Source organism: Agrobacterium salinitolerans, from assembly GCF_002008225.1.
In the GTDB taxonomy this organism is placed as follows: Bacteria; Pseudomonadota; Alphaproteobacteria; order Rhizobiales; family Rhizobiaceae; genus Agrobacterium; species Agrobacterium salinitolerans.
Window position 1 is genome coordinate 1 of the sequence record NZ_MRDH01000012.1, and the last position, 41,778, is coordinate 41,778.

The window sequence follows — 41,778 nt, forward strand, 5'->3', positions numbered from 1 at the left end:
AAAGACCACAACAAAACGTCATCATCCCGAAAAAGAAAAAACCCGCCGAAAATATCGACGGGTTTGTCAGCGGTCTGAGCCCGGCAGCGATGCCGGGCTTTTATCATTGAACATCATGGCGATCAGTTCATCGGTGCGGGCGCTGCATTCGGATCCGGAAGCGGTGCCGGGTTTGCCGACAGCGAGCGCAGATAAGCGATGAGATCGGCTCTTTCGGTTTCCTTCTTCACGCCTGCAAAGCCCATGGCCGTGCCGGGAACGTGTTTCTTCGGAGCTTCGAGGAAGTAGTTGAGATGATCGTAATCCCAGTGAACGGAACCGCCTTTGGAGAAATCCTTCATCCCTGCGGAATAGCTGAAACCTTCGTGGCTGGCGATCGGCCGGTTAACGATATCGAAGAGATTGGGGCCGACCTTGTTTGCACCACCACTCTCTCCGGTATGACAGCTCGTACATTTCTTGAAGACCGTCTCGCCCTTGGCGGCATCGGCGCTCGCAAGCAATTGCGCGATCGGCGTCGCGGCTGCCGCGGCTTCTCCGCCGGCTGCTTCGCCGCCACCCTCTGCCGCAGCAATGGCGTAACCTTCCTTCTCGGGCGCCGGCGCATGAAAAATGCCCTCAGAGGCAATCGACACCGACATCAGAACGAAAACCGTGCCCAGCAACGCCCCAACGCCCATATTAACATAAGAATTCATCTATATGCGCTCCCTCGCATCCGCTCCATATAACCGGGCATCTTGAAATTACTCGAAAGCTATGGCTTTTGCACAGCCTGCGCAACTTGAATAATGGTCCCCACACCGTGACGTTTTGACACTTTTCGGGCGGGATTTGAAGGGTGTCGGATGAAGAATCGGGATTTCGAGAAAGCTGTCGTCCTCATACCGGCGCGGATGGCATCCACGCGCCTGCCGGGCAAGCCGCTCGCCGACATTGGCGGCAAGCCAATGATCGTGCAGGTGGCCCTTCGGGCGCGCGAGGCCGGCGCCGAACGAATCGTCGTTGCGGTCGATGACGAGCAGGTATTTTCCGCCGTTCAGAATGCCGGTTTTGACGTGATGATGACACGCGACGACCACCAGTCCGGCTCGGACCGCATTTTCGAGGCACTGCAAAAGGCCGACCCCTATGGCAAGGCGGAATATGTCATCAATGTCCAGGGCGATCTTCCGACCATCGAGGCGGAGACGATCCGCGCGTCGCTGCGTCCGCTGGAAAATGCCGCCGTCGATATTGCGACACTGACGGTCGAAATCGCCGACGAGGAAGAAAAAACCAATCCGAACGTCGTGAAAGTCGTTGGCAGCCCGCTTTCCGACACACGGCTGCGGGCGCTTTATTTTACCCGCACCACCGCCCCTTACGGCGATGGCCCGCTTTATCATCATATCGGGCTTTACACCTATCGCCGTGCAGCACTTGAGACATTCGTCAGCCTGCCGCCTTCGCCGCTGGAAAAGCGCGAAAGGCTGGAACAGCTGCGCGCGCTGGAAGCGGGCATGCGCATCGATGCGGAAATCGTCAGTTCCGTGCCGCTCGGTGTCGACACGCCGCACGATCTGGAAAAAGCCCGCAAAATCCTCGCAAGCAGAACTCTCTAACGGAAAGTCCCATGACCTTGAGCACAAATCGCATTGCCTTCCAGGGCGAATTCGGTGCGAATTCCGATATGGCCTGCCGTGACATGTTCCCGGATATGGAACCCTTGCCTTGCCCGACATTCGAGGACGCCTTCAACGCCATTGAAAACGGCGAAGCCGATCTCGGCATGATCCCGATTGAAAACACGCTGGCCGGCCGCGTTGCGGATATTCATCACCTGCTGCCGGAATCGCGCCTGCACATCATCGGCGAATATTTCATGCCGATCCGCTTTCAGCTGATGGTGATGCCGGGGGTGAAAAAGGAAGAGATCCGCACCGTCCACAGCCACATTCACGCGCTGGGCCAATGCCGGAAAATCATCCGCTCGAACGGCTGGAAGCCCGTCATCGCCGGCGATACGGCGGGCTCCGCGAGACTGGTATCTGAAAAGGGCGACCGCAGCATGGCGGCACTTGCGCCGCGCCTTGCCGCCAGCCTCTACGACCTCGATATTCTCGCTGAAAACGTCGAGGATTCGGAAAACAACGTCACGCGTTTCGTTGTGCTTTCCCGTGATGAAAACTGGGCCAAGCGTCAATCGAGCGACGAAATCGTCGTCACCACCTTCGTTTTCAATGTTCGCAATATTCCGGCCGCGCTCTACAAGGCCATGGGCGGTTTCGCGACGAACGGCATCAACATGACGAAGCTCGAAAGCTACCAGCTCGGCGGTAAATTCGTGGCGACGCAGTTTTATGCCGATATTGAAGGCCACCCCGACGACGAACCGGTGCGGCATGCGCTGGACGAGCTGCGCTTTTTCTCGGAAAAAGTCCGCATTCTCGGTGTCTACAAGGGCCATGCGATGCGCGGCAAGCTCCACCAGGGTTGAGCCTGCCGAACGCGATTATTTCGTCCATTCCACCCAGTCGCGCATCAGCCGGTGCGCGATGGCGCCGCCGGGAGGCGCGGAAAAGCCCTCACCCGTTGCAGTCTCCAGCATCTTTGCGACGTCAGCCCGTGTGAACCAGCGGCAATCCTCCAGTTCGATCTCATCGCGGGCAATATCGAAAGACAGCGCCTCTGCATAACAGCCGATCATCAGCGTATGCGGCATCGGCCAGGGCTGCGACGCGTGATAACGCACGCGACCGACTTCAACACCGGATTCCTCATGTGTTTCGCGGCGGACGGCCTGCTCGATGGTTTCGCCCGGCTCCACAAAACCGGCAAGGCACGAATACATGCCCGGTGCAAAATGCGCACCGCGGCCAAGCAGGCAGAGATCACGCTCGATATCGATCGTCATCATGATGACGACAGGATCGGTGCGGGGGAAAATCGTGTGGTTGCAGGCGGCGCAGATACGCTTGTAGCCACCGATGCGCAGCTCCATGGCACCGCCGCACTTACCGCAAAATCGATTGTCGGCGTTCCAGTGGGTGAGGCTGACGGCCTGGGCAACCTCGCTCAGCAATTCCTCATCGAGAAGATGATCGCGATAAAGGGTACGGGCGTCGGCGAGTTTATAGTGGCTCGCGAGCTCATCCTCGGCCACGGCGACCGGCACCGCAATTCTCGGCTCCCCGGTTTCGCGATATCCGAGCAGCACGGCATTGTCGAAATCCGGCTGCAACTCGGCGAGTTCATAGGCGGAAAACAGGGGATCGATGACCTGCTCGTCATGTTTCAGAACAAGCCGATTGCCCGAGAAGGCAAAAATATGGGTGCCGTCGACTTTCAGCGCATCGGCCACGCACTCCTCCGTCCGCTTTTCAGCGAAACGGTCGAGGGCGTTTTTGGAAAAGGCCGTCAGCAGGCTTGCTTCGGGATGCGGGGCAGTGGATTCAAAAATTTTCATTGACATCATCAGAGCGCGCCGGAGATTTTTTTCATCAAAGTTTCCTTTTCGCCCGCGGCATAGGGCACAGGCGTTCCGTGACCCCAGATGGGACCCGGCCAGCAGGTGTCGCCTTCGTTGCGGGCGATAATATGGACATGCAGCTGCCGGACGATATTGCCCAACGCCCCGACATTGATCTTGGTGGCTCCGGTAACTTCTTTCAAGGCGGAGGCGACGAGATTGGTCTCGAATGTCAGCACGGCCTGATCAAGCGGGGTGAGATCGAACAATTCGCTGACGCCGTCCCGCTGCGGCACCAGCACCAGCCAGGGCCAGCGTTTGTCGTTTTGCAAACGCAGCTCACATAGTCCCAAACGCGTCACAAGCACGCTGTCGCGCGCCAGTCTCTCGTCCAGCCGGAATGTCTCCAAGGCGTCCTCCATGTTTGTTTTCATTGTGATAGCAGTTTTTTGAAGGCTTGGCTTGCATTTGCTTTCGATATTGCCGATATGTGGCCCGGGAGGTTGGTGGTGGACGAGCCACTCGCCAACCGGGTCAGGTCCGGAAGGAAGCAGCCCTAACGAGCCCGGCACGGGTCGCCGTGCCAGCCTCCCACCTTTTTTAAAAGACGTGCTCAGCTTTCGCCGGGCCAGTTCAGCGCCCCAAGATAACTGGCAAAACAAACTGGCGAGGCGATGAGCGACACCGTACCCCCCACATCAAGCGAATCCCAGGTCGGGACCGGCTACCGGGTACTGGCGCGCAAATATCGCCCCAAAGATTTTTCCGATCTGATGGTCGGCCAGGAACCGATGGTCCGCACGCTGACCAATGCGTTCGAGACCGGGCGCATCGCGCAGGCCTATATGCTGACCGGCGTTCGCGGCGTGGGCAAGACGACCACGGCCCGCATTCTCGCCCGCGCGCTGAATTACAAGACCGACACCATCGACAAGCCGACCATCGACCTTCGCATTCCCGGCGAACATTGTCAGGCGATCATGGAAGGCCGGCATGTCGACGTGATCGAGATGGACGCCGCCTCCCATACCGGCATCGACGATATTCGCGAGATCATCGAACAGGTTCGCTATCGCCCGGTTTCGGCGCGCTACAAGGTCTATATCATCGACGAAGTGCACATGCTGTCGACGCAGGCTTTCAACGGTCTTCTGAAGACCTTGGAAGAGCCGCCGGAACATGTGAAATTCATCTTTGCGACCACCGAAATCCGCAAGGTGCCGATCACCGTTCTATCGCGCTGCCAGCGCTTCGATCTGCGTCGCATCAGCGCCGCCGATCTCGTCGGACTGTTCACCGCCATCGCGGGCAAGGAGGGTTTCGAAGCCGATCCGCAGGCGCTGTCGATGATCGCCCGCGCCGCCGAAGGTTCCGCGCGTGACGGCCTTTCCCTGCTCGATCAGGCGATTGCCCACGGCGGCGGCCGTGTGGAGGCCGAAGCGGTGCGCGGCATGCTCGGCCTTGCCGACCGGGCGCGCATTGTCGATCTCTTCCAGCATGTCGTCAAAGGCGATGTTGCGGCAGCCCTTTCGGAATTCAACGGACAATATGAGGCGGGCGCGAACCCCGTCGTCGTATTGAACGATCTTGCCGATTTCACCCATCTCGTTACCCGCATGAAATATGTGCCTGACGCGGCGGAAGACCCGTCGCTTTCCGAGATCGAGCGCGTGCGTGGCGCGGAGCTTGCCGAAACCATCGCGGTGACGGCGCTGTCGCGCATCTGGCAGATGCTGCTGAAGGGCATTCCTGAAACGGAAAACGCCTCACGCCCGGCGGGTGCCGCTGAAATGGTGCTGATTCGGCTTTCGCATGCCGCCAACCTGCCGGCACCGGAAGATGCGGCGCGGCGCCTGCTTGAGCTTTCCAGCGGTGACGGCGGTTACGCCAATGGCGCACCTTCCGGCGGTGGCAATGGCGGCGGCGCGCGTGCCTATTCGTCGGCGCAGACCGTGGCAGCGGCAAGACCTGCAGACTTTGCCGCCCCGAGGCAGGCGGGCCCGCAGCCCTCCACCATGCTACGCGCTGTTCCAGATAGCCGGCCGCAGGAGATGCAGGTCGCGACCCCAAAAACCGAAGAGCGGCCGGAGCCGAAGGTTCCCGTCAATTCGGTGCAGGATATTGCCGATCTCTGCCAGAAAAACCGCGATCCCGTTATGCGGGCGAAGGTACGCAACTTCGTGCGGCTGGTGCGGCTGGAGCCCGGCCGGCTCGATATGCGCCTCGGCGAAGGTGCGCCCGGCTCCCTGCCCGGCGAACTGGGCGTCAAGCTGAAGGAATGGACCGGCATCCACTGGATCGTCAGCCTCAGCAAGGAGCAAGGTGAGCCGACCTTGGTCGAGGCGGAGGGCAATGCCCGCGATGCGCGCCTGGTCGATGCGCGTCAGGATCCTGACGTTGCCGCCATTCTGGCGCAGTTTCCCGGCGCAAAAATCACCGACGTACGCATCCGCGTCGCCGCACAGGATGAGGCCGAAGAGATCGCCCCGCCATCGGTTGCCGAATCGAGCGAAGGAGACATCCTTCCCGGCGACGACATCGAGTTTTAAACAAGAAGAACAGGAGATTGGCACATGCGCGACATCATGGGTATGATGGGCAAGGTCAAGGAAATGCAGTCCAAGATGGAGAAGGTGCAGCAGGAAATTGCCGCCCTCGAAATCGAAGGCCGGGCCGGTGGCGGTCTGGTGACCGTCATTTTGAACGGCAAGGGCGAAATGCGCGGCCTGAAAATCGATCCTTCGCTCTTCAAGGAAGAAGAGGTCGAAATCCTTGAGGATCTGATCGTTGCCGCCCATAAGGACGCCAAGGAAAAGGGCGAAGCGCAGGCCCAGGAAAAGATGGCTGACCTGACCGCAGGTCTGCCGCTACCGCCTGGCATGAAGCTGCCTTTTTAAGATATTCCAACTGAAGAGGATGGCGTTGAGCCTTCGCCATCCTCGCGACGCGACCTTAAGATTCCAGCATCGCACGAAACCGGCTTGCGAGCGGTGTTTCAAGATAGGCCGCGCGTTCGGCTTCGTTGAGTTGCATGGGACGGAAGCGCTGCAGGATAGTCGGTATCGGCAGTTTCGTTCCCGAATAGGGTTCGAACATCACCTCCTCACCGGCCGCAAGCATTCCACCTTTCAGCACCCGGCAATAAAAACCCGGCTGGCCCGCCTCTCGGAAACGCGGGGCAAAATCGGGATCGCCGATGCGGGCCGACAGCGTGGCGCAGGGGATGCGGGCAGCGGTCACCTCCAGCACGATGTCGTTGGCCGTAAACCTGTCGCCCACATGCAATCTCGCGCTGTCGACACCATCAAGCACGAGGTTCTCGCCGAAAAATCCGGGTTCAACCGTAAAACCCAGGGTGCTCGACCAAAACTCGAGATCGACGGAGCCCATGACGTAAATCGCCTGATCCGGCCCGCCATGGTGTTTGCGATTGCACACGGCGTCGCTGACAATGCCTTCCGCGTCGACCATGACCGGGCCATTCACGGCATGTTTAAAGATGCCCGTCTTCGTCGTCTTTCCCGGCAGGCTTTTTGCCTCGCCCCGACACACCGCCCTGATTTTCATCGACTGCCCTTCAAGCTTCATGATTCCCGTTCCCCGATTTATGCAGTAGAAAGCGCTCATGGCAAAACGAGTCACCGGTCCCGAAATTGAAAAACTGATCCAGCTTCTGGCAAAAGTGCCGGGGCTTGGGCCCCGCTCGGCACGGCGGGCGGCGTTGCATCTCATCAAAAAGAAGGAACAGCTCCTCGGGCCGCTCGGCCATGCCATGGGCGAAGCCTATGACAAGGTGAAGATCTGCTCCTGCTGCGGCAATGTCGATACCATCGATCCCTGCACCGTCTGCGCCGACGACCGGCGCGACCAGTCCGTCATCATCGTGGTGGAAGACGTGTCTGACCTCTGGGCGCTGGAGCGGGCGGGCGCGATGAACACCGCCTACCACGTTCTGGGCGGCACGCTGTCGCCGCTCGACGGTGTTGGGCCCGAGGACCTGAATATCAAGGGCCTGATCGACCGTGTGAGCGCCGGCGGCATTCGCGAGCTCATCATCGCCGTTAATGCGACGGTGGAGGGGCAGGCAACCGCTCACTACATCACCGACCGCCTCTCCGACCTCGGCATCAAGATCACGAGGCTCGCACATGGCGTGCCTGTGGGCGGCGAGCTTGACTATCTCGACGAGGGCACATTGACCGCGGCGCTTCGGGCGCGAACGACGATCTGAGGCCTACCTCCCTCCCGTCATTCAAAGAGGAGACCGAATGCGAAACCATTTTGCCCCGAAGGTACTGGCTGCACTTCTTTCCGTTTTTTCAGCAACGACGGCCTTGGCGCAGTCGGCGCCGACAGGAGCAGCGGCAGCCCGATATGACGCCGAATTTAATGCCTGGCTGAAAAAGGAAATCTGGCCGGAAGCCCGCAAGGCCGGCATTTCGCAAAAGACGCTGGAGGCCACGCTTAGCGGTCTTTCCATCAGCTGGAGCCTGCCCGATCTTGTCATTCCCGGCCAGAAACCGCCAAAGGAACAGAGCCAAAGCCAGGCGGAGTTCTCCTCGCCGGGCGCCTATTTCTCCGAAAAGCGGCTGCAGGGACTTGCCGGTACTGGCCGTTCGCTTGCGGCAACGCATGCGGCGACGCTGCGCAGGATAGAGGCGAAATATGGTGTGCCTGGCGAGATCGTCGTTGCGATCTGGGGCCGCGAATCCGGTTTTGGCCGGGCGAAACTGCCGCACTCGGTGGTCGATGTGCTGGCCACGAAAGCCTATATGTCGACCCGCAAGGAGATGTTCCGCGCCGAGCTGATCGACGCGCTGAAGATCGTCGAAAGCGGCGATATCGCGGCATCACGCATGATGGGTTCCTGGGCCGGCGCGCTTGGCCAGCCGCAGTTCATGCCATCAAGCTATCTGAAATATGCCGTGGATTTCGATGGTGATGGCCACCGCGATATCTGGAATTCCGTGCCGGATGCACTGGCATCCATAGCGAACTATCTTTCCCAGCGTGGCTGGCAGCGCAATCGCGACTGGGGTTTCGAAGTCTCCATCCCCGCCAATGTCTCCTGCGCACAGGAAGGCCCTGACCTTGCCCGGCCGGTGGCCGACTGGGCGAAGATGGGCATTACCCGTATTTCCAGAAAAGCCTTTCCTGCCAATGACCTGACCGCCGATGGCATGATGCTGGTGCCGGCCGGGCGGCATGGGCCGGAATTTGTGGTGACGCCGAATTTCTACGTCATCAAGGAATATAATAATTCCGATCTCTACGCGCTCTTCATCGGCAATCTCGCCGACCGCATCGCCCATGGGGCAGGACCGTTCAAGGGGGAATGGGGCAATGTCGGGTCGATGCTGCGCTCCGACGTGTTGGCCATGCAGAAGGCGCTGGTCGCCAAGGGTTACGATGTCGGCAAGGCGGACGGGCTGGCGGGTTTCAAGACGCGCCGCTCACTCGGCGACTGGCAGTCGAAAAACGGCCTCACACCGACATGTTTTCCCGATGCGACGCTGAAGGCGAAGCTGAAATAATCCGCCGCCGGCCCATCGTCTCTCAATGCTGGTCGGTATGCGGCTTGTGGAAGATATCGTCGGTCGGCGGAATGGTCTGCCGTTCGATCATCCGGTGCACCCGCGGCCGCGTCTTGCCGCGGTGAAGCTCCAGCAGCCGGTCCCAGGCTTCCGCATCCGCCTGGGTGCGGCGGTGGTTGTGACGGACATATTCCACCCATGTCGGCACATGGTAACTTTCCGTCCAGACGTCGGGGTTTTCCAGATCCCGCATCAGGTTCCAGTTCCGTGCGCCATCGCGCAGACGGATGCGGCGGCGTTCCGCCATCAGCGGCAGGAATTCGCCGAGATCTTCATCATGGATTTCATAATCGATGAGAATGGCGATCGGGCCGCTGCGCGGCTTGATATCCAGCCTCAGCGGCGGCTCCACGAAACGATTGAGCGGATCGAGATTGAGCGAGGCGAAAGCCGGCATGGCGAGCTTGAGGCCGACGACAACGCCGAGCAGCATCAAAACGCACGAACAGAGAAGCGAATAGGAAATGCCATAATCTTCCGCCAGCTCACCCCACAGCCAGCTGCCTACCGCAATGCCGCCGAAGGTCAGCGTCTGATAAAGCGACAGTGCCCGGCCCACCACCCAGCGTGGGGTGGAGAGCTGGACGATGGTGTTGAAGAGCGACAGGGCCAGCACCCAGCACGCACCGGCAATGGTCAGTACAATCGACGTGATGATGGCGCTCGTGCTGACCGCCGTTACGCCAGCGCTGAAAGCGAAGCCTAAAAAGGCGACGCGCACGATCCATTCGCTCGACAGGACTTCGCGCAATCTGGCGCTGATAAGGGCTCCACCAATCGCGCCGACGCCGAAAGCGCCAAGCATGACACCGTAGGTCAGCGGGCCGCCCTCGACCAGATCACGGGCGACAATGGGCATCAGGGCAAGGATGGCGCTGGCGGAAAGACCGAAGAGAAAACCGCGCACCAGCACCTTGCCGATATTGGGCGACATCGCCACATACCGCATGCCGGCGGAGATGGCGGCCAGAAGCTGCTCACGCGGCAGGGTTGAGGCATATTTGGGCGGTTGCCAGCGAAATAGTGCGTAGATCAGGGTGAAATAGCTCAGCGCATTCACGAAAAAAGCGGCGGCGGCACCGGCGGCGGCGACGATGATACCACCTATGGCCGGGCCGACACTGCGGGTGATGTTAAAGCCGACGCTGTTCAGCGTCACGGCGGCGGGCAGATCCTCACGCGGCACCATTTCGCCGACCGACGCCTGCCAAGAGGGATTGTTGAGCGCCGTGCCGCAACCGATCATGAAGGTGAAGAACAGCAACAGCCAGGGCGTGAGCCAGCCAGACCAGGCAAAGACGGTGAGCAGCACGGAGGCCGTCAGCATCAGCAGCTGCGCCGAAATCATAATGCGGCGACGGTCGAAACTGTCGGCCAGCGCGCCTGAAATCAGCGAGAACAGCATGATCGGCAAAGAGGTGGAGGCCTGCACCAGCGCGATCATGTTTTCCGAACTCGAAAGCGAGGTCATCATCCATGCGGCACCCACCGCCTGGATCAGTCCGCCGAAATTCGAGGCGAGGCTGGCGATCCAGATTCGTCTGTAAGTCAAATGCCTTAAAGGCGCGAGTGGCGATTTACGGTCAGGCACGCTCTGTCCACTTGATGCAACTGCGATTTGTCAAACGGCAACTATAGACAGCGCCGGCGATCATGCCAGCCTTTCCGGCATGGTAAGGGTGAAAATGTGGCGGGACCGTTACTGAAACGCAGACGCCTGCGAAAACCTTGCAATCCTGCCCCAATAGGTCTATATGACCTTTGAAATTCTTGATCGCTTGATGAAGAGTGGGGCCGCAAGGCTCCGCTCTTTTTCGTTAGGCGAACCGGAAACCACGGGCTGACTGCCCGATGAACATCAAAGACCGGAAGGCCAGATGGCAGATACCGCACAAGAACCGCGACTGATAACCGAAACAGGCATCGACCAGCGCATTGCCGAGATCATCGAGCCTGTTCTGACGGGCATGGGCTATCTTCTGGTGCGCGTGCGGCTCTCCAACCAGAACGGCATGACGCTGCAGGTGATGGCCGAGCGCGAAGACGGAACCATGACCGTTCAGGACTGCGAAGCCATTTCGATGGCGATTTCACCGGTTCTTGATGTGGAAGATCCGGTCGATAAAGCGTATCATCTCGAAGTTTCCTCGCCCGGTATCGACCGGCCGATGGTTCGCAAATCGGATTTCACCCGCTGGCAGGGCCATCTGGTGAAGGTCGAAACCTCCATTCTGGTCGAGAACCGCAAGCGGTTTCGCGGCAAGATCGTTGAGGTTGATGCTGACGGTTTCAAGCTGGAACGCGACCAGATCGCTTATGGCGAAGAGCCGACAGTCATTGTTCCGTTCACCGCGCTTTCGGATGCGAAGCTCATTCTGACGGACGACCTTATTCGTGATGCGCTGCGGGCAGACAAGGCGGCAAAGGCCGCCGCCGCAAACCAGAACGACGAAAACGAAGCAGACGAAGACTAATTCCAACGTAAAGCCCGGGAAACGGGCGATCCCCGCAATTATGCGACTTACGGAGATAAAAAAATGGCAGTGAGTGCTAACCGGCTTGAGCTTCTGCAGATCGCCGATGCTGTGGCGCGCGAAAAGGTCATCGACCGCGAAATCGTGCTTGCCGCAATGGCCGACGCTATCCAGAAAGCCGCCCGCTCGCGCTATGGTTCGGAAACCAACATCCGCGCCGACATCAACTCCAAGACCGGCGAAATCCGCCTGCAGCGTCTTCTGGAAGTTGTCGAAGCGGCTGAGGACTATTCGACCCAGATCCCGCTGGAGCTTGCCCGCGACCGCAACCCCGACGCCAAGCTCGGCGACTTCATCGCCGATCCGCTGCCGCCGATGGACTTCGGCCGTATCGCCGCCCAGTCCGCCAAGCAGGTGATCGTGCAGAAGGTACGTGAAGCCGAGCGCGACCGTCAGTATGACGAGTTCAAGGACCGTATCGGCGAAATCGTCAACGGCACCGTCAAGCGCGTCGAATACGGCAATGTCATCGTAGATCTCGGCCGTGGCGAAGGCATCATCCGTCGCGACGAGATGATCCCGCGCGAAAACATGCGCTACGGCGACCGCGTGCGCGCTTACGTCTACGACGTTCGCCGCGAACAGCGCGGCCCGCAGATTTTCCTGTCGCGTACGCATCCGCAATTCATGGTGAAGCTCTTCACCATGGAAGTCCCGGAAATTTACGACGGCATCATCCAGATCAAGTCGGTTGCCCGTGATCCGGGTTCGCGCGCCAAGATCGCCGTCATCTCGAACGATAGCTCGATCGATCCGGTCGGCGCCTGCGTCGGTATGCGCGGTTCGCGCGTCCAGGCCGTTGTCGGCGAACTTCAGGGTGAGAAGATCGACATCATTCCGTGGAGCCAGGAGCCGGCGTCCTTCATCGTCAACGCCCTGCAGCCGGCGGAAGTCGCCAAGGTCGTTCTGGATGAAGAATCCGAGCGTATCGAAGTGGTTGTTCCCGACGAGCAGCTGTCGCTCGCCATCGGCCGCCGCGGTCAGAACGTGCGTCTGGCATCGCAGTTGACCGGCTGGGATATCGACATCATGACCGAGCAGGAAGAATCCGAGCGTCGCCAGAAGGAATTCAACGAGCGCACGGCCCTCTTCATGGAAGCCCTCGACGTCGACGAAATGGTCGGCCAGGTTCTGGCTTCGGAAGGCTTCGCGCAGGTCGAAGAACTCGCTTATGTCGATCTCGACGAAATTACCTCGATCGATGGCTTCGATGAAGACACCGCCGATGAGATCCAGACCCGCGCCCGCGAATATCTGGAGCGCCTGGAAGCCGAAATGGATGCCAAGCGCAAGGAACTCGGCGTTTCCGACGAGCTGCGCCAGATCGATGGCCTGACTTCGCAGATGATGGTTGCGCTCGGTGAAGACGGCATCAAGACCATCGAGGACTTTGCCGGCTGTGCAGCGGACGATCTGGTTGGCTGGAGCGAGCGCAAGGACGGCGAGACGAAGAAGTTCGAAGGCATCTTCTCCAAGCTCGATGTTTCGCGCGTCGAAGCCGAGAACATGGTGGTGCAGGCTCGCCTTCTGGCAGGCTGGATCACCGCCGAAGAGCTCGCTTCCGAACAGGAAGCCGATGCGGAAGCTGCCGAGGAGGCGGATACCGCCGAACAGGAATGACATCGCAGGCGCATGAGCCGGACGATCTGCCCGAAACGGATGACGACGGGCGGATCAAGGGCGACGTCAATGGACGTATGTGCATTGTGACAAGGCAGAGCGGATCGCCGGATGAGCTGATCCGCTTCGTCGCAGGACCGGACGGCAACGTCGTGCCGGACCTGAAACGCCAATTGCCGGGGCGCGGTTGCTGGGTGACACCCGAGCGCGCCCTGATCGAGAAGGCCATCGCGAAGAAGCTCTTCGCGCGGGCTCTCAAACGCGACGTCAAGGCCGGGGCCGAGCTTCTTACTCTTCTCGACCGGCTGATGGCGCAGCATGTGGCTGGTATGATGAATATGGCGCGCAAGGCGGGCCAGTTCATCAGCGGCGCGACGAAGGTCGATGCTGCCGTCCGGTCCGGGAACGCGATTGCCGTGTTTCACGCGACCGATGCTGCGGCCGATGGCGTCAGAAAACTGGACCAGGCCCGCAAGGCCTGGGCGCTCGGCAGCGATGCCGGCAATGAAATTCCGTCCTTCCGGCTCTTTAGCGAAGCCGAAATGGACGAGTTGATGGGCCAGAATGCTTTTATCCATGCCTGCGCGCTTGCAGGGCAGGCGGGTGAGGGTGTAGTGAAGCGCGCAACGATGCTTGAGCAGTACCGCCTTGGCGGCCAATCTCAGGCGGAACGCGACGCTGCCCGGACAGAACAATGACGCGGTTAACCGACATCAACGGTCGCCGCGTTCCGATGCAGCAATTGAACGACGAGGCCTGATGGACGTCATCCGGTTCTCGTCCGAAGGAACGGGAACGGAATGACCGACAACAACGACGACAAGACACTTAACGCACAGCCTAAGAAGACTCTCACCCTCAAGCCGGGCGGGATGAATCAGGGCACCGTGCGGCAGGATATGGGTCGAGGTCGCACGAACGCGGTTGTCGTGGAAACACGCAAGCGCCGCCCCCTGCGTCCGGAAGACGAGAAGCAGGTTCATTCGACCGCAGCGCCCGCTCCGAAGCCGGCCGCCCCTGCCCCCGCGGCAGCACCGCGTCCGCAGGCTCCGCAGCCGCGCATCCACCAGCCCAGCGGCCAGCAGCAACGTCCAGGTTCCTCCCAGTCGCAGCAGCGTCCCGGCTCGTCCGCACCGCAGCAGCGCCAGCCTGAGCGTCCGCGCGGGAACGTCCTGCACGATCTGTCCGCAGGCGAGATGGAAGCCCGCCGCCGCGCGCTGATGGAAGCGCAGGCTCGTGACGTGATCGAAGCCAAGCAGCGGGCCGAAGACGAAGCCCGCCGCAAGGTCGAGGAAGAACGCCGCATTGCCGCCGAAAAGGAAGAAGCTGCGCGCCGTGCCGCCGAGGAAGCCGAAGCCGCCAAGGTGGCGGCAAGCCAGCCGGCCGTGGAAGCGAAATCCGAACAGGCCGCTGAAAAGCCGGCAGTCGCCACTCAGCCGGCGCCGCGCTCGGATGCTCGCCCTCAGTCCGCCGCTGCCGCACCTGGTCGCGCAACCACGGAAACCGTCGCTCCGCGTGGGCGTCGCACCGATGGCGACGATGAGGACGATCGCGGTGCACGCCGTGGTAACCTGCCGGTCCGTGGCAAGGTTGCAGCACCTGCACCTGCGAAGCCCGCCGCCCGCCTGAAGACCGAAGAAGAACGCCGTCGCGGCAAGCTTACGGTCACCTCGTCCAATCTGGATGAAGACGGCACACCGCGCGGCCGCTCCATGGCATCCATGCGCCGCCGTCAGGAGAAATTCCGCCGCAGCCAGATGCAGGAAACCCGTGAAAAGGTTATGCGCGAAGTGATCCTGCCGGAAACCATTACCATTCAGGAACTGTCACAGCGCATGTCCGAACGCGCCGTCGACGTCATCAAGTTCCTGATGAAGGAAGGCCAGATGATGAAGCCGGGCGACGTAATCGACGCCGATCTGGCCGAACTGATCGCGGTCGAATTCGGCCATACCGTCAAGCGCGTTTCCGAATCCGACGTCGAAGAAGGCATCTTCAACCAGACGGACGATGAAGGCGAAATGGTTTCCCGCCCGCCCGTCGTCACCATCATGGGTCACGTCGACCACGGCAAGACCTCGCTGCTCGACGCCATCCGTCAGGCGAATGTGGTTGCCGGTGAAGCCGGTGGCATCACCCAGCATATCGGTGCTTATCAGGTCGAGAAGAACGGCCAGAAGATCACCTTCATCGACACCCCCGGCCACGCCGCCTTCACGGCCATGCGTGCCCGTGGTGCACAGGCGACGGATATTGCCGTTCTGGTGGTCGCCGCAGACGACAGCGTCATGCCGCAGACGATCGAATCCATCAACCATGCCAAGGCGGCGGGTGTTCCGATCGTCGTTGCGATCAACAAGATCGACAAGCACGAGGCAAACCCTGAGAAGGTTCGTCAGCAGCTCCTGCAGCACGAAGTCTTCGTGGAATCGATGGGCGGTGAAGTGCTTGACGTGGAAGTGTCGGCCAAGAAACTGCTTGGTCTCGACAAACTGCTCGAAGCGATCCTGCTGCAGGCTGAAATTCTCGACCTCAAGGCAGATCCGAACCGTACCGCGGAAGGCACCGTCATCGAAGCGGAACTCGACCGCGGCCGCGGCGCCGTCGCTACAGTTCTCGTGCAGAAGGGCACGCTGAAGCCCGGTCAGATCATCGTGGCCGGTGACCAGTGGGGCCGCGTTCGCGCCCTCGTCAACGACAAGGGCGAACACGTCAAGGAAGCCGGTCCGGCTATGCCTGTCGAGATTCTCGGTCTTTCCGGCACGCCATCTGCCGGTGACCGTTTCGCGGTTGTCGAAAACGAAAGCCGTGCTCGCGAGATTTCCGAGTACCGCCAGCGTCTGGCACGCGACAAGGCTGTCGCCCGTCAGACGGGCCAGCGCGGTTCGCTGGAACAGATGATGAGCCAGTTGCAGACTTCGGGAATGAAGGAATTCCCGCTGGTCATCAAGGCCGACGTGCAGGGCTCGGTCGAAGCCATTATCGCTTCGCTCGACAAGCTCGGCACCGACGAGGTCCGCGCTCGTATCGTTCACTCGGGCGCTGGTGCCATCACGGAATCGGATATCTCGCTTGCCGAGGCCTCCAACGCCGCGATCATCGGCTTCAACGTTCGCGCCAACGCACAGGCCCGTACGGCCTCCGAACGCGCCGGTATCGAAATCCGCTACTACAACATCATCTACGATCTGGTGGATGACGTGAAGGCGGCGATGTCGGGCCTGCTTTCGCCGGAACGTCGCGAGACCTTCCTCGGCAATGCCGAAATCCTCGAGGTGTTCAACATCACGAAGGTCGGCAAGGTCGCGGGTTGCCGCGTCGTCGAAGGCAAGGTGGAGCGTGGTGCAGGTGTTCGTCTGGTTCGCGACAACGTCGTCATCCACGAAGGCAAGCTCAAGACCCTCAAGCGCTTCAAGGACGAAGTGGCAGAAGTGCCGGTCGGTCAGGAATGCGGTATGGCCTTCGAAAACTACGAAGACATCCGCGCCGGCGACACCATCGAGTGCTTCCGCGTCGAACACATCACGAGAACGCTCTAAAGCATTTCCAGGAAAAGTGGATCCCCGGTTTTCCGTCCGGAAATGCGATAGAAAAAAGAGCGTTCTCGCCGCAAAACAGGACTTTACTGTCGGGCGCCGGCTTAACCGGCGCTCGCTCCGTTTGAGGCATAACCCATGGCAAAAGCTACATCATCGGCCCCTTCCCAACGCATGCTGCGCGTTGGCGAACAGGTGCGCGCCGCCCTGACACAAATTCTCCAGCGCGGCGAAGTCCGCGACGATCTGATCGAAAGCACCGTCATTTCCATTTCGGAAGTGCGAATGTCTCCCGATCTCAAGATCGCTACCGCCTACGTGACGCCGCTTGGCGTTGCCGATCACACCGACATCATCACGGCACTCAACCGCCACGCCAAGTTCATGCGTGGTCGCCTCGGACCGCAGCTTCGGCAGATGAAATACATGCCGGAACTGCGTTTCCGCGACGATACGAGTTTCGACAATTACCAGAAGATCGACGCGCTCCTGCGCTCACCCGAAGTGCAGCGCGATCTTGGGCCTTCAAACGAAAAAGACGACGAACAGAACTGAAGCATGTCCAAACCACGCAAACAGCAGAACCGCAAACCCAAGGGCCGTCCGATTTCGGGCTGGCTGATCCTCGACAAACCGCTCGATTTCGGCTCCACCGAGGCCGTTTCCAAGATCAAGTGGCTGTTCAACGCCCAGAAGGCCGGCCATGCCGGCACGCTCGATCCGCTCGCGTCCGGCATGCTGCCGATCGCGCTCGGTGACGCCACCAAGACGGTGCCTTACGTCATGGACGGCCGGAAGATCTACGAATTCACCGTGACCTGGGGCGAGCAACGCGCGACCGACGATCTGGAAGGCGAGGTGGTCGATTCCTCTGATCGGCGCCCGGACGAACAGGCAATCCGCGATATTCTACCCCATTATACCGGCGTGATCATGCAGACTCCGCCGCAATTTTCCGCCATCAAGATCGCCGGCGAGCGTGCCTATGATCTGGCGCGAGACGGCGAGACCGTGGAAATTCCCGCACGCGAGGTGGAAATCCATCGCCTGACGCTGCTGGCCTGCCCCGATGCCGATACAGCGCATTTTGAAGTGGAGTGCGGCAAGGGCACCTATGTGCGGGCGCTGGCGCGCGACATGGGCCGCGATCTCGGCTGTTTCGGCCATATCTCGGAACTGCGCCGCACCATGGTCGCACCCTTCGGCGAAGAGATGATGGTGCCGCTCGAAACGCTGACGGCACTGGAAGCCATGGAAGACCGCGACGAGCGGTTGGAAGCGCTGGATGCCTATCTGATCGATACGGCGGAGGCGCTTTCCGCCCTTCCCCGCCTCATCATCAACGACGACCAGGCGCACCGGCTGAAGATGGGCAACCCCATCTTGCTGCGCGGGCGCGACGCGCCCGCCAACCATCCGGAAGCCTATGCCACTGCGCATGGCAAGCTCGTCGCCATCGGCGAGATCGGCGAAGGCGAGTTCCGGCCGAAGCGGGTTTTCGGCTGAGCCGGGCGGCGCAGGCGGGAATCAATCGCCTCTTTCCATTGCACCCGGAATAGTTTATAGGCAGCGCCAGCTTAGGCTTTGCCTGCGCTACTGAATGGCCAGAGCTGGACGACATCCCGGCTCTTTGGCGTCCCATTTTTCCTTAAAATAGAAAGGATCGTCCGATGTCGATTACTGCAGAGCGCAAAGCCGCCCTCATCAAGGAATATGCCACGAAGGAAGGCGACACCGGTTCTCCGGAAGTTCAGGTCGCTATCCTGACCGAGCGGATCAACAACCTGACCGGTCACTTCAAGGACCACAAGAAGGACAACCACTCCCGTCGTGGCCTTCTGACGCTGGTTTCGAGCCGTCGTTCGCTTCTCGACTATCTGAAGAAGAAGGACGAAGCCCGTTACTCCAAGCTGATCGGTGCTCTCGGCATTCGCCGCTAATAACTTCTCCGGCGGGTTTCGCAACGATGCCCGCCGGTTTTTATATCCGGTCTTTTAAGGCCGCATGAATTTCCGGGCGCTTACCGCTGATGTGGCCCCCGGACGATAAGGGTGACCCGGATGGGCCGGTGCCGCCTTTTTCAACCGCAGACCTGTCATGGGGCAGGATTGCCGGATGCTTGCTTGTCGAAAGCCTCCCGCTGTCTTGCCCGTGATTGCGTCACCGCGCTGCCACCGCCGGCACGATACCGGTGCGGCAGCCACAACCAAGGACAAGATATGTTCAATCAACACTCCGTGGAAATCGAATGGGCAGGCCGCCCGCTGAAGCTCGAGACCGGCAAGGTTGCCCGTCAGGCTGACGGCGCCGTCATCGCAACCTACGGCGAGACGATGGTTCTCGCGACTGTGGTTTCCGCAAAGTCTCCGAAGCCAGGCCAGGACTTCTTCCCGCTCACCGTCAACTACCAGGAAAAGACCTACGCAGCCGGCAAGATCCCCGGCGGCTACTTCAAGCGCGAAGGCCGCCCGAGCGAAAACGAGACTCTCGTTTCGCGCCTGATCGACCGCCCGATCCGCCCGCTCTTCCCTGAAGGCTACAAGAACGACACGCAGGTCGTCGTCACCGTTATCCAGCACGATCTGGAAAACAATCCGGACGTCCTATCGATGGTTGCGGCTTCCGCAGCGCTGACGCTCTCTGGCGTTCCCTTCATGGGCCCGGTTGGCGGCGCGCGCGTTGGCTACATCAACGGTGAATATGTCCTTAACCCGCATCTGGACGAAATGGACGAGTCTGTTCTCGATCTCGTCGTTGCCGGTACGCAGGACGCCGTTTTGATGGTTGAGTCCGAGGCCAAGGAACTCAACGAAGAAATCATGCTCGGCGCCGTCATGTTCGGTCATCGCGGCTTCCAGCCGGTTATCGACGCGATCATCAAGCTCGCCGAAGTTGCCGCCAAGGAACCGCGCGAATTCGAACCGGAAGATTTTTCCGCTCTCGAAAACGAAATGCTCGGTCTTGCTGAAACCGAACTGCGCGCCGCCTACAAGATCACCGAAAAGGCCGCCCGTTACGCCGCCGTCGACGCCGTCAAGGCCAAGGTGAAGGCACACTTCCTGCCGGAAGAAGGCGAAGCCAAGTACACGCCGGAAGAAATCGGCGCTGTCTTCAAGCACCTTCAGGCCAAGATCGTTCGCTGGAACGTTCTGGACACCAAGAGCCGCATCGACGGCCGCGACCTGTCGACCGTTCGTCCGATCGTTTCGGAAGTTGGCCTGCTGCCGCGTACCCACGGTTCGGCGCTGTTCACCCGCGGCGAGACCCAGGCGATCGTTGTTGCGACCCTCGGCACCGGCGAAGACGAGCAGTATGTCGACAGCCTCACCGGCATGTACAAGGAACGCTTCCTGCTGCACTATAACTTCCCGCCCTACTCGGTCGGCGAAACAGGCCGCATGGGTTCCCCGGGCCGTCGCGAAATCGGTCACGGTAAGCTCGCATGGCGCGCTATCCGCCCGATGCTGCCGACTGCAGAGCAGTTCCCATACACGCTACGCGTTGTTTCCGAAATCACCGAGTCCAACGGCTCCTCGTCGATGGCAACCGTTTGCGGCACCTCGCTTGCACTGATGGACGCGGGCGTTCCGCTGGCAAAGCCGGTTGCCGGTATCGCCATGGGCCTGATCCTCGAAGGCGAGCGCTTTGCGGTTCTCTCCGACATCCTCGGTGACGAAGACCACCTCGGCGACATGGACTTCAAGGTCGCAGGTACGGCCGACGGCATCACCTCGCTGCAGATGGACATCAAGATCGCCGGTATCACCGAAGAGATCATGAAGATCGCTCTCGAGCAGGCACAGGGTGGCCGCAAGCACATTCTCGGCGAAATGGCCAACGCCATCACCGAGAGCCGCGGCCAGCTCGGCGAATTTGCACCGCGCATCGAAGTCATGAACATTCCGGTCGACAAGATCCGTGAAGTCATCGGCTCCGGCGGCAAGGTCATTCGCGAAATCGTCGAAAAGACCGGCGCGAAGATCAACATCGAAGACGACGGCACCGTCAAGATCGCCTCTTCTTCCGGCAAGGAAATCGAAGCGGCCCGCAAGTGGATCCACTCGATCGTTGCGGAACCGGAAGTCGGCGCCATCTATGAAGGCACTGTTGTCAAGACCGCTGACTTCGGCGCTTTCGTCAACTTCTTCGGCGCGCGTGACGGCCTCGTCCACATCTCGCAGCTCGCTTCCGAGCGTGTTGCCAAGACCTCCGACGTCGTCAAGGAAGGCGACAAGGTCTGGGTCAAGCTGATGGGCTTCGACGAGCGCGGCAAGGTTCGCCTGTCCATGAAGGTTGTCGACCAGGCGACCGGCAAGGAAGTCGTTGCAGACAAGAAGAAGGAAGACGGCGAAGCCGCTGCCGAATAAGGCAGCCCCGCCAGACCCTATCGAGGCGCGGGTTTTGCCCGCGCCTTTTTTCTATTTGACCTTGAGGATGCTCCCATGAGCCGTGACGCCGTGAAAACCCTTTTCCACCCCTTTGCCTCGGACATGCTTTCCATGCCGAAGGAGGGCGAACGCGTTCTGTTTCTGGGAGCGGAAGCCGGTCCGCGGCTGGATGGATTCGACGCGGAGATCGTCGCGGTTCAACATCTACGTCCGCTTTATCGTGCTCTGCAGGCTCAAGGCGCAGAAGTGACTCCTGATATTTCGGGCGAAGATTACGATGTGGCTCTGCTGCTTTGCGGCAAACATCGCGGCGAGAATGAAAACCGCGTCGCCGAAGCGCTTTCGCGCGTAAAGGCCGGCGGCCTCATCGTCGCAGCCGGATCGAAAGAAGACGGTATCGTGACGCTGCGCAAGACGCTGGCGAAACTTGGCATCGAAGCGGAATCGACACCAAAATACCATGGCGTCGCGCTCTGGTTCAAACGACCGGACGATGTTGCGGCCGTCGTATCGAAGCTCGCCCAGAGGCCGGTAACGGTTGAAGGCCGCTTCACCGCCCTCCCCGGCATGTTTTCCCATGACCGCGTCGATGACGGCTCGGAACTGCTCGCATCGCGCCTGCCGACCGATTTTGACGGCAACGCCGCCGATTTCGGCGCGGGCTGGGGTTACCTCTCCGTCATGCTGGCCGAGAAATCGCCGCGCACGGCCCGTATCGATCTGTTCGAAGCAGACTGGAACGCGCTGGAATTTGCAAAGACCAATCTTCTCGAAAACAATCCGCGGCTGACGGCGCGCTTCTTCTGGCAGGATCTGGCAAACGAGCCGCCGAAGGAAAAATACGACCTCATCATCATGAACCCGCCTTTCCATGCGGCGGGACAGGCAGCAGAACCTGCCCTCGGTCAGGCCTTCATCAAGGCTGCCGCCGGCGCGCTGCGCAGCGGCGGCAAGCTGCTGATGGTCGCCAATCGCGGCATGCCCTATGAGCCGGTGCTCGCGGCTGAATTCCGCACCAGCACTGAAGTGTGCCGCAACGCCCGCTTCAAGATTCTGAGCGCCCAGAAATAATCAAGGCCGCGGAATAATCAGCTCAACAGCCATGCCCATAGCGACACGGAAAGAACGCCGGTCGCTGTGGAAATGCTGATGGTGGAGGCGGCAACGCTGTGGCCGATGCCGAAGCGGTTGGCGATAAGCCAGGCATTCACTCCCGTCGGCACCGACGAGGTGAGCACGAGCGCCGCCGTCCATTCCCGGCTGAGACCGAGCGCATGACCCATTGCCCACACACAGGCGGGCAGCAGCAGGAGCTTGAACACCGTCATGGTGACGGCAATACCCATATTGCCGCGAATGGTGTATTTGGTCAGCGCCATGCCAAGCGAAATAAGCGCCGCCGGCCCCGCCATAGACGCGATCTGATCGACCACGGTTTTCAGAATGGGCGTTAATGCGACGCCGGAGACATTGGTCGAAAGCCCGATGACAAGGCCGATCACCAGCGGATTGGTGATGAGATTGCGGCCCACCTGCCTGAACACCGCAGCCATGCTGCGCCTTTCGCCGCCGACCGCCTTGTGTGTGGCGTTTTCCATGAGGATCGTGCCGGCGATCATCATCACCGGCAGGTGAATGGCGAGCAGGATGGAGAGAGCCACCAGCCCCTCATCGCCGACGGAGCGTCCGACCAACGGCAGGCCGATGAAGATATTGTTCGCAAATGCTGATGAAATGCCGGCAATGACGGCAATGCGCATATCCTGCCTGAAGACATAACGGGTGACGATATGCCCGACCGTCCAGGTGACGGTCACGCCGGCGAAATAGGTGATCCAGAGCCGGAACGGCGATGCGCCGTGAAAATTCGCTTCCGCAAGCGTGCGGAAGATCAATGTCGGCACCGCGATCTTGAACACGAAGTCACTGAGAATATCGCCGGCATCGGCCCTGAACAGACCCGCCTTGACGGTGAGCCACCCGATAAGGATGAGAATGAAAATCGGGGCGACATTCGCGGCAACGGCAGACATGGAGGGAAAGCTTTCGCGGCTTTTGCGGGAGATAATCCGCTTTAGAGCGTTTTCCACGGGAATGGAATCGCGAAAACGCTCCCACTCTTTGTTTTCTCCACATGGCGCCCAAGAAAGACAAAACTCTTGAGCCGCTTTGGGTAGAAAGCTCATCTTGGCCCGTAAAATCCGCAAGGCCTAACGTTACTAAAAAAGAAAAAGCGGGGTCTCCCCCGCCTTTTATGTCCGTTATGTGCCGCCAGTACATCCGTGGCGGAGATAACGGTTGAGCCAGAAGACCATCATGTCTTCCATTCCGGAATGCATTCACACACCTTTTGCTCTGACAAATGAAATAACCTACCTACATTACAAGCAGATGACGCGTTTTCGCTCCTCGCGCGGAACCGCATATTTTCTGTTTGGGCTTTTCTTGCCGCCAGAAATGTTTAAGACCTTTCGAAAAATACGCACACCCCGTGCGAAACGGATAGGGCCTATGACGAAATTCGACGTACTGACTGTCGGCAATGCCATCGTCGACATCATTTCCCGCTGCGACGATCGCTTTCTCAACGACAATGCCATTACCAAAGGCGCAATGAACCTCATCGATGCGGAACGGGCGGAGCTGCTTTATTCGCTGATGGGGCCGGCTCTCGAAGCCTCCGGCGGCAGTGCTGGCAACACGGCGGCGGGTGTGGCGAATTTCGGCGGCAGAGCCGCCTATTTCGGCAAGGTGGCCGAAGACCAACTCGGGGAAATTTTCCAGCACGATATCCGCGCGCAGGGTGTTTATTTCGAAACCAAGCCGGAAGGCACGTTCCCGCCGACCGCCCGCTCAATGATCTTCGTGACCGAAGACGGCGAGCGTTCGATGAACACCTATCTCGGCGCCTGTGTCGATCTCGGCCCGGAAGACGTGGAAGAAGATGTGGTGGCTGAGACAAAGGTAACCTATTTCGAAGGTTACCTGTGGGACCCGCCGCGCGCCAAGGACGCCATTCGCGAATGCGCCCGCATTGCGCATGAGAATGGCCGTGAAGTCTCCATGACGCTTTCCGACAGCTTTTGTGTCGGCCGCTATCGCGACGAATTCCTCGACCTGATGCGTTCCGGTACTGTGGACATTGTTTTCGCCAACAAGCAGGAAGCGCTTTCGCTTTACGAAACCGACGACTTCGAGCTTGCACTGACCAGAATCGCCGCCGACTGCAAGATCGCCGCGGTGACGATGAGCGAGGAAGGCGCCGTCATCCTGCGCGGAACGGAACGTGTGAAGGTTGAAGCCTATCCGGTGCATGACGTTGTCGACACGACGGGCGCCGGCGATCTTTTCGCCGCCGGTTTCCTCTTCGGTTATACGCAGAACCGGTCGCTCGAAGATTGCGGCAAGCTCGGCTGCCTTGCGGCTGCCGCCGTCATTCAGCAGATCGGCCCGCGCCCCATGTCATCGCTCAAGGCGCTCGGTGAGAAGCACGGCCTTATTTAAAGGCCTCGCCCGGGTAAGCGCCCCAGATTTCGCCCTGCGAAACCCAGCCCGAGGCCTGACCGGCCTCGGCGCGGCACCAGTCGCCATTGCATTCGCCGATCCTGAAGACGACGCCCGGCTCAAGCCGCGCCACAACGGCAGCGCCCGACTGCGCCTCGCGGCGCATGTTCACGTAAACTTCCTTGCCCTTGCCACGCATCCACGGGGCCGCAACGGCCGTTCGCTCACCGGAGAGCAGGGCCTGATTGACCCAGCCTTCCGTACCATCGGCATCGCGGATGCGCCGCCAGTTTTCATATTCCTGGATGATTTCGACCGGCATTCCCGATTTCAAATACATCCAGGACACGGCATAATCCGTACTCGGGCCGATGCGCATATTGACGCGCTTTGATTTCAGGCTGACAAAACGCGGCAGCGGCAGGCCGCTTGCGCCTTTGGCGGCGCCCTGCGCCATGACTTCGGTTGCCGCACCGAAGAGGCCCAAAGACAATGCGATGCAAACGATAGAAACCACACTGCGCATGCCCATTTCCGTTTCCCGCCTTCTGCAAACCGGATGATATTTAAGGAGGCTCGTTTCCACATGCCTCAAGCTTCAGCGAGTTTTGTTTGTCTTCGCCGGTGGGTCTGGTAGAAACGCCCTGATTGAAAGAAATTATCGCTCTTTCTGGTTAATGACTTCTGAACAAGGCAGCGGCAAACGATGACCCACAAGAAGAGACCGACAGTCTATATAACCCGCAAATTGCCTGACGTCGTCGAAACCAGAATGCGCGAACTCTTCGATGCCGAACTGAATATAGACGATACGCCGCGCAGCGAGACGGAGCTTGTCGCCGCCATGCAAAGGGTAGACGTGCTCGTGCCCACCGTTACCGACCGCATCACCGCAGCGATGATTGAGCAGGCAGGACCGCAACTGAAACTCATCGCCAGCTTCTCCAACGGTATCGACCATGTGGATGTGGATGCCGCGGCCCGAAAGGGCATTACCGTCACCAACACGCCCAATGTGCTGACTGAGGACAGCGCCGACATCACCATGGCTCTCGTGCTCGCCGTGCCGCGCCGCATGATCGAAGGCACGCGGGTGCTTGCCAATGGCGCGGACGAGTGGCTCGGCTGGTCGCCGACATGGATGCTGGGACGGCGCATTTCCGGCAAGCGCATCGGCATTGTCGGGATGGGCCGCATCGGAACGGCGGTGGCACGGCGCGCCAAGGCCTTTGGCCTCTCCATTCATTATCACAATCGCAAACGCGTCAATCCGGCAACGGAAGCAGAGCTTGAAGCGACCTATTGGGACAGTCTCGACCAGATGCTGGCGCGGGTGGATATCGTCTCCGTCAATTGCCCCTCGACGCCCGCGACCTATCACCTGATCTCGGCCCGGCGGTTGGCCCTGATGCAGCCCACCAGCTACATCGTCAATACCGCGCGCGGCGATATTATCGACGAGGCGGCGATGATCCAGTGCCTGCGCGAAGACAAGATCGCAGGCGCCGGTCTCGATGTCTATGAGAACGAGCCTGCCGTAAACCCCAAGCTCATCAAGCTGGCCAAGGAAGGCAAGGTCGTGCTGCTTCCGCATATGGGCTCTGCAACAATCGAGGGCCGTATCGAGATGGGTGACAAGGTCATCATCAACATCCGCACGCTATTCGACGGCCACCGTCCGCCGAACCGGGTGCTGCCGGGGCGGAACTGAGCCGGTTCAGCCGAGGAATTTGGTCATTTCGATCGAGGTCGTGCGATTATAGCCGGCATGGGCGTTTTCGGCGGTCTTGACGAAACCCCAGGCGGCGAATTTGGTATGATTGGCGATAAGCTCGATGCGAGTTTCCAGCCGCAGCGCCGGTAACGCCAATTCGCGGGCGAGCGCTTCGGCCTGCTCCAGCAGCATCCCGCCTATACCCTTTCCCTGCGCTTTCGGGGAAACACCGAGTTTGCCGACATAAAGACAGGCCGGCGGCTCCGGTCGGCAAAATAGGCAACCGACAATCTCATCGCCATCAAGCGCCACGAAAGCGATCTCCGCCCTCGCCTTCTCGGCAAGATTTTCCAGCGTCAGGCGATGAGCCGAAGACGGCGGGTCGATGACGCCATCCATATAAGCGAAGGAGGACAAGATAAGCGCCAGCAATTCCTGCCAGCGATCGAACTCCTCCCCGATCCTGACAATCTCCGTCATGGTTTTTTCCCTCCTGGACGCCGCTTGTATCGCACGGTTTCGAAACGGGCCGACAGGGCGTCATAGAGGAGCAGGCGGCCGATCAACGGCTCTCCGGCACCGGTGATAACCTTGATCGCCTCCATGGCCATAAGCGTACCGATAACCCCCGTCAGCGCGCCGACAATGCCTGTTTCCGCGCAACTGGGAATGAGGCCCTGCGGCGGCGGTTCCGGAAACAGGTCACGATAGCCGGGCAGCCGAGCGCCCTCGGTATTTGTCTCATAGGGTTTCAGCACCGTCACCGAACCATCAAAACGGCCGACAGCTCCCGTTACCAATGGTCTTTTCGCAGCCTCCGCGGCATCGGCGGCCGTATAACGCGTATCGAAATTATCCGAGCCGTCTATAAGGAGATCGAAGGATTGCAGATGGTCATGCGTCCAGACCTGCGAAAAGCGCTCTTCATAAACAAGCGTTCGAACATGCGGATTGAGCCGGGCGACGGCCTTGCGCGCGCTCTCCGTCTTCAACTCCCCAATCGTACCGGTATCGTGGATGACCTGTCGCTGCAGATTGGACAGGGAAACCACATCGTCATCGATCATGCCGAGCGTGCCGACACCGGCAGCGGCAAGATAATGCAGCACAGGAGTGCCGAGACCGCCGGCCCCGATAACCAGCACGCGCGCCGCCTTCAGCCGCTGCTGGCCCACGCCGCCGATTTCCGGCAACAGGATATGGCGCTTGTAGCGTTCGATTTCTTCCGGGCTCAGCGGGTCCATATCGCCCTCCATTTCTTAGCCGTCATGCGGTGATGCTCCCGTGGGAAACGTTGAAGAATTGCGCCCTGTCGCCGAGGGCGGAGAACATCGCCGTATCCGTTCCGGTCATAAAACTCTGGCCGCCAAGTGCATGAATGAGATCGAACAGAGCCGCCCGCCTGCCTTCATCCAGATGGGCGGCGATCTCGTCCAGCAGCAGGACCGGCGCGTGGCCGGTCATGTTGGCGGTCAGTTGCGCATGCGCAAGCACCAGCCCCACCAGCAACGCCTTCTGTTCCCCGGTTGAACAGCGCTCGGCCTCCATATCCTTTTCCGCATGGCGCACGAACAGATCGACGCGGTGCGGCCCATCCAGTGTGCGGCCGGCAGCGGCGTCACGATACCGGCCATCACGCAGCATAAGCCTGTATTCATCCTCCAGATCGACGGCGGGGCGATTGAGCCCATCGTCCATGAAACCGGAGAGAGAAAGCGCCGCAGAAGGGAAAACGGCATCACCCGCCCGCCCCTCGATCAGGTTCTTCAAGAGGCCAAGCATCTCATAACGCGCAATCGCCATTGAGATGCCGAGTTCGGCCATCTGCTTTTCGATACCGTCCAGCCAGACCGGATCGAAACGACCTTCCGAAAGCAGGCGGTTGCGGCCACGCATGGCCTTTTCGAAATCGCTTGCGCGCCGGCCGTGACCCGGATCGAGCGACAGGACCAGCCGGTCGAGAAAACGCCGGCGGTCCGATGACGAACCGGTAAAGAGGCCATCCATGGCAGGCGTCAGCCACAGAACCCGCAAATGGTCGGTCAATTCATCGACGGACTTCACCGGCGTGCCGTTCAGCCGCAGGCGACGCGATACCACCTCGCCATCACCTTCGATCCCGGTGCCGATCGCGACCTCACCATCCATGCCCTCGACATCGGCGAAGATCGAGAAGCCGGCTTCGGCCCCTACCCGCGTCACATCAGACAGGGTGGCGCGGCGCAGGCCCCTTCCGGGAGAGAGGAAAGAGACGGCCTCCAGAAGATTGGTCTTGCCGGAACCGTTGTCGCCCGTCAGCACGACATGGCGTTCATCAAGCGTGAGTGCAGCCGCCGCATAATTGCGGAAGTCCGTGAGTTTCAGCCGTAAAAGCGACACCTTGTTCGTCATTTTTACGGCCTAAAACGAACGTAGATGGATAGCAAGGCGGCGAACGTCCCGCGACCATCAGCGAGCGTCAAAACCAGGCAAATTATTCAGTAGTGGCAACTTTTTTAGCGGACGGCTATTTATGGGCGGTTCGTTGTCACCGGTAATCATCCATGCGCTTCTTTATTTCCCTGCTTCTGACGGTCAGCCTTCTTTCATCCTGCGCCGGACGGCCGGGAGCGGACGTGCTGCAAGCCGTCAACACCCAGGTCAAAGATACAAAAATCGTGACCGCCTATGTTGCCAGCACCCGTGAGAAAAATGAAGAAGCGAAAAAGGGGTTCAGCACCCTGCGGGCGACCGACCCAAATTATGCCCGCTTCGATATTTCGATACCGCCGACCCACAAGAGCGGAAAAATCGAATGGTCGACTGGAAAACCGGATGCCAAGAAGGATTTCGTCGTCACACGGGCGCAGATGCTGGATAGGGCGAGTTTCAACAGCGACCTCGGCGATATTACGCGATCCCGCAAGCAGATCGCGCTTTTTGTGCACGGTTATAACTACAGCTATCAGGAGGCGCTTTTCCGCGCAGCGCAGATGGCTGCCGATGCCAATCTCGATGGCGTACCTTTGGTTTTTTCCTGGCCATCGCAGGCCAATGTCACAGGCTATGTGGCGGACAAGGAATCGGCGACTTATTCGCGCGATGCCCTTGCCAATCTGCTGACCGATCTCACGCGCCACTCTTCGCGCAGGAACATTGTCGTCTTCGGCCATAGTATGGGCGGTTGGCTGGTCATGGAAGCGTTGCGACAGTTGCGCTTCGAGGGCAGAAACGACGTCATCGCAAAGCTGCAGGTGGTTCTGGCCGCCCCAGATATCGATGCCGATGTCTTCCGCAAGCAGATCGACGTGGTTGGACGCCTAAACCCACCACTCACAGTCCTCGTGTCCAAGGACGACCGCGCCCTGAAAGCGTCTTCTATATTGGGCGCAGACGTGACACGGATTGGCGCACTTGATGTCACCGATCCCAAGGTGCAGGACGCGGCGTTGAAGGAAGGTGTCCAGTTCGTGGATATTTCCAACCTGAAAGCCTCGGACCCGCTCAATCATGACCGCTATGCCGCACTGGCGTCGCTCGTGCCGCAACTGGAGACGAGCCGCAACGGCAATGGACAAAACGGCCTCGGTCGCGCCGGCGCCTTCGTGTTCGATGCAATCGGCGCAACCGTCTCCAGCCCCTTCCGGCTTGCGAGCCAGGTGGTGAACCCGCAATAGTGTGCGGGCTCGTGCTGACAGTTCCGGCTTCAGAAATCCCAGTCTTCATCCTCGGTGGCGACCGCCTTGCCAATGACATAGGACGAGCCGGAACCTGAGAAGAAGTCGTGGTTCTCATCGGCATTGGGCGAGAGCGCCGAAAGGATCGCCGGATTGACCCGGCAGGCCTCGGCCGGAAACAGCGCTTCATAACCCAGATTCATCAGGGCCTTGTTGGCGTTGTAATGCAGGAACTGCTTGACGTCTTCCGTCAGGCCGACACCGTCATAGAGATCCTCGGTATATTTCGCCTCGTTGTCGTAAAGCTCGAGCAGGAGATCAAAAGCAAAATCCTTGATCTCCTGGCTCTGCGTTTCGCCGAGACGCTCCACCGCCCGCTGAAACTTGTAGCCGATATAATAGCCATGCACGGCCTCATCGCGGATGATGAGGCGAATGAGGTCCGCCGTGTTGGTGAGCTTGGCGCGGCTTGACCAGAACATCGGCAGATAGAAGCCGGAATAGAACAGGAAGCTTTCCAGAAAGACGCTGGCGATCTTTTTCTTCAGCGGATCGCCGCTGTCATATTCCCGCATGATGATCGCGGACTTGCGTTGCAGAAACTCGTTTTCCTCCGACCAGCGATAGGCGTCGTCAACGTCAGGCGTGGAGCACAGAGTCGAGAAAATCGACGAATAGGAACGGGCGTGCACCGCCTCCATGAAGGAGATATTCGAAAGCACGGCCTCCTCATGCGGCGTCGCCGAATCCGGCATCAGGCGCACGGCACCGACGCCGTTCTGGATGGTGTCGAGCAATGTCAGCCCGGTGAAGACACGGATCGTCAGTTTCTGCTCTTCCGGCTTCAACGTCCCCCAGGAGGGGATATCGTTGGAGAGCGGCACCTTTTCCGGTAGCCAGAAATTCGAGGTCAGGCGGTTCCAGACTTCAAGGTCCTTGTCGTCCTCAATGCGGTTCCAGTTGACCGCGCGGATGCGGGACGCGGGTTTTACGGCGATGTTCATTGTCTTGTCCCTCAATTCAGAGCGTGCAGGAAACGCAGCCCTGAACCTGCGTGCCTTCCAGCGCCATCTGGCGCAAACGGATGTAATAGATGGTCTTGATGCCCTTTTTCCAGGCATAGATCTGCGCCCGGTTGATATCGCGCGTCGTCGCCGTATCGCGGAAGAACAGCGTCAGCGACAGGCCCTGATCGACATGCTGGGTGGCCGCCGCATAGGTGTCGATGATTTTCTCCGGACCGATCTCATAGGCATCCTGATAATATTCAAGATTGTCGTTCGAGAGATAGGAAGCCGGATAATAAACGCGGCCGATCTTGCCCTCTTTGCGGATTTCGATCTTCGAGACAATCGGATGAATGGAGGATGTGGAGTGGTTGATATAGGAGATCGAACCCGTTGGCGGTACGGCCTGCAGGTTCTGGTTATAGAGACCTGATGCCATCACGTCCTGCTTCAGTGCCTTCCAGTCGTCCTGTGTCGGAATGGCAATGCCGGCCTTTTCGAAGAGCTCACGGACCTTTTCCGTCGCGGGCAGCCATTCCCTGTCGGTATATTTGTCGAAATAGTCGCCCGAGGCATATTTGGAGTTCTCAAAGCCCTTGAAGCTCTGGCCCCGTTCTACGGCCAGCCGATTGCTGGCACGGATGGCGTGATAGGTGACGGTGTAGAAGTAGATATTGGTGAAATCGACGCCTTCTTCGGAACCATAGAAAATGCGCTCGCGCGCCAGATAACCGTGCAGGTTCATCTGGCCGAGGCCGATAGCGTGGCTCGCATCATTGCCCTTTTCCACCGAGGGAACAGAGGAAATGTGGCTCATATCCGATACCGCCGTCAGCGCCCGGATGGAGGTCTCGATGGTCTTGCCGAAATCGGCCGAATCCATTGCCGCAGCAATGTTGAGCGAGCCGAGATTGCAGGAAATATCCTTGCCCATACGGCTATAGGAGAGATCGGCGTTGAACTCGCTCGCTTCGCTGACCTGCAGGATTTCCGAGCAGAGATTGCTCATGCTGATACGGCCGGCAATCGGATTGGCGCGGTTCACCGTATCTTCGAACATGATGTAGGGGTAACCGCTCTCGAACTGGATTTCGGCGATCACCTGAAAGAATTCGCGCGCCTTGATCTTCTTCTTACGGATGCGGCTGTCGGCTACCATTTCATGGTATTTTTCGGTGACCGAGATTTCGGTGAAAGGCACGCCATAGATCCGCTCCACATCATAGGGCGAAAACAGATACATATCCTCATTATTGCGGGCGAGTTCGAAGGTGATATCGGGGATCACCACGCCGAGCGACAGCGTCTTGATGCGGATTTTCTCGTCGGCATTTTCGCGCTTGGTATCGAGGAAGCGCATGATATCCGGGTGGTGAGCGTGCAGATAGACCGCGCCGGCACCCTGGCGCGCGCCAAGCTGGTTGGCATAGGAAAAGCTGTCTTCCAGCAGCTTCATCACGGGAATGACGCCGGATGACTGGTTTTCGATCTGCTTGATCGGCGCGCCGGCCTCGCGAATATTGGTCAAGGACAGGGCCACGCCGCCGCCGCGCTTGGAAAGCTGCAACGCCGAATTGATGGAGCGGCCGATGCTTTCCATATTGTCTTCCACACGCAGCAGAAAACACGAGACCAGCTCGCCGCGGCTCTTCTTGCCGGCGTTGAGGAATGTTGGGGTTGCCGGCTGGAAGCGGCCGGAAATGATCTCATCGACCAGATTGCGGGCAAGCTGCTCATCACCGCGCGCAAGGGCCAGCGCCACCATGCAGACGCGATCCTCGTAACGCTCGAGGTAACGTTTTCCGTCGAAAGTCTTAAGCGTGTAGGAGGTATAATATTTGAACGCCCCAAGAAATGTCGGAAAGCGGAATTTCCGGGCATAGGCTTCGTCATAGAGGTCGCGAACGAAATTGAAGGAGTACTGGTCCAGTACCTCCTGCTCGTAATATCCCTCCGCCACCAGATAATCGAGCTTTTCCCTGAGATTATGGAAAAACACCGTGTTCTGGTTGACGTGCTGGAGAAAATATTGCCGGGCAGCCAGGCGATCCTTGTCGAGCTGGATTTTCCCGTTCTCGTCATAAAGGTTCAACATCGCGTTCAGCGCGTGGTAGTCCAGAGCCGCATCAACCGGTTTCTGGCTTGCGGCTACGGGCTGTTTGGCATCCTTGCGCAGCGCGCTTGAGGTCAGCGTGTCCAAAATCGTTCCAATCCATGTTTGACGTTGGCGACATCTTCTTCCGTGCCGAGAAGCTCGAAACGATAGAGAAACGGCACAGCGCATTTACGCGAGACGATATCTCCGGCGGATGCGAAAGCTGCGCCAAAATTCGTGTTGCCCGCCGCGATGACGCCGCGAATGAGATTTCGGTTGGAGGGCTCGTTCAAAAACCGGATGACCGGTTTCGGCACGGCCCCTTTTGTACCGCCACCCCCATAGGTGGGGGTGACGAGCACATAGGGCTCGGACACGTGGGGAACATCTTCCTCAACGCCAAGCGGCAGGCGAAACAATCGCCGTCCCAGTTTCAGAAGGAAACGATGGGTGTTTTCAGAACGGCTGGAATAATAGACGATCAGGCCCATCGCCCTGCCGCCTCAGCTGATCGCGCCGATCATATCCGGCCGGAAGCCCGCCCAATGGCGTTCGCCGGCAACGACCACCGGAACCTGCATGTAACCGAGGCCACGAACATGATCGAGCGCGTCAGCATCTTCGGAAATATCGATGATCTCATAGGGAACGCCGATGCGGTCGAGGGCGCGGTAAGTGGCAGTGCATTGGACGCAGGCCGGCTTGCTGTAAACGGTGACGGTCATAATTTCCTCTCTCGAAGCCGGTTTCGGACACGGCTCAACATTGCCGATTGCAATCGCAATCGGGCGGCGATGGATCTTTCATTAGGGTGGGCGTGCGCAGCTTTTAGCCGCGTAAAATCACTCTCTACGCCGACGAGCGCAGCAACTCAAACAAATGCACTGGCATGACTTCACCCCGAAGCTTGTTCTGGAGGGGGCAGAAAAGGGCGCACGCAAATCATTTGCGTCAGACACCTTCCTCCGGACACCCCGCCCGTGGACGTTTGCGCTCAAGGCAGGTCTCCTGACTTGCGGGTCACAACATCTATTCCAGTCTTCCCGGTGCGCTAAGCTCCAGTGACCCAAATCGGAACGATGCTCGCCGCTTACAGTTGCGGGGGCAGTTTCGGCCTTGCTTCGCCCTGATGGCGTCACGCACCGAATTCCCGTCTTAGCTCCCAATCCTTGCGAATCGGAAGAACCTCGAACACCACATATAGTATATGAGGATTTTTTTGCGTCAATGAATAGACACAGGAAAGCCCTACCCTGTGGATCAAAAAGATTCAACACATGGTTAACAGTGACTTAACAGCACATGCGTGCCGTCGCTCAAAGAGAGAAAAGCGTTAATCTATTCCCAGATATCGATGCGAATATCGGCGGGACGGGCGTTTTCGATCACCCTTTTTCCGTTGGGAAGATCGTTTTCAAACAGTTTGGCGTGGATTTGAGTGGCATCGAGGCCATAACCCTGCCATCTGTTGCGCAGTCTCTCTTCAAGCACCGCGACGGATGGACCCACAAAAATAGTGAGATCGAAGCTGCCGGCCAGTGTCGTCCAGGGCGCCTCGTTGAGCAGCAGATAATTGCCTTCGGCAAGGATCAGGCGCGTGTCCGGCGCAATCGCTCGGGCAGAGGCAATGGCGATTTCGCGGGAGCGGTCGAAAACCGGGACAAGAACTTCCTGGCCCCCCTTACGAACGGCGGAGACGATATCAAGGAAACCGCGCACGTCGAATGTTTCGGGCGCGCCCTTTCGCGGCAGCAGCCCCCGTTCTTCAAGAATGCCATTGTCCATATGGAAGCCGTCCATGGGCAGGACGGCGGCCGTTTCGCCTCGTGCGAGCAAAGCATCACAAAGCGCATCTGCCAGCGTGGATTTGCCGGCCCCAGGGGGACCGGCAATGGCGACGATAAAACGGGATTTACCTTCTGCCCGCCGAAGAACATCCTCGGCGATCGTTTCAAGCTTCAGCGTCATGCGGCAAGCGTTTCCTTCGGCGCTTCCTTGGCACCGGTCATGAAGGCGACGGCATCCGACATCGAATAGTCCTTCGGATTGATGACGCACAGGCGCTTGCCTAGCCGGTGGATATGGATGCGATCCGCGACCTCGAAGACATGCGGCATGTTATGCGAGATCAGGACGATCGGCAGGCCGCGGGAGCGCACGTCGAGGATAAGCTCCAGAACACGTCGGCTTTCCTTGACACCAAGCGCCGCCGTCGGTTCGTCGAGGATGACGACCTTGGAGCCAAAGGCTGCCGCACGCGCCACCGCCACACCCTGACGCTGACCGCCGGAAAGGGTTTCCACCGCCTGATTGATGTTTTGGATCGTCATCAGGCCGAGTTCCGACAGTTTCTCGCGGGCGAATTTTTCCATGGCCGGGCGGTCCAGCGCCCGGAACAAACTGCCCTGAATGCCGGATTTACGGATTTCCCGCCCGAGAAACATATTGTCGGCTATGGAAAGCGCCGGCGAAAGCGCGAGGTTCTGATAGACCGTCTCGATGCCGGCCTTTCGCGCCTCGATTGGCGAGCGGAACTGGACGGGCTGGCCTTCCAGTCTGATCTCCCCTTCATCGGGTGTCACGGCACCGGAAATCGCCTTGATGAGAGAGGATTTGCCGGCGCCGTTGTCGCCGATCACGGCCAGGATTTCTCCGGGATAGAGATCGAAATCGGCATGGTCGAGGGCGGTCACACGACCATAGCGCTTGACGAGACTGCGTGCTGTGAGAATGGGTTCTTTTGCCATCAGCCTGCTACCTTTCTGATCCACTGGTCGATTGCTACAGCCATGATGATGAGGACGCCGATCAAGAGATAGGTCCATTGCGGATCTGTTCCGATAAGCCGGAGGCCGAGCGAAAAGACGCCGACGATCAACGCACCGAAAATCATACCCATAATCGAGCCGCGCCCGCCGAACAGCGAAAGGCCGCCGATAACCACCGCAGTGATGGATTCGATATTGGCGAATTGGCCGGCCGTCGGTGAAACCGAGCCGATGCGCCCGATCAAGGCCCAGCCGGCAAAGGCGCATATGAGGCCGGACAGGGTGTAAACGGTCGTCAGCATGCGCTTTACGTTGACACCGGCAAGTTCGGCGGCATCCGGATCGTCACCCACCGCATAAAGATGGCGACCCCAGGCGGTGCGATTCAGCACGTACCAAAGCAGGGCGACGAGCAGGACCATGGCGATGACGCCATAGGTGAAGACCGCACTGCCGAAGCGGACGCTGCTACCGAAAACTTGCAGGATAGGCGCTTGCTGGGCAATGTCCTGGGCGCGGATTGTTTCGTTGGCGGAGTAGAGAAAATTGGTGGCCAGCACGATCTGCCACATGCCGAGCGTGACGATGAAGGGAGGCAGCCGCATGCGCGACACCAGAATACCGTTGATGAAACCGCAAAATGCGCCGACGGCAAGGCCACAGAGAATGGCGAATTCCGCCGGCAAGCCGTAACGGAAGGTGAACTGCCCCATGATGACGGAGGACAGGACCATGATCGCGCCAACCGACAGATCGATGCCCGCCGTCAGGATGACCAGCGACTGCGCCGCGCCGACAATACCGACGATGGCGACCTGCTGCAAAATAAGGGTCAGCGTGAAGGCCGAGAAAAACTTGCCGCCGAGAAGCAGGCCGAAAACTATCAGCGACAGCACCAAAACGATAAGCGGAACGGCCGCCGGGCTGGAATGGAGAAAGTGCTGCAGTTTTTCCAGCACACTCTTGTCGTGCGTATCGAAAGCGGCGACCTGCGTCGAACTTCCCGAAAGCACCTTTTCAAATTCATTATGCGGCTGAGGCCGCACCGGTTGATCGCTCATGGATTTTCCTCCCGATCGCTCTATCGCACCCGCCCTGACGCCGGGGTCCTATCTCCAAAGAGAATGACGCGTAGATTTCAAAGTGTTGTGAAGCGGCCCTTATCATTCCCGCAGGACGCGTGACGCGCTCGTTTGTTCCTTTGTCCGATCCCCCGGATCGTGCCTGATATTCATTCTGGTCCAAGGGCGGGGGCACGAATGCCCCCGCGGGTTTCAACGGCGAGGCATCAGCCCCAGCACTTGTTGAGACCTTCCTTCGTATCGATCGAATCGAGGCCCTTGACCGGCTTGTCGGTCACCAGCGTCACGCCGGTATCGACGAAGTTCTTGCCTTCGGTCGGCTTCGGCTTTTCACCCGTGTCGGCAAACTTCTTTACGGCTTCGACGCCGAGAGCCGCCATCAGCAGCGGGTATTGCTGCGAGGTCGCGCCGATCACGCCTTCCGCCACGTTCTTGACGCCCGGGCAACCGCCGTCGACAGAAACGATCAGAACATCCTTTTCACGGCCGACCGCTTTCAGCGCCTCATAAGCACCGGCTGCTGCGGGCTCGTTGATGGTGTGGACGACATTGATAGTCGGATCCTTCTGCAGCAGATTTTCCATCGCAGCGCGGCCGCCTTCTTCGTTACCATTGGTGACGTCATGGCCAACGATGCGCGGATCGTCCTCGTCGCCGATCTTGTTGATGTCCTTCACGTCGATGCCAAAGCCCTTCATGAAGCCCTGGTTGCGCAGCACGTCCACTGTCGGCTGGGAGGGGGTGAGGTTGAGGAAGGCGATTTTCGCATCCTTGGCCTTGTCGCCAAGCGTACCGGCAGCCCATTTGCCGATCAGTTCACCGGCAAGAAGATTGTCGGTGGCGAAGGTGGAATCGGCAGCATCAACGGGTTCGAGCGGCGTATCGAGGGCAATGACCAGAAGACCGGCATCACGCGCCTTCTGTACTGCTGGAACGATGCCCTTGGTATCCGATGCGGTAATCAGGATACCCTTGGCACCATCGGCAATGCAGGTTTCGATGGCGGCCACTTGGCTTTCGGAATCGCCATCGATCTTCCCGGCATAGGATTTCAGCGTCACGCCAAGTTCCTTGGCCTTGGCGGTCGCGCCTTCTTTCATCTTGACGAAAAAGGGATTGGTATCGGTTTTGGTGATGAGGCAAACCGAGGTATCGGCCGCAGACGCAACGGACGCGAAAGAAACGCCAAGCGCAAGCGCGCCCAGAAGAGCGGAAACAGTGGTCTTCATGAGATCCTCCCAATGGATATTTGAGCACCGTGACGGTTACCCGACGATCCCGTCTCCTCCGAGATCGACGACCGTTGGCTCAGATGGAACCACCAAAGGAAACGCCTGTCAATAAATAAATCCGATTGAATTATTAATTCCCTATGGCATTCTAATATGCGGCAGGGAGGAATATCGCCACGTCGTTTAACGTTGCGATAGCACGATTGCCATAAAGCCTGCTGTATCGGTCGCGGCGGATATTGCGGGCGGGAGGATGACATTATGAGACAATCTGTCGAGACGGCGCCCCCGGCGGCGCCCACCACCATGGATATAAGCGGCGGCGCCAACCAGGTCGGCGTGCGCGCTTATAATGAGCGGCTCGTGCTGTCTCTCGTTCGTCGCCACGGCGGACTGTCAAAAGCTGAGATATCAAGACTTTGCGGCCTTTCAGCACAGACCGTCTCGGTTATCATGCGCTCACTTGAAAAGGACGGGCTTCTCATTCGCGGTGAAAGACTGCGCGGCAAAGTCGGCCAGCCATCGACGCCGATGCGGCTTAATCCCGACGCCGTTTTTTCTTTCGGTGTGAAGATCGGCCGACGCAGCGTCGATCTCGTGCTGATGGATTTTGTCGGCCGGATCAGGCTCAAGCTGCGCAGAACCTACCCCTACCCCCTGCCGGAATGGATATTGCCGTTCGTGATCGACGGCATAACGGAACTCGAATCGAAGCTTTCCCCTGCGGAGCGGGAGAAAATTGCCGGCGTCGGCGTCGCCGCTCCATTTGAATTGTGGAACTGGGCGCAGGAAGTGGGTGCACCGCAGATTGAAATGGAGCGGTGGCGGGGCGTCGATATCCGGTCGGAAATTGCTGAAAACGTCAGCTATCCGGTTTTTCTGCAGAATGACGCCACCAGCGCCTGCGGCGCCGAACTGGTTTTTGGTGCAGGCCAGCACTATCCGGATTTTCTTTACGTCTTCATCGGCTCTTTCATAGGCGGCGGCGTCGTTTTGAATTCGGCGCTGTTTTCCGGAAAGACGGGAACGGCCGGCGCCATCGGCCCCCTGCCGGTGCAGGGGCAGGATGGCAATACTGTCCAGCTTCTGAAAATCGCGTCGATCTTCGTTCTGGAAAACATGTTGCGCGAAAAGGGCATCGATCCGCGACCCCTGTGGTTTTCCCCGGACGAGTGGATCGATTTCGGCGAACCGCTGGAAAGCTGGATCAGGAAAACCGCCGCGGCGCTGGCGCAGGCCGTCATTGCCGCAGCCTCCATCATCGATTTTTCAAGCGTCATCATCGATGGCGGTTTTCCCGACTGGGTCAGAACAAGGATTGTCGCCGCCACCCGCCTTGCCCTTAAACACCACGATCTGCAGGGCGTCACGGTGCCTGACATCATCGAAGGCGCGGTCGGTAGCCAGGCGCGGGCAATCGGCGGCGCCAGCTTGCCCCTGTTTTCGCGCTATCTTATCGATCAGAACGTTCTGTTCAAGGACACGACCGGCTGAGCCTTCGCCGCGCTCTGTGATTTCATGAATAGGCTATCAATTTGGATATCTTCAGGTCACTCGCCAGCGGCGTGCTGCATGATCGCCGCCAGAAAGGCAGGCCCGTATCGTTCCAGCTTGGTGTCCCCGACGCCGGGAATCTCAGCCATTTCCTTCGCCGAGGCCGGTTTTATCGCCGCGAGTTCCATGAGGGTCTTGTCGTGGAAAATCACATAGGGCGGAACGTTCTGTGCCCGGGCGATCTCCATACGCTTGGCACGCAGCGCCTCAAAAAGGCTGCGATCGGATTCCGGCAAGACCGTCGATACCGTGTTGCGCGGCGTCTGCTGCCGTGCGGAACGGGGAGCGGATGGTATCCTCAGCATTAATGCCGGTTTTTCACGCAGGAACCGCCGTCCATCCTCGGAGATGGACAGGCCGCCATGTCCGGACAGATCCACTTCAATCATGCGTAACGCAACCAGCTGACGCAGGATGGCGCGCCACGTGCGGTTGTCGTGCTCCTTCCCTATCCCGTAGGTGGTAATGCGGTCATGGCCGAAGCGGGAAATCCGCTCGTCCTCGACACCCAGCAATACGCGGATGACATAGGCCTGGCCAAAACGTTCACCCGTGCGATAAATACAGGACAGAAGTTTCTGCGCGGCGATGGCCCCGTCAAACAGGTCCGGCGGCTCGGCGCATGTATCGCAATTGCCGCAGGGCTCGCACCGGTCGCCGAAATAGGAGAGCAGAACCTGCCGGCGGCAACTCGCCGTTTCTGCGAGGCCGAGCAGCGCATCGAGCTTCTGGCGCTCCATATATTTGCGTTGGTCCGCGGCATCAGATTCTTCGATGAAACGATTGCGCAGGGCAATATCTTCATAGCCATAGAGCATGAGCACGTCCGACGGCAAACCATCACGACCGGCTCGGCCTGTTTCCTGATAATAGGCCTCGATACTGCCGGGCAGGTCGACATGCACCACGAAGCGCACATCCGGCTTGTCTATACCCATGCCGAAAGCGACGGTCGCGACGATGATGACCGCCTCGCCGTGCTGGAAACGGGTCTGGTTTTCCTCACGGGCGGCCTTGTCCATGCCGGCGTGATAGGGCAACGCATCGCGCCCCTCCTCCCGCAGCCATGCCGCCGTTTCGTCCACCTTGCGTTTGGAAAGGCAATAGACGATACCGCTCTCACCGTCGCGATCCTTCAAAAAGCGCTTCAGCTGCGCGCGCGGATTGTCCTTTTCCATGATCGCATAGCGGATATTAGGCCGGTCGAACCCAGCAATGAAGGCATCGTGTTCTTCAATCCCCAGGTGACCGAGAATTTCGGCGCGCGTGGGTTCGTCGGCCGTCGCCGTCAGCGCCATGCGCGGCGTATCGGGAAAACGCTCGATCAGCGTGTCGAGCTGGCGGTAGGGCGGCCGGAAATCATGCCCCCATTGCGACAGGCAATGGGCCTCGTCGATGGCGATCAACGACAGGTCGATGGATTGCAATGCATCGAGTACATCCGGCTTGAGCAGGGTTTCCGGCGCGGCATAAAGAATATCGACCTTGCCGGCCCGCATGTCTCGCCATAGCGCGCGCCGCTCTTCCGGGGAAAGATCGGAATTGAGGGCTTCGGCCCGCACCCCGGCCTGACGCAGGGCAGCGACTTGATCGACCATCAGTGCGATGAGCGGCGAGACGATCAACCCCATGCCATTACGAGCAAGCGCCGGGATCTGGTAACAAAGCGACTTCCCACCGCCCGTCGGCATTAAAACGAAGGCATTGTTTCCCGCCACTACATGCCGAATGATGTCGGCCTGCCTTCCACGAAACGCATCGTATCCATAGACGGTCTTGAGGATATGCAAGGGATCAGCGGTCACGGCAGTTTTTATCCGAAGTGGAAAGATTGTGCATCATCACGGTTTTGCAGCCCATGGCAATGCTGAAGATGGATTTGGCCGTGGCAGTAGATAGCGTGATTGATTTTTTACCAGACACAACGAAAGCAAAAAAGGCTCCGCGTTTCCTCAGAGCCCTTTGATAGTCATATAAGTTTTGGTTGCGGGGGCAGGATTTGAACCTGCGGCCTTCAGGTTATGAGCCTGACGAGCTACCGGG

38 protein-coding genes, 1 other RNA gene and 1 riboswitch are annotated in these 41,778 nt (G+C 59.3%); of the genes, 20 read left to right on the plus strand and 19 right to left on the minus strand.

Features of this window, described 5'->3' with window-relative positions; all coding sequences use genetic code 11:
• Positions 1 to 122: 122 nt before the first annotated feature.
• The gene (locus tag BS627_RS10975; protein ID WP_077983264.1) at positions 123 to 698 is read right to left on the minus strand and encodes a c-type cytochrome; all 576 of its coding nucleotides are present in this window, start codon (positions 696 to 698) and stop codon (positions 123 to 125) included.
• Between the two features lie 150 nt (positions 699 to 848).
• Between BS627_RS10975 and BS627_RS10980 the strand changes: the two genes are divergently transcribed.
• Together BS627_RS10980 and BS627_RS10985 are read left to right on the plus strand one after the other, a co-directional pair.
• Positions 849 to 1,604 carry a 3-deoxy-manno-octulosonate cytidylyltransferase gene (locus BS627_RS10980; RefSeq protein ID WP_077983265.1) on the plus strand — a complete coding sequence of 252 codons (756 nt, stop codon included), beginning with the start codon at positions 849 to 851 and terminating at the stop codon, positions 1,602 to 1,604.
• A gap of 11 nt (positions 1,605 to 1,615) precedes the next feature.
• Positions 1,616 to 2,479 (plus strand): prephenate dehydratase, encoded by an 864-nt coding sequence (locus BS627_RS10985; RefSeq protein WP_077983266.1) that lies wholly within the window; start codon positions 1,616 to 1,618, stop codon positions 2,477 to 2,479.
• Between the two features lie 15 nt (positions 2,480 to 2,494).
• Here BS627_RS10985 and nudC read toward each other — a convergent pair whose 3' ends face one another.
• Complete coding sequence (nudC, locus tag BS627_RS10990; RefSeq protein WP_162854311.1) at positions 2,495 to 3,454, minus strand: NAD(+) diphosphatase; 960 nt, start codon at positions 3,452 to 3,454, stop codon at positions 2,495 to 2,497.
• Positions 3,455 to 3,456: 2 nt separating this feature from the next.
• On the minus strand, positions 3,457 to 3,885 hold the full coding sequence (locus BS627_RS10995) for an HIT domain-containing protein (protein WP_162520627.1): 429 nt from the start codon (positions 3,883 to 3,885) through the stop codon (positions 3,457 to 3,459).
• Positions 3,886 to 3,949: 64 nt separating this feature from the next.
• Between BS627_RS10995 and ffs the strand changes: the two genes are divergently transcribed.
• From ffs to BS627_RS11010, 3 genes are all read left to right on the plus strand, one after another.
• Positions 3,950 to 4,046: signal recognition particle sRNA small type (gene ffs, locus BS627_RS11000), an RNA gene on the plus strand.
• 79 nt (positions 4,047 to 4,125) lie between these two features.
• On the plus strand, positions 4,126 to 6,000 hold the full coding sequence (locus tag BS627_RS11005; RefSeq protein WP_077983268.1) for a DNA polymerase III subunit gamma/tau: 1,875 nt from the start codon (positions 4,126 to 4,128) through the stop codon (positions 5,998 to 6,000).
• 24 nt (positions 6,001 to 6,024) lie between these two features.
• Positions 6,025 to 6,348, plus strand: coding sequence for a YbaB/EbfC family nucleoid-associated protein (locus BS627_RS11010; protein WP_077983269.1), 324 nt, complete (start codon positions 6,025 to 6,027; stop codon positions 6,346 to 6,348).
• A 55-nt stretch (positions 6,349 to 6,403) separates the two neighbouring features.
• Here BS627_RS11010 and BS627_RS11015 read toward each other — a convergent pair whose 3' ends face one another.
• Complete coding sequence (locus BS627_RS11015) at positions 6,404 to 7,039, minus strand: MOSC domain-containing protein (protein ID WP_165691223.1); 636 nt, start codon at positions 7,037 to 7,039, stop codon at positions 6,404 to 6,406.
• Positions 7,040 to 7,076: 37 nt separating this feature from the next.
• Here BS627_RS11015 and recR point away from each other — a divergent pair, with 37 nt between their 5' ends.
• Positions 7,077 to 7,682, plus strand: coding sequence for a recombination mediator RecR (recR, locus tag BS627_RS11020; RefSeq protein ID WP_077983270.1), 606 nt, complete (start codon positions 7,077 to 7,079; stop codon positions 7,680 to 7,682).
• 37 nt (positions 7,683 to 7,719) lie between these two features.
• Positions 7,720 to 8,985, plus strand: a complete 1,266-nt coding sequence (locus BS627_RS11025) for a lytic murein transglycosylase (RefSeq protein WP_077983271.1) — start codon at positions 7,720 to 7,722, stop codon at positions 8,983 to 8,985.
• Positions 8,986 to 9,007: 22 nt separating this feature from the next.
• On the opposite strand, the gene BS627_RS11030 is transcribed toward BS627_RS11025, so the two are convergent.
• Positions 9,008 to 10,636 carry an MFS transporter gene (locus BS627_RS11030; protein WP_077983272.1) on the minus strand — a complete coding sequence of 543 codons (1,629 nt, stop codon included), beginning with the start codon at positions 10,634 to 10,636 and terminating at the stop codon, positions 9,008 to 9,010.
• Between the two features lie 286 nt (positions 10,637 to 10,922).
• On the opposite strand from BS627_RS11030, the gene rimP reads away from it, so the two are divergent.
• The 9 genes from rimP to BS627_RS11075 all read left to right on the plus strand — a co-directional run bounded on the left by rimP (position 10,923) and on the right by BS627_RS11075 (position 22,194).
• Entirely contained in the window at positions 10,923 to 11,519 is a 597-nt protein-coding gene (gene rimP, locus BS627_RS11035) for a ribosome maturation factor RimP (protein ID WP_077983273.1), read from the plus strand.
• Between the two features lie 63 nt (positions 11,520 to 11,582).
• Positions 11,583 to 13,199: a transcription termination factor NusA gene (nusA, locus tag BS627_RS11040; protein ID WP_077983274.1), complete on the plus strand. Its 1,617-nt coding sequence runs from the start codon at positions 11,583 to 11,585 to the stop codon at positions 13,197 to 13,199.
• Positions 13,196 to 13,897, plus strand: a complete 702-nt coding sequence (locus BS627_RS11045; protein ID WP_077983275.1) for an RNA-binding protein — start codon at positions 13,196 to 13,198, stop codon at positions 13,895 to 13,897. The genes nusA and BS627_RS11045 overlap by 4 nt, the downstream gene beginning before the upstream one ends.
• Positions 13,898 to 13,999: 102 nt before the next feature.
• Positions 14,000 to 16,738, plus strand: coding sequence for a translation initiation factor IF-2 (gene infB, locus BS627_RS11050; protein WP_077983277.1), 2,739 nt, complete (start codon positions 14,000 to 14,002; stop codon positions 16,736 to 16,738).
• A gap of 135 nt (positions 16,739 to 16,873) precedes the next feature.
• On the plus strand, positions 16,874 to 17,290 hold the full coding sequence (rbfA, locus tag BS627_RS11055; protein WP_004439055.1) for a 30S ribosome-binding factor RbfA: 417 nt from the start codon (positions 16,874 to 16,876) through the stop codon (positions 17,288 to 17,290).
• A gap of 3 nt (positions 17,291 to 17,293) precedes the next feature.
• Positions 17,294 to 18,241 carry a tRNA pseudouridine(55) synthase TruB gene (gene truB, locus BS627_RS11060; protein WP_077983278.1) on the plus strand — a complete coding sequence of 316 codons (948 nt, stop codon included), beginning with the start codon at positions 17,294 to 17,296 and terminating at the stop codon, positions 18,239 to 18,241.
• Between the two features lie 164 nt (positions 18,242 to 18,405).
• A complete protein-coding gene (gene rpsO, locus BS627_RS11065) occupies positions 18,406 to 18,675 on the plus strand; it encodes a 30S ribosomal protein S15 (RefSeq protein WP_003492949.1) in 270 nt (89 codons plus the stop codon).
• 279 nt (positions 18,676 to 18,954) lie between these two features.
• Complete coding sequence (pnp, locus tag BS627_RS11070) at positions 18,955 to 21,102, plus strand: polyribonucleotide nucleotidyltransferase (RefSeq protein ID WP_077983279.1); 2,148 nt, start codon at positions 18,955 to 18,957, stop codon at positions 21,100 to 21,102.
• 75 nt (positions 21,103 to 21,177) lie between these two features.
• Positions 21,178 to 22,194, plus strand: coding sequence for a class I SAM-dependent methyltransferase (locus BS627_RS11075; protein WP_077983280.1), 1,017 nt, complete (start codon positions 21,178 to 21,180; stop codon positions 22,192 to 22,194).
• A 17-nt stretch (positions 22,195 to 22,211) separates the two neighbouring features.
• Here BS627_RS11075 and BS627_RS11080 read toward each other — a convergent pair whose 3' ends face one another.
• Positions 22,212 to 23,156 (minus strand): AEC family transporter, encoded by a 945-nt coding sequence (locus tag BS627_RS11080; protein WP_077983301.1) that lies wholly within the window; start codon positions 23,154 to 23,156, stop codon positions 22,212 to 22,214.
• Positions 23,157 to 23,634: 478 nt separating this feature from the next.
• Between BS627_RS11080 and BS627_RS11085 the strand changes: the two genes are divergently transcribed.
• Positions 23,635 to 24,627, plus strand: a complete 993-nt coding sequence (locus BS627_RS11085) for an adenosine kinase (RefSeq protein WP_077983302.1) — start codon at positions 23,635 to 23,637, stop codon at positions 24,625 to 24,627.
• Here BS627_RS11085 and BS627_RS11090 read toward each other — a convergent pair.
• The gene (locus BS627_RS11090; protein WP_169538602.1) at positions 24,620 to 25,153 is read right to left on the minus strand and encodes an SH3 domain-containing protein; all 534 of its coding nucleotides are present in this window, start codon (positions 25,151 to 25,153) and stop codon (positions 24,620 to 24,622) included. The two genes, BS627_RS11085 and BS627_RS11090, sit on opposite strands and share 8 nt — an antisense overlap.
• A gap of 180 nt (positions 25,154 to 25,333) precedes the next feature.
• On the opposite strand from BS627_RS11090, the gene BS627_RS11095 reads away from it, so the two are divergent.
• Positions 25,334 to 26,338: a 2-hydroxyacid dehydrogenase gene (locus tag BS627_RS11095; protein WP_077983282.1), complete on the plus strand. Its 1,005-nt coding sequence runs from the start codon at positions 25,334 to 25,336 to the stop codon at positions 26,336 to 26,338.
• Between the two features lie 6 nt (positions 26,339 to 26,344).
• Here the strand turns inward: BS627_RS11095 and BS627_RS11100 are convergent, their stop codons facing one another.
• From BS627_RS11100 to recF, 3 genes are read right to left on the minus strand one after another with little or no spacing between them, the layout of a single operon-like run.
• Complete coding sequence (locus tag BS627_RS11100; protein WP_077983283.1) at positions 26,345 to 26,821, minus strand: GNAT family N-acetyltransferase; 477 nt, start codon at positions 26,819 to 26,821, stop codon at positions 26,345 to 26,347.
• On the minus strand, positions 26,818 to 27,585 hold the full coding sequence (locus BS627_RS11105; protein ID WP_077983303.1) for a molybdopterin-synthase adenylyltransferase MoeB: 768 nt from the start codon (positions 27,583 to 27,585) through the stop codon (positions 26,818 to 26,820). The genes BS627_RS11100 and BS627_RS11105 overlap by 4 nt, the downstream gene beginning before the upstream one ends.
• Before the next feature lie 22 nt (positions 27,586 to 27,607).
• The gene (recF, locus tag BS627_RS11110; protein ID WP_077983285.1) at positions 27,608 to 28,732 is read right to left on the minus strand and encodes a DNA replication/repair protein RecF; all 1,125 of its coding nucleotides are present in this window, start codon (positions 28,730 to 28,732) and stop codon (positions 27,608 to 27,610) included.
• 152 nt (positions 28,733 to 28,884) lie between these two features.
• Here recF and BS627_RS11115 point away from each other — a divergent pair, with 152 nt between their 5' ends.
• Positions 28,885 to 29,997, plus strand: coding sequence for an alpha/beta hydrolase (locus BS627_RS11115; RefSeq protein WP_077983286.1), 1,113 nt, complete (start codon positions 28,885 to 28,887; stop codon positions 29,995 to 29,997).
• A 29-nt stretch (positions 29,998 to 30,026) separates the two neighbouring features.
• Here BS627_RS11115 and nrdF read toward each other — a convergent pair whose 3' ends face one another.
• From nrdF to BS627_RS11155, 8 genes are all read right to left on the minus strand, one after another.
• On the minus strand, positions 30,027 to 31,001 hold the full coding sequence (gene nrdF, locus BS627_RS11120) for a class 1b ribonucleoside-diphosphate reductase subunit beta (protein WP_077983288.1): 975 nt from the start codon (positions 30,999 to 31,001) through the stop codon (positions 30,027 to 30,029).
• 16 nt (positions 31,002 to 31,017) lie between these two features.
• The gene (gene nrdE, locus BS627_RS11125; protein ID WP_077983290.1) at positions 31,018 to 33,204 is read right to left on the minus strand and encodes a class 1b ribonucleoside-diphosphate reductase subunit alpha; all 2,187 of its coding nucleotides are present in this window, start codon (positions 33,202 to 33,204) and stop codon (positions 31,018 to 31,020) included.
• A complete protein-coding gene (gene nrdI / locus BS627_RS11130; RefSeq protein WP_020812691.1) occupies positions 33,192 to 33,590 on the minus strand; it encodes a class Ib ribonucleoside-diphosphate reductase assembly flavoprotein NrdI in 399 nt (132 codons plus the stop codon). Before nrdI ends, nrdE begins: the two co-directional genes overlap by 13 nt.
• A 12-nt stretch (positions 33,591 to 33,602) precedes the next feature.
• The gene (gene nrdH / locus BS627_RS11135; protein ID WP_020011298.1) at positions 33,603 to 33,824 is read right to left on the minus strand and encodes a glutaredoxin-like protein NrdH; all 222 of its coding nucleotides are present in this window, start codon (positions 33,822 to 33,824) and stop codon (positions 33,603 to 33,605) included.
• A 256-nt stretch (positions 33,825 to 34,080) separates the two neighbouring features.
• A riboswitch (cobalamin riboswitch) is annotated at positions 34,081 to 34,304 on the minus strand.
• Positions 34,305 to 34,437: 133 nt separating this feature from the next.
• A complete protein-coding gene (locus BS627_RS11140; protein WP_077983291.1) occupies positions 34,438 to 35,067 on the minus strand; it encodes a nucleoside triphosphate hydrolase in 630 nt (209 codons plus the stop codon).
• Complete coding sequence (locus BS627_RS11145) at positions 35,064 to 35,846, minus strand: ATP-binding cassette domain-containing protein (RefSeq protein ID WP_077983293.1); 783 nt, start codon at positions 35,844 to 35,846, stop codon at positions 35,064 to 35,066. Before BS627_RS11145 ends, BS627_RS11140 begins: the two co-directional genes overlap by 4 nt.
• On the minus strand, positions 35,846 to 36,928 hold the full coding sequence (locus BS627_RS11150; RefSeq protein ID WP_077983294.1) for an ABC transporter permease: 1,083 nt from the start codon (positions 36,926 to 36,928) through the stop codon (positions 35,846 to 35,848). The genes BS627_RS11145 and BS627_RS11150 overlap by 1 nt, the downstream gene beginning before the upstream one ends.
• Before the next feature lie 227 nt (positions 36,929 to 37,155).
• A complete protein-coding gene (locus tag BS627_RS11155) occupies positions 37,156 to 38,178 on the minus strand; it encodes a sugar ABC transporter substrate-binding protein (protein ID WP_077983295.1) in 1,023 nt (340 codons plus the stop codon).
• A gap of 264 nt (positions 38,179 to 38,442) precedes the next feature.
• Between BS627_RS11155 and BS627_RS11160 the strand changes: the two genes are divergently transcribed.
• Complete coding sequence (locus tag BS627_RS11160; protein ID WP_077983296.1) at positions 38,443 to 39,675, plus strand: ROK family transcriptional regulator; 1,233 nt, start codon at positions 38,443 to 38,445, stop codon at positions 39,673 to 39,675.
• Positions 39,676 to 39,731: 56 nt separating this feature from the next.
• Here BS627_RS11160 and recQ read toward each other — a convergent pair whose 3' ends face one another.
• Complete coding sequence (recQ, locus tag BS627_RS11165) at positions 39,732 to 41,540, minus strand: DNA helicase RecQ (protein ID WP_077983297.1); 1,809 nt, start codon at positions 41,538 to 41,540, stop codon at positions 39,732 to 39,734.
• Positions 41,541 to 41,778: the final 238 nt, after the last annotated feature.

Coding starts and splice junctions, on each gene's coding strand:
- BS627_RS10975 (WP_077983264.1), bottom strand. CDS start 698: ATGAATTCTTATGTTAATATGGGCGTTGGGGCGTTGCTGGGCACGGTT.
- BS627_RS10980 (WP_077983265.1), top strand. CDS start 849: ATGAAGAATCGGGATTTCGAGAAAGCTGTCGTCCTCATACCGGCGCGG.
- BS627_RS10985 (WP_077983266.1), top strand. CDS start 1,616: ATGACCTTGAGCACAAATCGCATTGCCTTCCAGGGCGAATTCGGTGCG.
- nudC (WP_162854311.1), bottom strand. CDS start 3,454: ATGTCAATGAAAATTTTTGAATCCACTGCCCCGCATCCCGAAGCAAGC.
- BS627_RS10995 (WP_162520627.1), bottom strand. CDS start 3,885: ATGAAAACAAACATGGAGGACGCCTTGGAGACATTCCGGCTGGACGAG.
- BS627_RS11005 (WP_077983268.1), top strand. CDS start 4,126: ATGAGCGACACCGTACCCCCCACATCAAGCGAATCCCAGGTCGGGACC.
- BS627_RS11010 (WP_077983269.1), top strand. CDS start 6,025: ATGCGCGACATCATGGGTATGATGGGCAAGGTCAAGGAAATGCAGTCC.
- BS627_RS11015 (WP_165691223.1), bottom strand. CDS start 7,039: ATGAAGCTTGAAGGGCAGTCGATGAAAATCAGGGCGGTGTGTCGGGGC.
- recR (WP_077983270.1), top strand. CDS start 7,077: ATGGCAAAACGAGTCACCGGTCCCGAAATTGAAAAACTGATCCAGCTT.
- BS627_RS11025 (WP_077983271.1), top strand. CDS start 7,720: ATGCGAAACCATTTTGCCCCGAAGGTACTGGCTGCACTTCTTTCCGTT.
- rimP (WP_077983273.1), top strand. CDS start 10,923: ATGGCAGATACCGCACAAGAACCGCGACTGATAACCGAAACAGGCATC.
- nusA (WP_077983274.1), top strand. CDS start 11,583: ATGGCAGTGAGTGCTAACCGGCTTGAGCTTCTGCAGATCGCCGATGCT.
- BS627_RS11045 (WP_077983275.1), top strand. CDS start 13,196: ATGACATCGCAGGCGCATGAGCCGGACGATCTGCCCGAAACGGATGAC.
- infB (WP_077983277.1), top strand. CDS start 14,000: ATGACCGACAACAACGACGACAAGACACTTAACGCACAGCCTAAGAAG.
- rbfA (WP_004439055.1), top strand. CDS start 16,874: ATGGCAAAAGCTACATCATCGGCCCCTTCCCAACGCATGCTGCGCGTT.
- truB (WP_077983278.1), top strand. CDS start 17,294: ATGTCCAAACCACGCAAACAGCAGAACCGCAAACCCAAGGGCCGTCCG.
- rpsO (WP_003492949.1), top strand. CDS start 18,406: ATGTCGATTACTGCAGAGCGCAAAGCCGCCCTCATCAAGGAATATGCC.
- pnp (WP_077983279.1), top strand. CDS start 18,955: ATGTTCAATCAACACTCCGTGGAAATCGAATGGGCAGGCCGCCCGCTG.
- BS627_RS11075 (WP_077983280.1), top strand. CDS start 21,178: ATGAGCCGTGACGCCGTGAAAACCCTTTTCCACCCCTTTGCCTCGGAC.
- BS627_RS11080 (WP_077983301.1), bottom strand. CDS start 23,156: ATGTCTGCCGTTGCCGCGAATGTCGCCCCGATTTTCATTCTCATCCTT.
- BS627_RS11085 (WP_077983302.1), top strand. CDS start 23,635: ATGACGAAATTCGACGTACTGACTGTCGGCAATGCCATCGTCGACATC.
- BS627_RS11090 (WP_169538602.1), bottom strand. CDS start 25,153: ATGCGCAGTGTGGTTTCTATCGTTTGCATCGCATTGTCTTTGGGCCTC.
- BS627_RS11095 (WP_077983282.1), top strand. CDS start 25,334: ATGACCCACAAGAAGAGACCGACAGTCTATATAACCCGCAAATTGCCT.
- BS627_RS11100 (WP_077983283.1), bottom strand. CDS start 26,821: ATGACGGAGATTGTCAGGATCGGGGAGGAGTTCGATCGCTGGCAGGAA.
- BS627_RS11105 (WP_077983303.1), bottom strand. CDS start 27,585: ATGGACCCGCTGAGCCCGGAAGAAATCGAACGCTACAAGCGCCATATC.
- recF (WP_077983285.1), bottom strand. CDS start 28,732: ATGACGAACAAGGTGTCGCTTTTACGGCTGAAACTCACGGACTTCCGC.
- BS627_RS11115 (WP_077983286.1), top strand. CDS start 28,885: ATGCGCTTCTTTATTTCCCTGCTTCTGACGGTCAGCCTTCTTTCATCC.
- nrdF (WP_077983288.1), bottom strand. CDS start 31,001: ATGAACATCGCCGTAAAACCCGCGTCCCGCATCCGCGCGGTCAACTGG.
- nrdI (WP_020812691.1), bottom strand. CDS start 33,590: ATGGGCCTGATCGTCTATTATTCCAGCCGTTCTGAAAACACCCATCGT.
- nrdH (WP_020011298.1), bottom strand. CDS start 33,824: ATGACCGTCACCGTTTACAGCAAGCCGGCCTGCGTCCAATGCACTGCC.
- BS627_RS11140 (WP_077983291.1), bottom strand. CDS start 35,067: ATGACGCTGAAGCTTGAAACGATCGCCGAGGATGTTCTTCGGCGGGCA.
- BS627_RS11145 (WP_077983293.1), bottom strand. CDS start 35,846: ATGGCAAAAGAACCCATTCTCACAGCACGCAGTCTCGTCAAGCGCTAT.
- BS627_RS11150 (WP_077983294.1), bottom strand. CDS start 36,928: ATGAGCGATCAACCGGTGCGGCCTCAGCCGCATAATGAATTTGAAAAG.
- BS627_RS11155 (WP_077983295.1), bottom strand. CDS start 38,178: ATGAAGACCACTGTTTCCGCTCTTCTGGGCGCGCTTGCGCTTGGCGTT.
- BS627_RS11160 (WP_077983296.1), top strand. CDS start 38,443: ATGAGACAATCTGTCGAGACGGCGCCCCCGGCGGCGCCCACCACCATG.